The organism is uncultured Winogradskyella sp. (assembly GCF_947501905.1).
GTDB lineage: Bacteria > Bacteroidota > Bacteroidia > Flavobacteriales > Flavobacteriaceae > Winogradskyella.
In genome coordinates, this window is the sequence record NZ_CANMXL010000001.1 from 57,672 (window position 1) to 115,342 (window position 57,671).

61 protein-coding genes and 2 tRNA genes (2 of these 63 cut by a window edge) are annotated in these 57,671 nt (G+C 32.5%); 25 read left to right on the top strand and 38 right to left on the bottom strand.

Annotation, left to right across the window (positions count from 1 at the left end; genetic code table 11):
• The 3 genes from Q0770_RS00225 to Q0770_RS00235 all read right to left on the bottom strand — a co-directional run.
• Positions 1-796: the start of a hypothetical protein gene (locus tag Q0770_RS00225; RefSeq protein ID WP_299112815.1), read on the bottom strand. It extends 1,568 nt beyond the left edge of the window; the window shows 796 of its 2,364 coding nt (coding positions 1-796); the start codon lies at positions 794-796; its stop codon lies off the left edge, out of view.
• 3 nt (positions 797-799) lie between these two features.
• The gene (locus Q0770_RS00230) at positions 800-2,287 is read right to left on the bottom strand and encodes a carboxypeptidase-like regulatory domain-containing protein (RefSeq protein ID WP_299112818.1); all 1,488 of its coding nucleotides are present in this window, start codon (positions 2,285-2,287) and stop codon (positions 800-802) included.
• Positions 2,288-2,355: 68 nt separating this feature from the next.
• Positions 2,356-3,966 carry a carboxypeptidase-like regulatory domain-containing protein gene (locus Q0770_RS00235; RefSeq protein ID WP_299112820.1) on the bottom strand — a complete coding sequence of 537 codons (1,611 nt, stop codon included), beginning with the start codon at positions 3,964-3,966 and terminating at the stop codon, positions 2,356-2,358.
• A gap of 159 nt (positions 3,967-4,125) precedes the next feature.
• Between Q0770_RS00235 and lysA the strand changes: the two genes are divergently transcribed.
• Positions 4,126-5,331 carry a diaminopimelate decarboxylase gene (lysA, locus tag Q0770_RS00240; RefSeq protein WP_299114042.1) on the top strand — a complete coding sequence of 402 codons (1,206 nt, stop codon included), beginning with the start codon at positions 4,126-4,128 and terminating at the stop codon, positions 5,329-5,331.
• Here lysA and Q0770_RS00245 read toward each other — a convergent pair.
• The 11 genes from Q0770_RS00245 to Q0770_RS00295 form a co-directional block, all read right to left on the bottom strand.
• Positions 5,328-5,903: a hypothetical protein gene (locus Q0770_RS00245; RefSeq protein WP_299112822.1), complete on the bottom strand. Its 576-nt coding sequence runs from the start codon at positions 5,901-5,903 to the stop codon at positions 5,328-5,330. The genes lysA and Q0770_RS00245 overlap by 4 nt on opposite strands.
• 1 nt (position 5,904) lies before the next feature.
• Positions 5,905-7,317, bottom strand: coding sequence for a M20/M25/M40 family metallo-hydrolase (locus Q0770_RS00250; protein WP_299112824.1), 1,413 nt, complete (start codon positions 7,315-7,317; stop codon positions 5,905-5,907).
• Complete coding sequence (locus Q0770_RS00255) at positions 7,310-8,188, bottom strand: PPK2 family polyphosphate kinase (RefSeq protein WP_299112826.1); 879 nt, start codon at positions 8,186-8,188, stop codon at positions 7,310-7,312. Before Q0770_RS00255 ends, Q0770_RS00250 begins: the two co-directional genes overlap by 8 nt.
• A gap of 11 nt (positions 8,189-8,199) precedes the next feature.
• Complete coding sequence (locus Q0770_RS00260) at positions 8,200-9,363, bottom strand: sigma-54 dependent transcriptional regulator (RefSeq protein ID WP_299112828.1); 1,164 nt, start codon at positions 9,361-9,363, stop codon at positions 8,200-8,202.
• A 1-nt stretch (position 9,364) separates the two neighbouring features.
• Positions 9,365-10,243 carry a DUF6268 family outer membrane beta-barrel protein gene (locus tag Q0770_RS00265; protein ID WP_299112830.1) on the bottom strand — a complete coding sequence of 293 codons (879 nt, stop codon included), beginning with the start codon at positions 10,241-10,243 and terminating at the stop codon, positions 9,365-9,367.
• 16 nt (positions 10,244-10,259) lie between these two features.
• On the bottom strand, positions 10,260-11,165 hold the full coding sequence (locus Q0770_RS00270; RefSeq protein WP_299112832.1) for a mechanosensitive ion channel family protein: 906 nt from the start codon (positions 11,163-11,165) through the stop codon (positions 10,260-10,262).
• A complete protein-coding gene (locus Q0770_RS00275; protein WP_299112834.1) occupies positions 11,150-12,460 on the bottom strand; it encodes an ABC transporter permease in 1,311 nt (436 codons plus the stop codon). The genes Q0770_RS00270 and Q0770_RS00275 overlap by 16 nt, the downstream gene beginning before the upstream one ends.
• A gap of 2 nt (positions 12,461-12,462) precedes the next feature.
• Positions 12,463-13,389, bottom strand: a complete 927-nt coding sequence (locus Q0770_RS00280) for an ABC transporter ATP-binding protein (RefSeq protein WP_299112836.1) — start codon at positions 13,387-13,389, stop codon at positions 12,463-12,465.
• A gap of 255 nt (positions 13,390-13,644) precedes the next feature.
• Positions 13,645-14,760, bottom strand: a complete 1,116-nt coding sequence (gene dnaJ / locus Q0770_RS00285; protein WP_299112838.1) for a molecular chaperone DnaJ — start codon at positions 14,758-14,760, stop codon at positions 13,645-13,647.
• A 30-nt stretch (positions 14,761-14,790) separates the two neighbouring features.
• On the bottom strand, positions 14,791-15,327 hold the full coding sequence (locus tag Q0770_RS00290; protein ID WP_299112840.1) for a nucleotide exchange factor GrpE: 537 nt from the start codon (positions 15,325-15,327) through the stop codon (positions 14,791-14,793).
• Between the two features lie 169 nt (positions 15,328-15,496).
• Entirely contained in the window at positions 15,497-16,009 is a 513-nt protein-coding gene (locus Q0770_RS00295) for a fasciclin domain-containing protein (RefSeq protein WP_299112842.1), read from the bottom strand.
• A gap of 136 nt (positions 16,010-16,145) precedes the next feature.
• Between Q0770_RS00295 and Q0770_RS00300 the strand changes: the two genes are divergently transcribed.
• The 3 genes from Q0770_RS00300 to Q0770_RS00310 all read left to right on the top strand — a co-directional run bounded on the left by Q0770_RS00300 (position 16,146) and on the right by Q0770_RS00310 (position 18,802).
• The gene (locus tag Q0770_RS00300) at positions 16,146-16,700 is read left to right on the top strand and encodes an RNA polymerase sigma factor (protein WP_299112844.1); all 555 of its coding nucleotides are present in this window, start codon (positions 16,146-16,148) and stop codon (positions 16,698-16,700) included.
• On the top strand, positions 16,700-17,476 hold the full coding sequence (locus tag Q0770_RS00305) for an anti-sigma factor (protein ID WP_299112846.1): 777 nt from the start codon (positions 16,700-16,702) through the stop codon (positions 17,474-17,476). Before Q0770_RS00300 ends, Q0770_RS00305 begins: the two co-directional genes overlap by 1 nt.
• A gap of 90 nt (positions 17,477-17,566) precedes the next feature.
• On the top strand, positions 17,567-18,802 hold the full coding sequence (locus Q0770_RS00310) for a DEAD/DEAH box helicase (RefSeq protein WP_299112848.1): 1,236 nt from the start codon (positions 17,567-17,569) through the stop codon (positions 18,800-18,802).
• 31 nt (positions 18,803-18,833) lie between these two features.
• Here the strand turns inward: Q0770_RS00310 and Q0770_RS00315 are convergent, their stop codons facing one another.
• From Q0770_RS00315 to Q0770_RS00330, 4 genes are read right to left on the bottom strand one after another with little or no spacing between them, the layout of a single operon-like run.
• The gene (locus tag Q0770_RS00315) at positions 18,834-19,472 is read right to left on the bottom strand and encodes a hypothetical protein (RefSeq protein WP_299112851.1); all 639 of its coding nucleotides are present in this window, start codon (positions 19,470-19,472) and stop codon (positions 18,834-18,836) included.
• 3 nt (positions 19,473-19,475) lie between these two features.
• Positions 19,476-20,639: a hypothetical protein gene (locus tag Q0770_RS00320; protein ID WP_299112853.1), complete on the bottom strand. Its 1,164-nt coding sequence runs from the start codon at positions 20,637-20,639 to the stop codon at positions 19,476-19,478.
• Positions 20,623-21,138 carry a hypothetical protein gene (locus Q0770_RS00325; protein WP_299112855.1) on the bottom strand — a complete coding sequence of 172 codons (516 nt, stop codon included), beginning with the start codon at positions 21,136-21,138 and terminating at the stop codon, positions 20,623-20,625. The genes Q0770_RS00320 and Q0770_RS00325 overlap by 17 nt, the downstream gene beginning before the upstream one ends.
• The gene (locus Q0770_RS00330; protein WP_299112857.1) at positions 21,122-21,670 is read right to left on the bottom strand and encodes an RNA polymerase sigma factor; all 549 of its coding nucleotides are present in this window, start codon (positions 21,668-21,670) and stop codon (positions 21,122-21,124) included. The genes Q0770_RS00325 and Q0770_RS00330 overlap by 17 nt, the downstream gene beginning before the upstream one ends.
• A gap of 123 nt (positions 21,671-21,793) precedes the next feature.
• Between Q0770_RS00330 and Q0770_RS00335 the strand changes: the two genes are divergently transcribed.
• The gene (locus tag Q0770_RS00335) at positions 21,794-23,119 is read left to right on the top strand and encodes a hypothetical protein (protein WP_299112859.1); all 1,326 of its coding nucleotides are present in this window, start codon (positions 21,794-21,796) and stop codon (positions 23,117-23,119) included.
• Here Q0770_RS00335 and Q0770_RS00340 read toward each other — a convergent pair.
• Both Q0770_RS00340 and Q0770_RS00345 read right to left on the bottom strand, forming a co-directional pair.
• On the bottom strand, positions 23,116-23,520 hold the full coding sequence (locus Q0770_RS00340) for a hypothetical protein (RefSeq protein ID WP_299112861.1): 405 nt from the start codon (positions 23,518-23,520) through the stop codon (positions 23,116-23,118). The genes Q0770_RS00335 and Q0770_RS00340 overlap by 4 nt on opposite strands.
• Positions 23,504-24,088: an RNA polymerase sigma factor gene (locus Q0770_RS00345; RefSeq protein WP_299112863.1), complete on the bottom strand. Its 585-nt coding sequence runs from the start codon at positions 24,086-24,088 to the stop codon at positions 23,504-23,506. Before Q0770_RS00345 ends, Q0770_RS00340 begins: the two co-directional genes overlap by 17 nt.
• A 140-nt stretch (positions 24,089-24,228) precedes the next feature.
• Here Q0770_RS00345 and Q0770_RS00350 point away from each other — a divergent pair, with 140 nt between their 5' ends.
• The 4 genes from Q0770_RS00350 (at position 24,229) to Q0770_RS00365 (ending at position 27,574) form a co-directional block, all read left to right on the top strand.
• On the top strand, positions 24,229-24,567 hold the full coding sequence (locus Q0770_RS00350) for a DUF6249 domain-containing protein (RefSeq protein ID WP_299112865.1): 339 nt from the start codon (positions 24,229-24,231) through the stop codon (positions 24,565-24,567).
• 129 nt (positions 24,568-24,696) lie between these two features.
• On the top strand, positions 24,697-25,686 hold the full coding sequence (locus Q0770_RS00355) for a hypothetical protein (protein ID WP_299112867.1): 990 nt from the start codon (positions 24,697-24,699) through the stop codon (positions 25,684-25,686).
• 195 nt (positions 25,687-25,881) lie between these two features.
• Positions 25,882-26,397 carry a hypothetical protein gene (locus tag Q0770_RS00360; RefSeq protein WP_299112869.1) on the top strand — a complete coding sequence of 172 codons (516 nt, stop codon included), beginning with the start codon at positions 25,882-25,884 and terminating at the stop codon, positions 26,395-26,397.
• 10 nt (positions 26,398-26,407) lie between these two features.
• The gene (locus tag Q0770_RS00365) at positions 26,408-27,574 is read left to right on the top strand and encodes an MFS transporter (protein WP_299112871.1); all 1,167 of its coding nucleotides are present in this window, start codon (positions 26,408-26,410) and stop codon (positions 27,572-27,574) included.
• Here the strand turns inward: Q0770_RS00365 and Q0770_RS00370 are convergent.
• On the bottom strand, positions 27,571-28,257 hold the full coding sequence (locus Q0770_RS00370) for a M15 family metallopeptidase (RefSeq protein ID WP_299112873.1): 687 nt from the start codon (positions 28,255-28,257) through the stop codon (positions 27,571-27,573). The genes Q0770_RS00365 and Q0770_RS00370 overlap by 4 nt on opposite strands.
• A gap of 26 nt (positions 28,258-28,283) precedes the next feature.
• Here Q0770_RS00370 and Q0770_RS00375 point away from each other — a divergent pair, with 26 nt between their 5' ends.
• The 10 genes from Q0770_RS00375 (at position 28,284) to Q0770_RS00420 (ending at position 35,812) form a co-directional block, all read left to right on the top strand.
• Positions 28,284-28,889: an alpha-ketoglutarate-dependent dioxygenase AlkB gene (locus tag Q0770_RS00375; protein WP_299112875.1), complete on the top strand. Its 606-nt coding sequence runs from the start codon at positions 28,284-28,286 to the stop codon at positions 28,887-28,889.
• Between the two features lie 358 nt (positions 28,890-29,247).
• Entirely contained in the window at positions 29,248-30,177 is a 930-nt protein-coding gene (locus Q0770_RS00380; protein ID WP_299112877.1) for an alpha/beta hydrolase, read from the top strand.
• Positions 30,178-30,475: 298 nt separating this feature from the next.
• Positions 30,476-31,336, top strand: a complete 861-nt coding sequence (locus Q0770_RS00385; RefSeq protein ID WP_299112879.1) for an SPFH domain-containing protein — start codon at positions 30,476-30,478, stop codon at positions 31,334-31,336.
• 1 nt (position 31,337) lies between these two features.
• Complete coding sequence (locus Q0770_RS00390) at positions 31,338-31,520, top strand: hypothetical protein (protein ID WP_299112881.1); 183 nt, start codon at positions 31,338-31,340, stop codon at positions 31,518-31,520.
• Between the two features lie 2 nt (positions 31,521-31,522).
• Positions 31,523-31,681, top strand: coding sequence for a DUF4177 domain-containing protein (locus Q0770_RS00395; protein ID WP_299112883.1), 159 nt, complete (start codon positions 31,523-31,525; stop codon positions 31,679-31,681).
• Positions 31,682-31,684: 3 nt separating this feature from the next.
• Positions 31,685-32,185, top strand: a complete 501-nt coding sequence (locus tag Q0770_RS00400) for a DUF1648 domain-containing protein (RefSeq protein WP_299112885.1) — start codon at positions 31,685-31,687, stop codon at positions 32,183-32,185.
• Positions 32,186-32,187: 2 nt separating this feature from the next.
• The gene (locus Q0770_RS00405; RefSeq protein ID WP_299112886.1) at positions 32,188-32,355 is read left to right on the top strand and encodes an Arc family DNA binding domain-containing protein; all 168 of its coding nucleotides are present in this window, start codon (positions 32,188-32,190) and stop codon (positions 32,353-32,355) included.
• Positions 32,356-32,904: 549 nt separating this feature from the next.
• Positions 32,905-34,164 (top strand): DUF819 domain-containing protein, encoded by a 1,260-nt coding sequence (locus Q0770_RS00410; RefSeq protein WP_299114044.1) that lies wholly within the window; start codon positions 32,905-32,907, stop codon positions 34,162-34,164.
• Positions 34,165-34,216: 52 nt separating this feature from the next.
• Positions 34,217-34,939: a DUF4369 domain-containing protein gene (locus Q0770_RS00415; protein ID WP_299112888.1), complete on the top strand. Its 723-nt coding sequence runs from the start codon at positions 34,217-34,219 to the stop codon at positions 34,937-34,939.
• Between the two features lie 93 nt (positions 34,940-35,032).
• Entirely contained in the window at positions 35,033-35,812 is a 780-nt protein-coding gene (locus Q0770_RS00420) for a hypothetical protein (protein WP_299112890.1), read from the top strand.
• 198 nt (positions 35,813-36,010) lie between these two features.
• Here Q0770_RS00420 and Q0770_RS00425 read toward each other — a convergent pair.
• The 6 genes from Q0770_RS00425 to Q0770_RS00450 form a co-directional block, all read right to left on the bottom strand.
• Positions 36,011-36,084 (bottom strand) — tRNA-Thr (locus Q0770_RS00425).
• A 49-nt stretch (positions 36,085-36,133) separates the two neighbouring features.
• Positions 36,134-36,403 carry a hypothetical protein gene (locus Q0770_RS00430; protein ID WP_299112892.1) on the bottom strand — a complete coding sequence of 90 codons (270 nt, stop codon included), beginning with the start codon at positions 36,401-36,403 and terminating at the stop codon, positions 36,134-36,136.
• A 71-nt stretch (positions 36,404-36,474) separates the two neighbouring features.
• Positions 36,475-37,446: a type I phosphomannose isomerase catalytic subunit gene (locus Q0770_RS00435; protein WP_299112894.1), complete on the bottom strand. Its 972-nt coding sequence runs from the start codon at positions 37,444-37,446 to the stop codon at positions 36,475-36,477.
• Positions 37,447-37,857 carry a 6-carboxytetrahydropterin synthase gene (locus tag Q0770_RS00440; protein ID WP_299112896.1) on the bottom strand — a complete coding sequence of 137 codons (411 nt, stop codon included), beginning with the start codon at positions 37,855-37,857 and terminating at the stop codon, positions 37,447-37,449.
• Positions 37,854-38,378, bottom strand: coding sequence for an isopentenyl-diphosphate Delta-isomerase (gene idi / locus Q0770_RS00445; protein ID WP_299112898.1), 525 nt, complete (start codon positions 38,376-38,378; stop codon positions 37,854-37,856). The genes Q0770_RS00440 and idi overlap by 4 nt, the downstream gene beginning before the upstream one ends.
• Before the next feature lie 65 nt (positions 38,379-38,443).
• A complete protein-coding gene (locus tag Q0770_RS00450; RefSeq protein WP_299112900.1) occupies positions 38,444-39,373 on the bottom strand; it encodes a type IX secretion system membrane protein PorP/SprF in 930 nt (309 codons plus the stop codon).
• Positions 39,374-39,951: 578 nt separating this feature from the next.
• Here Q0770_RS00450 and Q0770_RS00455 point away from each other — a divergent pair.
• From Q0770_RS00455 to Q0770_RS00480, 6 genes are all read left to right on the top strand, one after another.
• A complete protein-coding gene (locus Q0770_RS00455; protein ID WP_299112902.1) occupies positions 39,952-40,302 on the top strand; it encodes a fructose 1,6-bisphosphatase in 351 nt (116 codons plus the stop codon).
• Positions 40,303-40,308: 6 nt separating this feature from the next.
• Positions 40,309-41,115 (top strand): cell envelope biogenesis protein OmpA, encoded by an 807-nt coding sequence (locus Q0770_RS00460; RefSeq protein WP_299112904.1) that lies wholly within the window; start codon positions 40,309-40,311, stop codon positions 41,113-41,115.
• Positions 41,115-41,594: a Rab family GTPase gene (locus Q0770_RS00465; RefSeq protein ID WP_299112906.1), complete on the top strand. Its 480-nt coding sequence runs from the start codon at positions 41,115-41,117 to the stop codon at positions 41,592-41,594. Before Q0770_RS00460 ends, Q0770_RS00465 begins: the two co-directional genes overlap by 1 nt.
• Positions 41,591-43,075 (top strand): ATP-binding protein, encoded by a 1,485-nt coding sequence (locus Q0770_RS00470; protein ID WP_299112908.1) that lies wholly within the window; start codon positions 41,591-41,593, stop codon positions 43,073-43,075. Before Q0770_RS00465 ends, Q0770_RS00470 begins: the two co-directional genes overlap by 4 nt.
• 30 nt (positions 43,076-43,105) lie before the next feature.
• On the top strand, positions 43,106-44,695 hold the full coding sequence (locus tag Q0770_RS00475; protein WP_299112910.1) for a peptide chain release factor 3: 1,590 nt from the start codon (positions 43,106-43,108) through the stop codon (positions 44,693-44,695).
• Positions 44,696-44,831: 136 nt separating this feature from the next.
• Positions 44,832-45,071, top strand: coding sequence for a (4Fe-4S)-binding protein (locus Q0770_RS00480; protein ID WP_299112912.1), 240 nt, complete (start codon positions 44,832-44,834; stop codon positions 45,069-45,071).
• 116 nt (positions 45,072-45,187) lie between these two features.
• Here the strand turns inward: Q0770_RS00480 and Q0770_RS00485 are convergent, their stop codons facing one another.
• The 11 genes from Q0770_RS00485 to tuf all read right to left on the bottom strand — a co-directional run.
• Positions 45,188-45,505: a DUF3467 domain-containing protein gene (locus Q0770_RS00485; RefSeq protein WP_299112914.1), complete on the bottom strand. Its 318-nt coding sequence runs from the start codon at positions 45,503-45,505 to the stop codon at positions 45,188-45,190.
• A gap of 222 nt (positions 45,506-45,727) precedes the next feature.
• Complete coding sequence (gene rpoC, locus Q0770_RS00490) at positions 45,728-50,029, bottom strand: DNA-directed RNA polymerase subunit beta' (protein ID WP_299112916.1); 4,302 nt, start codon at positions 50,027-50,029, stop codon at positions 45,728-45,730.
• 62 nt (positions 50,030-50,091) lie between these two features.
• Positions 50,092-53,904 carry a DNA-directed RNA polymerase subunit beta gene (rpoB, locus tag Q0770_RS00495; RefSeq protein WP_299112918.1) on the bottom strand — a complete coding sequence of 1,271 codons (3,813 nt, stop codon included), beginning with the start codon at positions 53,902-53,904 and terminating at the stop codon, positions 50,092-50,094.
• Positions 53,905-54,038: 134 nt separating this feature from the next.
• Positions 54,039-54,416: a 50S ribosomal protein L7/L12 gene (rplL, locus tag Q0770_RS00500; RefSeq protein WP_188373944.1), complete on the bottom strand. Its 378-nt coding sequence runs from the start codon at positions 54,414-54,416 to the stop codon at positions 54,039-54,041.
• Between the two features lie 58 nt (positions 54,417-54,474).
• A complete protein-coding gene (gene rplJ / locus Q0770_RS00505; RefSeq protein WP_299112923.1) occupies positions 54,475-54,996 on the bottom strand; it encodes a 50S ribosomal protein L10 in 522 nt (173 codons plus the stop codon).
• Between the two features lie 19 nt (positions 54,997-55,015).
• A complete protein-coding gene (rplA, locus tag Q0770_RS00510) occupies positions 55,016-55,705 on the bottom strand; it encodes a 50S ribosomal protein L1 (RefSeq protein ID WP_299112926.1) in 690 nt (229 codons plus the stop codon).
• Positions 55,706-55,716: 11 nt separating this feature from the next.
• Entirely contained in the window at positions 55,717-56,157 is a 441-nt protein-coding gene (gene rplK / locus Q0770_RS00515; RefSeq protein ID WP_188373941.1) for a 50S ribosomal protein L11, read from the bottom strand.
• 71 nt (positions 56,158-56,228) lie between these two features.
• Entirely contained in the window at positions 56,229-56,786 is a 558-nt protein-coding gene (gene nusG, locus Q0770_RS00520; RefSeq protein WP_299112929.1) for a transcription termination/antitermination protein NusG, read from the bottom strand.
• A 16-nt stretch (positions 56,787-56,802) separates the two neighbouring features.
• Positions 56,803-56,997 carry a preprotein translocase subunit SecE gene (gene secE, locus Q0770_RS00525; protein WP_299112931.1) on the bottom strand — a complete coding sequence of 65 codons (195 nt, stop codon included), beginning with the start codon at positions 56,995-56,997 and terminating at the stop codon, positions 56,803-56,805.
• A gap of 59 nt (positions 56,998-57,056) precedes the next feature.
• A tRNA-Trp gene (locus tag Q0770_RS00530) sits at positions 57,057-57,129 on the bottom strand.
• 60 nt (positions 57,130-57,189) lie between these two features.
• Positions 57,190-57,671, bottom strand: the 3' portion of a protein-coding gene (gene tuf / locus Q0770_RS00535) for an elongation factor Tu (protein ID WP_299112933.1). 706 nt of this gene lie beyond the right edge of the window; the window shows 482 of its 1,188 coding nt (coding positions 707-1,188); its start codon lies beyond the right edge, outside the window; its stop codon occupies positions 57,190-57,192.

Genomic DNA, 57,671 nt, shown 5'->3' on the forward strand with positions numbered 1-57,671 from the left:
TATTAGTTTTTACATAAACTTCTACATCTGAATCTGTTTCTTTTATCTGAAGTAAAAGACCTTGACTTTCGACAGTAGGAATCTTCACTTCGTATTTATTATTATTGTAATAATAGGTGGCTTTATATTTTGAAGCTGATTTTGGTGATACATTAAATATGTTTGTACCCAAATGATTAAGCTCGACCTCAGATAACTCTTTACCGTCCTCATATAATGTTACTCGCAAATTTTTAACTGCCTTCCCTAAGCTATCTTTTGCTATTATACCAACTCTATTTGTTGTGTTTGCCAGTAAATGACCACTTTCAGGCAATAATTGCACATCAATAAGATTATTTGTTTTTAATGGCTTATCAAACTCCTTTTCTTGGGGGTTAATAATCTTTATTTTAGACTCATGGTGCACATACTCATCTTGAAAATTTCTTGACCAATTAGTGTACGTTTTTAATGTATATTCTCCTGATGTAAAAGTACTATCTATTGCAAACTCGCCATTAGCAACACCATTAAAACCCATTATCATTTTTTTCTTAATAGGCCTGTTCTCATTATCATAAAGTACACAATAAATATTAGCAGTTTTTGTTGAAAGCTCCATATTATCTTTTGAAAGAACATAGGTCTTGAACCAAATAGATTCGCCTGTAATAAATGTAGATTTATTAATATGCGAATAGATTTGCTCTCTGGTTAACTCAGCAAAATCCTCAAAGTTATCTTCGATATCCTCAAAATCTGATTGAGCATTTACTAAAGTTATTGAAAAGAAAAAAAATAAAAATAGTCTCATCTTTTATTTGCTTTTTAAAGGTGTATTTAACCAATAGGTGCTTTCGTCTTTATTATTCACTTTTTCTGCCTCTGATAATGGGCTGTAATTATTAATTGTAGGTATATCGTATGGTATTTTCTTATCTACAAAAACTTCTTGAACAAAATACTCTCTGTATTGAAAACCTTTAATTTCAGGCGCTTTAAACAGTTTTCTTTTAGATACGTCATAAATATTTTTTATGCGATGAGTAAATTGACTCATATCTGTTTTTTCATCTACATTAGGTAAACTCCAAGCTTTAATTTTTGCTTTGACTGTTACTGAGTCTATTAACTCTATAGTTTCTACAAGTAGTTTCTTTTTATTAAACCTAAATTTAAAATCTTTCTTGTCTAATGTTGCTGTATCTATCTCGTTATTAAACTTTACATAGAATGCTTTTTCATTTAGATTAAAGTCTACGCCATCTAAATCAAATTTAAAAGCATCATTAACTACAAATTGATTATTAAACGTAATGTAATTTAGGTACATTAAATCATTTTTCTTTTTATACTCTATAGCCACCTCAAACAATGGATTCAATGAAGCTTTTTCGTATACAGCATAATTAAATTTATGTATTGCAAAATCTTCTTTTGAAATATAGATTTTCCCTTTTGCACGATGACTAGCTTTAGTAAGTGATTCTTTGGCTATAAAATTAATCTCATAAATAACTTCATCATTTAAATACACTTTCTTGATATTTGTTATCTCATGATTATCTAGAAATTTCCTTTTAAAAACATAAACAAAAGAAAAACTTAGTTGTTCATAATTTCTTATTGGGTTATGAATATTAAGAATACCCAACTCATTACCGCCTTGTCCAGAAAGTTTAGTATTACTATCTATATATTTTTTATTGCCATCATACGGTTGTAATAATGTAGAATCTCTGGGGAAATCTCGATTTTCTAGATAGCTGTATAATACATTCTTATTCTTAGAATCCATCATGATATCTGTTTGAAAACCTGCGTCAAAAGATTCTATAATAGCTTCGTTGAGATTATAATACCTATTTGTTATTAATTGATAGTCTCTGTAGTAACCTACTGTAGAGTAAGAATTTGTTGGGTAATTAGTTGGAATCCTTTCTATTGCCTTTTTTACTATTTCTCTTGGGGGCATAAATTTATCACCATTAGTCTTAGAAGCATTAATCACCACTTGATCTAGTAATTCTATTTTTGGTATAAGAGAAATAATATTTTCTTTATTAATTAATAGAGTCTTTAATTCAACCTTTAAAGTTTTATAGCCAATGCTACTAATAATTAATACGTACTCTTCTTTTTTGTATGAAAGTGGTATCCTAAAATCCCCATCAGCATTAGCTATTAAGCCAAAACTTTTATTTTCAATCTGAATGGTCGCGTATGCCACAGGAAACCCTGTTTCTTTATCTAATATTCTACATAGAATTTCCTTCTCGGCTTGAGCATAAGATAATATACTCATAAATAATAGTAGAAAAGATAATATATAACGCTTCATATTAAAAACTTTGACGTGTCAATTTACTTAATTTATTTTTCAGAATTCATTCTGCGTTTCTGTAATGGAGAATTGATAATGTAAGGTATTGTATTCAAAAGCTCATTAACCTGAGTAACCTGCAATGGTTGACCTTTGGGTGCAAATTTTAAATTATTATTAAGTGTCTTACTTTGAAAGATTTCTTGAGTAAAAAATTCTCTAAACTGATATCCTGTAACTGTTCTTGATTTGTATATGCTGCGTCCGTCAATATCTTTTACGCCTTTTATCTCAAAACTTAAATCGCTCATGTCTTTATCAAATAATTCAGCCATAGACTTATCGAAATCATTTATTTGGATTTTTACATGTTTTGGACTCATTACTTTTACAGATTTAACTAGAACTTTTCTATCCTTAAGTCTTATCTTAAAATTTCTTCTTTTTATAGTATTTGTACCTAATTTGTTATTAAAGTAAACATTAAAACATTCTTCTTCCTGATTATACGTTACACTTTCGTCTTTAAAAATAAAGTCTTCACCAACAACAAATCTATTATTAAATGATATGTAATTAAGATACATTTTACCCTTAAAATGCTTGTATTCTATCTTTACATTAAATAATGGGTTTCTTTGCTTAAAATCATACATAGTGTATGTAAAACCATGTATAGCATAATCTTTTAAAGAAATTGAAATATGACCTTCTACTTTGAGCTTTTCAATTTTTTTTGCTCCCAATACTCGCTGTTGGACACCTTTACCTTGATTTGTTAGCGTTGTAAAAGAAATATTTACTATAGGGTTTTCTTTATCAAATGTAAAACCCTCTTTCGAGAATTCATGATTTTTAATAAAGTCTTTATTAAGTTGATATACATAAGAAAAGCTATTTTTATTGTAATTTCGAATAGGATTATGGACATTTAAAATACTTAACTCGTTCCCTCCAAAACTTAAAAGTTCAGCATTCTCTACATATTTGCTTTCTCCATCATATTTTTTTGAATAACGCTTACTTGTCTTAAATTCCGCATTGGTTTTTAAAGAATAGAAAGCATTTTGGTTTTTAGCATTTTCTATTTTACTTGTAGATATTCCAGCATCAAATTGCTCTAATATGCCTTCATTAAGATTAAAATACTCATCGTTAACCAGTTGATAATCTCTATAATAACCAATTACTGAAGATGGACTCTCGTTAAGGTTAGATGGGATAAGATTTATAGCCTTCTCAACAATTTCTTTACCTAAAATCTTCCTATTCTTTTTAATTAAGTTGTTTAAGCCTAATGATTTCTGTTTATTATTATTTGTTACATTTAAAATCACGGCATCAAGTGACTCAGCCTGCGGGAACATTTTTATAACATTTAATTTACCAATTTTTAAAACTCTTGGGTTAATCTCTATTGAAGTATAACCTAACGCAGTAATTATTATATCTGGAAGATTATTAATCTCAATATAGGGCAATCTAAACTGTCCATCATAATCAGCTACTAGACCTCGATTTGTTTCTTTAAAAGCTACAGTTGCAAAAGAAATTGGCTCATTAGTTTCAGCGTCTATCAATTCTACTAGAATTTCTTTTTGTGAAAATGATGAATAGCAAATTATAAATAGAAAAGTTACAGATAATATTTTTTTAAGCATACTGAGGTTAGTTTTGAAAGAATTCACCTATAAATGTATCAAAAATCACACCAAAAAAACAATGTTATATAATTAACAAATTGTTTTAAATATGATTTTTTATATTGAAAATGAGGCAGTAATTATCCAAAAAAATACTTTTGGACAGATTAAGATAAAATAATGAGAGAAGACCTTTTACAAATAGCGAATGAATTTGGCAGTCCAGTTTATGTTTATGATTCTAAAAAAATAGTAAAGCAATATGATAGACTAAAAAAGGCGTTTAGTAATGTAAAACAACTAAAGCTAAATTATGCTGCAAAAGCACTTTCAAATATTTCTATTCTTAAATTGTTTAATTCTCTTGGTTCTGGATTGGACACAGTATCCATTCAAGAAGTAAAATTAGGTCTAAAAGCTGGGTTTAATCCAGAATCTATAATCTTCACTCCAAATGGTGTTTCCTTAGAAGAAATTGAAGCTGTTGCTGAGCTAGGTGTACAAATAAACATTGATAATCTATCCATACTAGAACAGTTTGGAACAAAGCATCCAAATATCCCAGTATGTATTCGTATTAATCCTCATGTCATGGCCGGCGGAAACACAAATATTTCTGTAGGACATATAGATAGTAAGTTTGGAATTTCAATTCACCAAATTCCGTTATTGCTGCGTATCGTTGAAAATACAAACATGAATATTAATGGTATACATATGCATACTGGTAGTGATATATTGGATATTGACGTATTCCTTTATGCCAGTGAAATATTATTTGAAACTGCAAAAAATTTCAAGAACCTAGATTTTATAGATTTTGGTTCTGGTTTTAAAGTCCCATACAAAACAGGAGATATAGAAACTAATATTGAAGAATTAGGAGAAAAATTATCGAAACGATTTAATGAATTTTGTACTAGCTATGGAAAAGAACTGACTCTTGCATTTGAGCCAGGGAAGTTTTTAGTGAGTGAAGCTGGAGTCTTCCTTGCAAAAGTAAATGTGGTAAAACAAACCACCTCAACTGTTTTTGCACAAATAGACTCTGGCTTTAACCATTTAATTAGACCTATGCTCTATGGCTCCCAACATGAAATAGTAAACATCTCTAATCCTGAAGGTCGTGAACGTTTTTACTCTGTTGTTGGTTATATCTGTGAAACTGACACATTTGCAAATAACCGACGTATATCAGAGATAAACGAAGGTGATATTCTCTGTTTTAAAAATGCTGGTGCATATTGTTTTACTATGGCAAGTAATTACAACTCGCGTTACAGACCAGCGGAAGTTTTAATACATAATGACCAACCACATCTCATAAGAGAAAGAGAAACTTTTGAAGATATCCTAAACAATCAAGTTGAGATTAAAATTTAGTTTCTAACTTTTCCTGTAAAATGATTCACCTTTGGATTAATAGGATTTCCTGATGCACGTCTGTAAGTTGCTATTTGTCCACAATGCCAAATAGCATCTGCTATAGGTCCATTAACTTGATTCCAAAACGGAATTTTTTGCTCACCAAAAATGATTTTAAATTCAGAGATATCATCACTTTGACGAAGAATATCTGCAGCGGTTTTTAAATTTTTAAGCGTTGCTACGCGTTTTTCTTCATAAGTCATTTCTTCCTTATCGCCTCTGGAATTAGGCTTCTTTAAAGTGGAATTGACAATGATTTTTGATAAATCGTATATGTGATCTATAGTCTCAGCAGTAGAACGCCCGTCTTCATTTAATTTATAAGTTAAGTCTTTATCCGTAAGCTCATGAGATGCCCAATAAAACCGAAACCCTAATCCATCCACCATACGAGCTGCCATTGTCCCAGCCGTAAATTCTTTTGAATATTCTGGCACCTCGTAGTATGGTATTTTCTCTTCTTTTTGTTCTTGTGAAAATGCTATGCAACTCATAAAAAGAGCTAAGAGGTAAATTGAATATTTCATGTTAATCTTTTATTTGAGGATTATTCTTTATTTGATTCACACCATACTTATCAAATAAATAAACTAATGATGTCATAGTTGCTGCGCCTAGTTCTAATTCTCGTTTATTTACAGCATCAAAAGTATCATTAGATGCATGATGATAATCGAAATAACGCTGCGAATCTGGGCGTAAACCCGCCAAAACAATATTATCGTTTTTTAACGGACCAATATCTGCTCCGCTATATCCTTTTTCAAAAAAGTGAATAAGATAAGGTTTAAACAAACTTCGCCATTGCTCTATTTGCGCCAGATTAGCATCACTACAATCAAAACTAAAACCTCTTGGTGTAAATCCACCCGAATCACTTTCTAAAGCAAACACATGATTTTCACCCTTTTCTTTGGCAACTTCAGCATATTTACGTCCACCCCTAAGTCCGTTCTCTTCATTCATAAATAAGACGACTCTGATACTTCTTTTTGGTTTAACACCGCTCTCTTTAAGTAATCGTAAAACTTCCATAGACTGCACAACTCCTGCACCATCATCATGTGCACCATCACCTAGATCCCAAGAGTCTAAGTGTCCTCCAACAACCATATATTCATTAGGAAACTCACTTCCTGTGATTTCGCCGATTACATTATAAGACAATACATCATCAAATTGCTGACAACTTTGCTTAAAGTAAAATTCAAGATTATTATCTTTTTCTAATAGTTCTGAAAGCGTATTTGCATCATTAGTACTAATTGCTGCTGAAGGAATACGCTTATCATTAGGTAAATCTAAATAACCCATGCTGCCTGTATGCGGAAAATCGTCTTGTCTTAAATTAAGAGACCTAACAATAACGCCAACTGCACCAAGTTTTGATGCTTCATAAGCACCTGCGTAACGTTGTTTTGAACATCCGCCATAGGCCTCAAATGTATTGATTAAATCTGCCTGCATTGCACCATTGAAGAATACAATTTTTCCTTTTATATTTTCTTCTCCAAGAACAGCTAATTCTTCAAAGCTTTTTACCTCAACAACTTTAGCCTGCAAACCTTCTTTTGCAGTTGCTGTAGAGCCACCAAGTGCGCAAATATTGACATCGATTTTTATGGTTGAATTTTCATTATTCAAAATTATTTTGCCAACTTCTTTTTCGCCTCTTACCCATTTTGGCACCATCACTTCTTGCAACCAAACTTTATCTAAACCAAGATTCTCGAGTTCAGATTTGGTATACTCTATAGCTTTTTGAGCACTTTCAGAGCCCGATAATCGGCCACCAATTTTGTTAGATAAATAATCTAACCAAGCATAACTTTGTCCGTTAGTTAGTGATTGCTTGTATATGTTTTTTAAAGTTGCTTCGTCATTTTGAGCATAGACAGAAACACTTAAAAAGGCAAACAGTATTATGACTACTCTATTCATTTTCTAATTGGGATTTATATAAATCTATATTTTCTTTTTCTTTTCCTGGTAATTCAGGCTCTACAATATCGCTGTATTGTTTAAGTGTATCGTACAATATTTTAGCAACTATGTATCTAGCTGTAGGTTTGTCATCAGCAGGAATATTATACCAAGGTGCATGTGCTTTTGAGGTATTATTTAATGCTTCTTCATAACATTCCTGATACTTCTCCCAAAGCTTACGCTCTTTTAGGTCATCTGAAGAGAACTTCCATTGCTTGTCTGGTCGGTTTAATCGACGTAGCAATCGATTTTTTTGTTCGTCTTTAGACAAGTTTAAAAAAAACTTAAAAATTATAGTACCGTTATCTGCTATGTGCTGCTCAAAATTATTAATCTCTTTAAATCTGCGATTCCAAAAATCTTGAGTAACATCAGCTTCAGAACTAATATCTGGCATGTTCTCGTACTTTAAATAATTAGGATGCACACGTGTTACCAAAACATTTTCGTAATGCGTTCTATTGAAAATACCAAATTTACCTCGAGCAGGTAAAGCCAAATAATGACGCCACAAATAGTCATGCTTTAGTTCAATGTCTGTAGGTTTTTTGAAACTATGTGCTTCGATTCCTCTAACATTAAACTCTTTAAACACCTCACGAATTAAGCTATCTTTCCCAGCTGTATCCATACCTTGAATACACATTAAAACCGAATACTTGCCATGTGCGTACATGGTATTTTGAATATCAGCAAGCTTCTTACTGAGCTTGTTCATTTTCTTCTCAATGACTTTCTCATCCTCCTCTAAATTATATTTAGTGGTAAGTTCATTAATCTTTATCTGAGATGAAATTCTGAATTCTTCAATGTTAACGTCTTTCATGATTCTAAGATTTATTTGCTTGCAAAAGATTTTACATCAGCTTCACTGACTTCATTTCCTCCAAGGATGATAAGTCGCTCTATTACATTTCTGAGTTCTCTAATATTACCTGTCCAATCGTAATTTTGAAGTAATTTTACTGCCTTATCAGCAAAAGTCTTTGACGCTGTACCTTGTTCTTCGGATATCTTTTTTGAAAAATGTGAAATTAGTAAAGGAATATCCTCGCGTCTGTCATTTAATGCCGGGACTTCAATTAATATTACCGCTAACCTATGATACAAATCCTCTCTAAATTTTCCGTCTGCTATCTCCTTCTTTAAATCTTTATTTGTAGCCGCTACAACACGCACATTAACTTTAATATCCTTATCGCTACCTACACGTTGAATTCGACTTTCTTGTAATGCTCGCAACACTTTTGCTTGGGCAGAAAGACTCATATCTCCAATCTCATCAAGAAAAATAGTTCCACCATTAGCAGCTTCAAACTTACCAGCACGATCTTTTGCTGCAGATGTAAAAGCACCTTTTACATGGCCAAACAATTCGCTCTCTATCAGTTCGCTAGGAATCGCAGCGCAATTAACCTCAATCATTGGGCCTTTATTTCGTTCACTCTTTTGATGTAACCAATGTGCTACGAGCTCTTTTCCTGTTCCGTTTGGACCTGTCACTAGTACTCTAGCATCTGTTGGTGCTACCTTATCTATCATATCTTTAATACGTCCAATAGCAGGACTATCTCCAATCATTTCGTATTTCTTAGAAACTTTCTTCTTGAGACGTTTGTTTTCAACAACCAATTCTTTTCTGTCTAAAGCAATACGCACCGTATTTAAAAGCCTATTTAAATCTGGTGGTTTTGAGATATAATCAAAAGCACCTAATCGCATTGTATTTACAGCAGTGTCCAAATCTCCATGACCAGAAATCATAACTACAGGTGTTTCAGGTTTTATTTTCTTTACAGCCTCAAGTACCTCAACACCATCCATTTTTGGCATTTTAATATCACAAAGCACTAAATCGTAATCTTTCTTTTTAATTTTTTCCACTCCAGAAAGCCCATCTTCTGCTTCTTCTACCGAATATGTATCACTCTCTTCAGAAAGTATTTTAACTAACACACGGCGAATTGCCGCTTCGTCTTCTATGATTAATATATGTTGCATATTATATTTTGAATTTTATTCCTGTCCTAAGATAAAAAGCATTTCTCTGATTTAACCGAAAAACTTCATCTCTATCATCATTTCTAAGAATATTATTAAGTCTAAAAGTATAACCTGAATAAAGATAAGCTACTAAATGCTTAGTAAAGCAATATTCGTACCCTAATCCTCCAACAATAACAGATAGCGAAATATTATTAGCAATTTGTCCATTTACTGATAGTGGTTCTTGCAAGTTAGCAAAGTAGCCATCTACCGCTGCAAACGCTTGTAAAACACTAGACTCAGTAAAATAATATTTGAGATTAGATTTAGGTACGCCTGCACTAAAAGACCAGTTTTTATTAATCCTTCTAAAATAATTTACAAACGGTAATGGAAAAGGAATTCCTGTCGTAGTATTATAAGTTACTCCTAAAACTAATCGATATGGACGCTTTATATCTTCTGCGTCTGTTCTATCATTTATAAAAAATACACCTCCATTAACAAAGAGGTCATCTTTTGTGATTTTACCATTTAGAGTAGATGCAATTCTAGGGTTAACTTTTAATCCTATACGCCAGTTTTCATTTGCTTTAAATGTATAACCGATATTTAAATCAATAATATTTAAGGCATCAATTACAGAAGTATCAAAAGGATATTCCTCTTCTAGATTTAATAAGACTCGATTATATTCTGCTCCAATAATTAGGTAGTTGTCATTTTTAATTTTTATAGGATAATTTAATAAAGCTCTTAATCTTGTGTATTGGTCTTCAGATTTGCTACTCGGAATAAAAGAATACTCTAACCTTGCTAAATCTGTTAATTGGGCATTTAAATTAGTTAGACATATTAAGCCGAATAGTATAAAAGTGTTTTTAACTGTTTTCAAATCTCTCTTATCTCAATTATTTATTCTTCTCAATGATATGAATATCTCGTTGAGGAAAAGGAATACTAATTTCATTTTCTCTAAATACTTTATCGATTTCAAATCTTAAATCACTTTTTGGTATAGTAGCAATAAAACTATCATTAAGTGTAAAAACGAGTTTAAAATTTAAAGAACTCTCTCCAAAATCTGTAAATAACACAAGTGGTTCTGGGTCTTTTAGTATTGATTCATGCTTATTTGCAACATCAATTAAAATCTGTTTCACAAGCTCAACATCAGTACCATAAGCTACACCAACATCTATACTTTCTCTTGTCAAAGAACCATTTTGGGTCCAATTATATAGAATCTTTGTTAGGTATAAATGATTAGGAATTATTAATACTTTGTTATCTATCGTTACTGCTCTAGTGGTTCTGAGTTTTATTTCTTCTACACGGCCTACCTTTCCATCTAACTCAATAATATCTCCTACATGCAAAGATTGATCAATAAGTATGAATACTCCAGAGATAATATCTTGAAACAACGTTTGAAGTGCTAGTCCAATGCCAATCAGTAAAGCCGCGGATGCAGCAAATATAGCCGTAACATTAACCCCAACAGAATCAAGTGTTATCAAAAAAATAGCAACATATATAAGCCATCTAAAATATCCATAAACGACTTTAAACTTCCCCTTATCTTGCTCCGGTATTTTTCGAGTAATTATTCTATAAATAATTTTGAGCGCCCAACTTGTAATACATATTACAGTAATAAGAATTAACAAATCTAGTATTGATATACTGATATCTTTTGTTAAATCTATATGAAGATGAAGAAAATCAGAAAACTTCTTCCAAAAGTTACTTTCAGAAATGGTCTCCCCTAGTTCTTTCAAATCTTGAAATAGATATATACTTAGTATTTTAACCATTTAATCAAAGATTTATAGGATGGTTTTTTACCATACATTAATATACCTACTCTATATATTTTAGCAGCAAACCAAACCGTAAGTGTAAATGTTCCTACCAATAACAATAGACTAACAACTTGTTGCCATACAGGTACACCAAATGGAATACGCATTAGCATTACAACTGGAGATGTAAATGGTATGAAAGAAAATATTGTTGACACTGTTCCGTGAGGGTCTTCTATAACGGTAAATACACCAACATAAACTGCCAATATTAAAGGCATAAGAATTGGTAGCATAAATTGTTGCGTATCGGTTTCATTATCAACAGCAGCACCAATAGCTGCATAAAGAGAACTGTATAACAGATAACCACCAATGAAAAAGAATAGAAAAGCAATAATTAGATTAGCAATTGGTAAATTCTGAAATGACTGAATAGCCAAATTAATTTCATTTTGCATTGTTGAACTGTCCATGGCTTGTTGTACTAATTCTTGTTGTTGACCTTGGGCAGCTGTCAAATCAATACCAAAAACAATGCTAACAACTGTTGATAGGATAGCTAACAAAATAATCCAGATAGCAAATTGTGTAACTCCAGCTAACGATGTTCCTATAATTTTACCCATCATAAGCTGAATTGGTTTTACTGAAGAAATAATTATTTCAATGATACGACTTGTCTTTTCTTCAATCACGCTTCGCATTATCATGTTGCCATAAATAATAATAAACATAAAAAGAAGATAGCCTGCAATACCTCCAAAAGCCAACTTTAAAATATTATCTATTTTAGAACTCTTCTGTCCATCAAAGCTTTCTTGTAAAATACTCACATTAGCTTTTGAAGCTTTAATTTGTTCAGTATCTAAACCATTAGCAACGAGCTTTAAATCACGAAGCTTTCTCTCTATTTTATTCTCTAAACTTGAAATTACGGTTAGTGACGGCGAATCTTCTGAATAGAACCTTACCGTTTCTCCAACTGTTTCTAAATTACCTTTTCCTATAAACAGAAGACCATAATGTTCATCTTCTTTGACTATAGCCTTTGCACCTTCAACAGTAGCGTCACTGGTATAATTATAAGTAGTATTGTCTGTATTTTCAAAAACATTAATGAAAAGACCTGACTGGTCTAGTATGGAAATAGTACGCTTTTTATTGGTATTAAGCTGAGCCAAATAAGCCACAACGCTAATAAGAGCAATCATTATCAGTGGGCTTAAAAAGGTCATAATAACAAAAGATTTGTTCTTGACCTTGGTAAAATATTCGCGCTTTATAATAAGTGATAAATGATTCATTCCTAATTGTTTTTTACAGTTTGAATAAAAATATCACTAGCAGAAGGAATAACTTCCACAAAATGGTGTACCTCAGCCTTTGAGGTCAAGAATGATAGTAAATCATTAGGTGATGTCTCAGATGTGATTTTTACATTAAGCTTTACATCATCATAAACATTTTTAAATGTTGCTGGCAAAACTTCAAATTTATTTTTAATCTCTTCAATTACAATTTTACTATTATTAGATTGTAACCCAACTTCAAAAGTATTGGATTTAAACTGTCGCTTAATATCAATTAAGTTTCCATCTAAAATTTTATTGGATTTGTGGATCAATGCAATATGGTCACATAGCTCTTCCACAGATTCCATACGATGGGTCGAAAAAATGACTGTAGCACCTTCTTCTCGAAGCTTTAAGATTTCATCTTTAATAAGATTAGCATTTATAGGGTCAAAACCCGAAAAAGGCTCATCAAAGATGAGTAATTTTGGACGATGTAAAACGGTAACTATGAACTGTATTTTTTGAGCTTGACCTTTACTAAGCTCTTGAATTTTTTTGTTCCACCAGTCTCCAATTTCAAACTTATCAAACCAATACTTTAATTGATTTTTAGCCTCAGACTTAGACATCCCTTTAAGCTGCGCAAGATATAGCGCTTGCTCTCCAACTTTCATAGACTTATATAATCCACGTTCTTCTGGCAAGTAACCAATATCCTTTATGTGTTCTTGCTTTAAAGGATGCCCATCCAGTAAAACACTACCTTCATCAGGCATAGTTATCTGATTAATAATCCTTATTAATGTTGTTTTACCTGCGCCATTTGGTCCTAATAAACCAAAAATGCTGCCTTTAGGTACAGCAATAGACACTTTGTTTAAGGCTCTAAAATCTCCAAAATCTTTGGAAACAGCATCAGCCACCAACAGCTCACTCATAAAAAATACTTTGATTTTCTGGTTAGGTTGGTAAATATATTAAATGTTGTACGGAATACTAAGTAATTTGCTGATATATCTTTAATTAAACAAACTACCCAAAATACTTCAAAACAAGAGTTGTTTGAAAAAACAAAACCCACCCTTATAACTAAATAAGGATGGGAAAAAATTGCTATGAAAAAGAAAAATTATCGCCAATTAGCATTAGCGATAATTCAAATATAGTCTTTTTTACGAAATAGAGAGAAAGTTTTAAGAAAACATATCCTTTACTTTCTCAAAAAATGACTTGTCTGAACTTTCAGGTTTTGGCTGAAAATGTTCATCTTCTCGCATGGTTTCGAAAAATTCTTTTTGCTTTTTGTTTAAGGTTTTTGGTGTCCATACATTAACATGGACTAAAAGATCTCCCTTACCATAACCATTGATACTTGGTATACCTTTGCCTCTTAACCTTAATATTTTTCCTGACTGCACTCCAGGTTCAATTTTAATACGCACTTTACCAGAAACCGTATCAATCTCCATAGACGAACCTAAAACGGCATCAGGCAAACTTACATACAAATCGTAGTGTAGGTTATCGCCTTCTCTTTTTAGAGTTTCGTGATTTTCTTCTTGTATGGCAACTAGTAAATCTCCTGCTATACCATTTCCTGGTGCAGAATTCCCTTTTCCAGTAACCTTAAGCTGCATACCATCTACAACACCTGCAGGTATTTTTACGCTAACTGTTTCTTCTTTAGAAATTAAACCTTGAGCATCTGAACCATCAGGGCGCTTATCTATACTTTGTCCAGCTCCGCCGCAAGTAGGACATGCAGATGCTGTTTGCATTCGACCCAAAATTGTATTAGTTACTCGCGTCACTTGACCTTGACCATTACAAGTGCTACATGTTTTATAAGTAACACCTTCTGCCTGTACTTTACGTTTAACCTTTATCTTTTTTTCTACACCATTAGCTACATCTTCTAAAGTAAGTTTTACACGTATACGCAGGTTACTGCCTTTAACAACTCGACGACCACCTCCTCCGAAGCCTCCACCAAAACCGCCACCACCAAAAGCGCCTCCGAAAATATCTCCAAACTGACTGAATATGTCATCCATGTTCATACCGCCACCGCCAAAACCACCAGCGCCTTCAAATGCTTGATGACCAAATTGGTCGTAACGTGCTTTTTTATCTGCGTCACTTAAAACTTCATAAGCTTCTGCTGCTTTTTTGAACTTTTCCTCAGCTTCTTTATCATCCGGATTTTTATCTGGATGATATTTTAAAGCCATCTTTCGGTATGCTTTTTTTATTTCGGCTGCAGTCGCTCCTTTAGAAACGCCTAATATGTCGTAAAAATCTTCTTTCATACTATTGCCCGATACATCGGATATCTTTTATTATTGCCCAATAACTACTTTTGGAAAACGGATAACTTTGTCGCCTAGTTTGTAACCTCGCTCAACGACATCTATGATTTTTCCTTTTAAGTCATCACTTGGTGCTGGTATCTGCGTCACAGCTTCATGGTCATCTGCATTAAAAACATCGCCTTGATTAACTTCAATCTTAGATAAGCCTTTTTGTTCCAAAGTTGTAATCAATTTATTATAAATTAATAGAACACCTTTACGCAATTCTTCTGCTTCTTTGTCTTCTTCGATATGCATTAATGCACGCTCAAAATCATCTAGTACAGGAAGCATAGCTATCATAACATCTTGACTTGCTGTTTTAAATAGCTCTATACGCTCCTTCGTAGTACGCTTTTTATAATTTTCGAACTCTGCGAAAAGACGCATAAATTTATCTTTTTCTTTTGCTAAGTCTTCTTGTAATTGCTCTTCAACAGTTAGCGCTTCTTCTTCAACAATTTCTGTTTTAGTTGCTTCAATTTGAGGTTCTTCTACCTCTTGTTTTTTATCTTTTTTGCCCATTATTTTAGACTTGTATTTAAATCTTCGATTTACAGATGGCAAAAGTACTGCCAATATTCAGAAAATGTCAAAATGTCACAGGTATTTTTTTATCAAAATAAAATCCATTAAAAAAGCACCTGCTTTTCAGCAAGTGCTTTTCTTCTTCATAGCAGTTTTCCTAATTCATTTATTTAGGCATTACCACTGTGTCAATTACGTGGATTACTCCATTATCTGCCTTTACATCTGTCGCTACAATCTCACTGTAATTACCGTTTTGGTCTTTAATCCAAATTTTTCCTTTTTTAGACATTACTGTCAATATTTGACCATTAAGACCTTTTACTTCTACTTTACCATTTCCTTTTTTTAATGCTGCAACAACATCACTAGCCATTAATTTAGCTGGCACAACATGGTATGTTAAGATGTTAGCCAATGCTTTTTTGTTTTCTGGCTTTAGTAAACTTCCTAAAGTAGCTTTGTCAATTTTTCCAAAAGCTGCGTTTGTAGGAGCAAATACTGTAAATGGTCCATCACCTTGCAAAGCAGATACTAAATCTGCCGCTTTTAATGCAGTTACTAATGTAGAGAAATCTTCGTTGCCAACAGCCACATCGACAATTGTTTTTTGAGCAGTTGCAACTGTACTAAATGTTAATGCTACCACTGTTGTGAAAATAAATACTAACTTTTTCATAATTTCTTGTTTTAAAATATTTTGGTTAAATGTTTTAAGCACTTTTTTTAGTTTTTGATGTGCTTTCAATTATATTTACACAGCTATGTTTGCTCTGGATGAGCATGCATTTACTTTTGGCAAATTTTTAACATAAATGCAAGACGACGCTTTACTTATAAAACAACTCCAAGCTAAGGACGAGCGTGCACTATCTTTGCTTTATGATAAATACTCTGGGGCATTATATAGTGTTATTATTAAAATGACAAGAGACGAAGGTTTGTCTCAAGATTTGCTACAAGAAACCTTTATTACTATATGGGATAAATCCTACCAGTATAATCCTGTAAAAGGGCGATTTTATACTTGGACCTATAGAATTGCAAAAAATAAAGTGTTAAATTATCTGAGAAAGAATCATATACTCATCCAAACAGATGATTTAAGTGTATATGAAAACAAAGAGGAACCAGAAACAATAAACCGCAATTTTTTAGAATTGAATGGTGCCATAACTAAACTAGACGCTCATCACCAGAAAGCAATAGAATTAGTTTATTTTAAAGGATTAACACATCGTGAAGCACACGCCCAGATGAATGTACCTTTAGGCACGTTTAAGTCTTATATACAGCAAGCTCTAAAACAGCTTCGTAATACGTATACCAAGATTGTTACGTTTTTGTTGCTAATGATTGATGTAATGTGATGATGACAAAGAAAGAACTACTTGAAAATGGTTTATTAGAGCAATATGTGCTTGGTGAACTAAACGCTAAACAAGACGAGGCAATAGAAAAACTGCTTATGTCTGATGCTGAATTAAAAGCAAAATTAGAAGACATAGAATCTAGTTTTGAGCATTTGGCATTGGAGAATGCTATTAATCCACCAGATTCTGTTAAATCAGGATTATTATCAAAAATTGAAAAAGCGGATACTTTAATTTCACCTAAAGAAAATAATAATTCAAGAACTTGGTTGGGTATAGCTGCAAGTTTCGCTGCTTTCTTTTTATTAGGTTCTATTTGGCTGTACTCTGAATTAAATACTGTAAAAGAAGATTTGAGAATTGTAGGTGACCAGAATGAAGCTTTACAAAAAGACCTAGATGGAATTACCAAAAACTATGGTGAAGTTTCTAAATGGTATGCAGCATTATCCAATCCAGATGCAGAACAATATGTTTTAAAAGGAAATGCATTAGCTCCTGAAGCAAAACTTATAAGCTTTGTGAATCACGAAAATAAATCCGTGATTATTAACGCTCAAAATCTTCCTAATTTAGATGCTGAACACGACTACCAAATGTGGGCCGATGTGGATGGCGAAATGATTAATATGGGTGTCATCCCAAAAGATGCAAAACTTATGGCTATGACTTATATTGATGATGCCGAATCATTAAATATTACCATTGAACCTCTTGGCGGAAATGACCACCCAACCGTTGAACGCTTGATTTCTAATGTGTATTTGGATTAGTTAATTGTTCTCGATATAATTTTCTAACTAAAATAAATCTGACTGATTAATACATTGTTTTTAAACTACCTTTGTTGCAAACATTTATAGATGTCATTTAAAGACTTACATATAATTAAACCTCTTTTACAAGCTGTTGCAGATTCAGGTTATGATGAACCAACATTAATCCAACAGCGATGTATTCCTCATATTTTAGATAAAAAAGATATTATTGCCTCTGCGCAAACCGGCACTGGGAAAACTGCAGGTTTTGCACTACCTATTCTTCAGTTATTATTTGATAAACAAGATGCGCCAAAACGTGGTAAAAAAATAAGAGCTTTAATTGTAAGTCCAACACGAGAATTAGCTGTGCAAATTAATGACAACTTTAAAACGTATGCTAAGTATACTAACTTAAGTTCAGCAGTTGTATTTGGAGGCACTTCAATAGAGCCACAAATAGATGTTTTAAAAAAAGGTGTTGATATTTTAATTGCCACACCTGGACGATTACTTGATTTACACAAACAAGATTATGTTAATCTTGATTATATTGAAACTCTAGTTTTAGATGAAGCTGATTTAATGCTGGATATGGGTTTTATAGACGACGTAAAAAAGATTGAGCGTTTGTGCTCAGAGACCAAACAAATCTTATTATTTTCAGCTACGATTCCTTATAAAGTTGAACAATTAGCAAATTCTATTTTAAACGAACCCCAGCGTATTGACGTTACACCAAGTAAGTCTATTGCTAGTGATATAAGTCAAATATTATATTACGTTCCAAAAAGAAATAAAATTGAACTATGTCTCCACTTACTTAGAAATACTATAAAAGGAAGTATATTAATCTTTAGACGTACAAAATTTGGTGTTGATAAGCTTGAAAAAACACTACTCAAAAATGGTTATAAAGTAGACAGTATTCATGGTGACAAAAGTCAAAGTGATAGACAAAACGCTTTAAATAAATTTAAAAATGGTTATGTAAACATCCTAATTGCGACTGATGTAGCTGCTCGTGGTATTGATATTAATGAACTTGACGCTGTCGTAAATTTTGATTTACCAAATATTCCTGAAACCTATGTACACCGTATTGGCCGTACTGGTCGTGCGGGTAATATCGGCACTGCATATTCGTTATGTTCTGCTGATGAGAAAACTTACATTAAAAAGATACAAGAATCAATTAATGTTCAGATTCCTATTGAAGATGCTCATCCTTATCCTTTAGATCCAAAAGCAAAACCTATAGTTCATAAAAAGAAAGGCAGTAAATACAAAAAAGGACGTAAAGGTGAAGGGTCTAAAAAGAAAAAGAAGCGTTGGTATTAAAACGCTTCTTATTTAGTAGTATAGATTAGAATTACTCAAACTTCATTTCGAAAAGCAAATAATGCTTTATACCAAAACGTTTCCCCCAATTCTCTAGGTCTTTTCCTGCTGTACCGACTTCGCACCAAGATTTTGAGCCATCTTCTCTTTCGTAAGGCAATATGTAGGCGAAAAGATAGAATTCCTCATTGTACTTTAGTTCTAAATTACTTTCATGAGCAATATTTCTTAGACTATAATCATCTGATTTTAATGCATCATATTGTTTTGTAATACTAAATCTTGGAAATTTGAATGTCATTTTTAACTTATTATCATTAGTTCGCTTAGATATTAATCTGAATTTAAGTTCAGCTTCTGATAGTGTTTCAAATTCTGGAAGACCTAATTTTTTACTATCAAATACTGTAGATTCTGACTTTACTTTACCATCCCAAATTTCTTTGACCGTTAACTTATAGGATTTTCCTTTTAAGCCTTTATCTTCAAACTTTAACTTCATATAATCGATACCTTCAAAACTTAAGATATCACGTATCTCTTGATCATCTGACGAATAATCAGTTTCCATTTTAAGGCCATCCGACTCATTTACATATTTGAAACTTTGTTGCGCTATTAAACCACTGAAGCAAATTAATGCAACAGCTAATACTTGTAATTTCTTCATGATTTATTTATTGATTTTGATTATCGAATCGTTATGAGAGTAGATGATACCATGGATAATATCAAAGAAGATTTCACCAGCAAAATGACCTTGACCCTTTGGCTTACGCTCCATCATATTATACTTCTCTCCTTTTTTTGTAGGCTGCATATTTATTTCATACTTACCAACAAAATTCTTAGTGTTATTTCCAAACACCTTAAAACTGTGGTCATCCTTAGGATAGAAAAAATGGATTTTAGAATACTCCGAATAAACATTAAAACGCTTAAAGTTCTTAGCCCAATTATAGAAATAATACTCGCTATTAAAATCTGTAATGGTTACATTCTCTCCAATTTCTCCAATTTCAATATCAGAAAACTCTGTTGAAAATTTTGTGTTTTGAACACTTCCTATATACGATTTCCCAATTTTATTAAAAATATAATCCCCTCCAGTAATAGCAGTAGCTTCAAAATCACCGTTTTTAATTTTTACATTATTATACTCGTTTAAAAGCTTCTTTGCTCTTATATAACCCCCTTTTAGGTCAACCGCTAGTTCATTTCTTAAATCATTTCTGAAGAAGAATTTAGACTGTTTTCCATTAATAGTAAGTTTCACATAAGGCGGTATTTTGATTACAAACTGACTTCTAATCATATTAGAGCCTTTGACATCAATATACTTACCGTCTTTTGTTACTTTCTTGAATTTATTATTTATAAATTTTAAAGGCGATTTGTAAACCCTATTTCTATTATTTATAAATTTTATAAGCGAATCTTTTGACTTTTGTACTACTGAGTCTGCTTCTGTTTTTTCTTTGTATTTATAAAAAACATGTCCGCCTTTATCATTGTATTCAATATCTACTTTTGGCAGAAATGATTTAACATTCACATTAAGTGTAATATGGTTTTCAGAATTGTTAACCTCGACATTTAAGTCTTTAATTTTCTTTTGGATTTTTTTCTTCGAATAGCCTTCGAACTCTAAGGTGTAATCAAAATGAATTTTTCCATCTGTAGATTCTTCTATTGCAACATTAGTGTAATCGATATTAAAAATCGCTGTCGTTCCTTTATTTACTTCAAAGCTTTTATTAATTACACTGTGTCGCTGTGCAAAGGTTGTTACTGATGTGATGAGCATCAGTAACAAAAGTTTAGATTGTGTTCTCATTATGCTCGTTTTTTTGATTTAATATTTTTATATGTTCTTGGATATCCTTTAACAACTCTAGACGTGTTTGTAAATTGGCAATTAGTAACTCTACTACTAAAATGTTATTAGTATCTGATTTAAATGCTTCAGAAATTTCTTGATAATCGTTGTCTAAATCTGTAAGTTTTTGCTCATAACGCTTTACTAAATTTTCGTCATTAGTTGCTGCAATGAAGTTTATCCATTCTGCATGAATACTATCTAAATACTCTGCTTCTACAGCTTCAATTTGTGCTACAAGTGGAGATATATCTTCTGCTTCTTCTCTATCGAAAACAAAATATCCGACTGATAGCGCTACAACAAAAACGGCTGCTATTTTTAACCAAAACATCTTATTAGATTTTGGCGATTCTTTTGCATTTAGTTTGCTTAAGAAATCTTCACGATGATTAGGTGACAATTCGTGTTTAATGTCTTCTTCTATATTAAATAATTCTCTAATATCTCGCTTCATTATAGGTGGTTTTTAATAGGTCTTGTAATTTTTGTTTTGCACGTCTTAACTGCGTTCTAGATGTTTTTATGGCTATATCTAGTATTTCTGATATCTCCTCATGATCATAACCTTCTATAAGGTAAAGTGTAATAACTAATCTGTATTTTTCTGGCAGTGTTTCTATAGCATTTTCAATCTGTTCTTTTGTGATTGATATATCAAACTGCCAATTATTATCATCAACTATTTGCAGGTTTTCGGTTTCTAAAGATTCAGTCTGAAATTGACGCTTCTTTAAAACATCTATGCAATGATTGATAACTATACGTTTTAACCAAGCTCCAAACGTCGAAGTTGATTTATACTTATCAATATTTAAAAATGCTTTTAAAAATGCTTCTTGCATAGCATCTTTTGCGTCTTCTTTATTATTTAAATATCTACACGCTACATTATACATTGCATCACAATAGCTGTCATAAACCTGCATCTGTGCTTTTTGATTGCCGCGTTTGCAAGCATTAATAAGTTTATTGGTTTTGTTTTGCATTTGGTTTGTTAGGTTCTCTATTTTAAAAACGAGAAAAAATCCAGAGAGTTTCAAAATGAATTGAAAAAATAGAGATTTAATCTGAATATGATTAATTTTATGCTTTAATAAATGCACTAACTAATGAGTAAAGACTATAACAATCCTGCCTTTAAAAAGCTTTTAGAGAAATTACAAGAAGAGAGTTGGCAATTAGAACTGCTTATTTCTGGTTTTGCAATCTTTGGACTTTTTACAGCTTATGAACCAATTATAACATACTATAACGAAGCTGTAGCAACTGGTCAAGAGTATCAAAGAGCCATTTTTACAGTGACAAGAATCTCATGTATCATATTAATATTTAGCTTATTAATCCATGTTTTACTCAGAGGTTTATGGATTGGTGCCTTAGGTTTGCGTTATGTTTCTGGTGATATAGATTATGAAGAATTAAACTATGGCCAAAAGTTCACTAAGTATCTAAAAAAAAGAGTTGGGTCTTTTGATAAATACATTGCTACATTAGAAAACTATTGTAGTATAATTTTTGCCGCTTCTTTTCTTTTAATATTTTATGTCTTGGCAATGACTTTTGTCATTATAACTATTGGGTTTATTGCTAATAATATACTAAGTAGCACTATTTTACCTAGTTGGGTGATCCCAGTTATTGGCGTTCCTCTCATGTTATTTGTAGTCATTGGTATGCTTCTAACCTTTATTGATTTTATAACTCAAGGCTTCTTGAAAAAAAAGAAATGGTTGTCAAAAATATATTTTCCATTTTATTGGGTCTTTAGTTTTATTACCCTTTCGTTTTTATATCGGCCAATTGTCTACAATTTTTTAGATAATAAATTTGGACGACGTTTTAGCATGCTACTGTTTCCGTTATTCATAATTATTGCTATCTCTTTTTCTCTTCATTATAATTTTTCAAATTACTTCAGCGCAGAAAATAATTCTAACGATTACATCGCTAATAGAGAAAATTATGAAGATTTATTAGATGAAAAATCGGGATTTATAGATAATGTAGTTATACAGTCCAAGGTTATAAAAGACAATTATATCAAAGTATTTGTTCCTTATTCTGAACGTATCGAAAATAGGGTCTTTTCTTTTAATGAAGGCTTAAAGCCTAAAAAAGACATTCGTGGATTAGACACGGACATTATTGTATTTAATGATAATAATCGCATTACTAACCGAGATAGTTTAAGGCGTGAATATCTATCTACCTTCAATAAAATTTATTACACCAAAATAGACACCTCAGTTGTAAAATCGGATTTTATAGTTAGTCATACTAAGAAGGGGACTTTAGGGTTTGAAACCTACTTACCAACTAATGGTCTATCTGAAGGCAAACACATATTAGAATTCAAAAGAATGGGTTTGAATAGAAATAACGACACTGTATATTTTGGCATTAGAAAAATACCTTTTTGGTATTATCCAGACTAATACTCTAGTCGCTTATTAAAATATTGCTTTAATATTGGTATCTGAATACTAAACATTATAGCAAATAAAACTATGGCATACATTAAAGTATTAGATGGCTCGAATGATAATCCCTCAAGTGGATTTAATGACAATTCGTGTAAATTAAATTTTTCAATTAAACTAGATTCTCCTGTTGGTTGTATAAAAAAGAAATAACTTAGCAACCCAACAAAACCTACTACAATAGTCCACCAAAAGTATTTAGGAATTAAAGGCTTATAAACAATAGATTTTGAATCTGATAATGCTTCTACTCTAGCCATTACTTTATCTGTAAAATCTAAAGGCGCTTTCTCTAAACTATCAGCAGTCATTAATTTATTTACTAAATCTTCTATCCTTTTATCTTCCTGTTCCATAATTCATTCTGTTTTGAGGTTGTAAATACTGTTCTAAAATTACTGCTAATTTTTTTCGGGCTCTAAAAAGTTTCACCTTCACAGTATTAGCTTCAACATTAACAATTTTAGATATCTCATCTAAAGATAACTCTTCAAAATAAAATAGAGTTAGTAATGCACTACTATCTTCTGGCAATTTATTAATGCAATTTTTTATTAAAACATTTTTCTCTTCTTTAATAATATTATCTAAAGCATTATCTATAGTGTCTAATTTATTAAAGGTGTATTCATCTATAGCAACATCATTAAGATGTTTTTTATTCTTCTTTATGTTATCTAGACATGTATTATAGGTCACCTTATAAATCCAGGTCGAGAATTTAGAATCTCCTTTAAACTTATCTAAAGACTTAAAAACTTTTATAAACACATCTTGTGCAACCTCTTCAGCTTCTTCTCTATGCTTTAGCATTCTTAACGCTAAAGTATATACCAAATCCTTATAACGGTCTACTAATTGCCCATAAGCTTTAGCTTCCCCGTTTTGTATAGCTTCTATTATTTGGTCGTCGTTGATGGTCATTTTTTATTTAAGACGATTACTTTATATATAAGGTTACATAAATTGATTAAAATATTTTTTTGAAAAAACTGTAACCTAAATAAAAAACTTGTCGTCATAAGCTGTGAACAAATAAAAATAATCAATTAAAAAAACACATTATGGAAGTAGCAGTTTTAGCAATAATTTTTGGATCAATATTTGGGGTATTCTACCTCTATTTTTCATCTCGCAACAAAGAGCGTTTAGCACTTATCGAAAAAGGTGCAGATGCTAGTATCTTTAACATAGGAAAAAGAACAGGATCTTCTTGGAAGGTTATAGTTATAAACTTAGCATTTCTTTCTATGGGTATAGGTCTTGGTGTTTTTATTGCTAATGTATTAGATACATACTCTAACCTAGATAATGATGCTGTATACCCAGCAATGATATTCTTAATGGCTGGTGTTGGTCTTTATGTAGGATTTACGCAGACCAGAAAAGCTTTAGACGAGTAACAATCAATCAACCCAATTAAAAAGCCGTTATCATAATTATTGATAACGGCTTTTTTTGAGTCTAAATCTGAAATATCAGTTAAAACATTTTAAACCTCGATTATCGAGCAAAAAATGTATCTTTAATTCATGCTGAAAACACTTAACCTTATTATTTTTGTTACGCTAACACTACAAAGTATAGCTCAAATTTCTATTAAAGATTCTGAATCTAAGCTTCCTGTATCTTACGCTTCTATATCTTTTGGTAATGGCAATGGTATTGTGGCTGATGATGAAGGTATTTTTGTTTTTACAAAAAAACTGTATCCAGATATAGACTCGCTTTTTATTTCTGCATTAGGCTATAAAGACTTAGTACTTTCATCAGAAAAAATAAAGCCTCAGCTCTTTTTACAACCTCAAGCCGATGAACTAGATGAAGTTGTAATTGGTGTACAACTAGATAAAACCAAAAACAAGAAATACAAAACCGAAAGCCTAAAACCTTATCTCGATGATGATTATTACAAATGCTGGCTACCTACTATAGAATCAGAGATTGCTGTATATTTTCCCAATCAGGATAATAAACTAAAACGTATTGCGAAAATAAAATTCCCTATAGCTTTAGAGTCTAAAGATTGGAAAAACCGAAAACGCTCAAATAAAGTAAAGAAGCGTTTTTCGACCTTATTTAAGGTTAATATATACGAAAATATAGATGGTACACCTGGTAAAAACCTAAATATGGAAACTATTGTTTTTAGAGCTACCGAAAAGGATGGTGATTACCATGAATTGGATATTACAGAGCAAAATATATTAGTACCAGAAAACGGCATTTTTATATCGTTGCAAGTTTTAGGGTATACTGATGAAAATGGTAAATTATTACCTAATAAAAAGTATAAAGAAATTAAAGGTCGGAACGGCATGGTCAAAATCCCGACAAATTTTAGACCTCTCCTACCATTTACAGATAAAATTGAAACTAATAGAACGTTTGTAAAACGCGTCTTTATCAATGGTAATGATTGGCAAGCTTTTAAACAGGGTAATGGTTTTAAATCTACGCTACTGAAAAGAGGTCTTAATAATTATGGTATTGGCATAGATTTACATGTTTTTAAAAACTAAGCTAACTAGGATATGAAAGATAAAACAGGTTTAATAATTGCATTAGTTGGAATCATAATGCTAGCAGGAATAATTATTTACTAAGCTAAAACAGAAGAGTCAGTAACTTATTTAATTCCTATTGCGCTTCTGGTAAATCTTTTCGGTGTTTTTATTCATCTAAAACGAAATAAAAAGTAATCATTTACCCCTTTTATGGATATAACCAGTCATTGTAAAATTTGTAATCATCAGAAAATTGATTTCAAAGTAGGTACACTCTGCAGCATTACAGATAAAAAACCAGATTTTCATAATAGATGTATAAAAGCAGACTTTAGTGAAAAATTAGAAACAAAAATTGAGCAAATTAATGTTGAATATGAGAAAGTAAGAAAAACAAGGTTACTTGTATATGCCAATTTTATAATTTTCTTATCAGTAGCCTTTGCTGTGATACTTGCTGGGTTTTATTTAGCAAAGTATCTTTTAAAATTCAATGCCATATCTTCTGTTCCGTTTATAATCTCTTTAGTTGGTGTCTTATTTGTTCTACCTATTGCCATAGGCCCCTTAAACTCATATCTAAATGATTTAAAACTTGCCAAACAAAGAAAGAATGAGTTAGACCAGGTTCTTGAAATATATAATATTAACTATGATATAAATATAGAATTTGGAAAAGCATATCATGGAACTCAAGATGTTTATGTAGACTTAAAAGTCAATTAAATTTTAAAAATTGAATTTACCAAAGCATATACTACCCATAATTATTTTTTCACAATTTTGCTGTACATCGCTTTGGTTTGCTGGTAATGCTATAATCAAAGATTTATCCCAAAGTTTTGATTTACAAGATTATGCATTAGGTCAATTAACATCTGCTGTTCAGCTTGGATTTATTATCGGGACATTAATATTAGCTTTACTAACTGTAACTGATAGATTTTCAGCTTCTAAAGTGTTTTTTTACTCAGCTCTTACAGCTGGATTAATAAACTTAACGTGCTTATTAGAAAGTAATAACATTTATTCTTTGCTAAGTATTCGTTTTGCTACTGGCTTTTTCCTTGGAGGCATTTATCCTGTTGGAATGAAAATAGCTTCAGATTATTTTGAAAAAGGCTTAGGCAAATCACTAAGTTATTTAGTTGGTGCTTTGGTTTTGGGCACTGCTTTTCCACATATACTAAAAGCTGAAATAATTGTTATTAGTTGGAAATCCGTAGTTCTTGCAACTTCATGCTTGTCGATTTTAGGTGGTCTTTTAGTTTTAATATATGTTCCAAACGGTCCATATTACAAAAAAGCTTCACATTTTGACAGTAGTAAAATTTTTAAAGTATTTAAAAATAAAGCTTTTAAATCGGCAGCGTTTGGATACTTTGGGCACATGTGGGAGCTTTACACATTTTGGGCTTTTGTTCCTTTGTTACTTCAAAAGTATTCTAAAATGCATAATGACCTTAACTTCAATATTCCGCTATTATCATTCATAATAATTGGCATTGGTGCTTTGGGTTGTGTTATTGGAGGAAAATTGTCGTTTACTTACGGTACAAAACGCATTGCAGTAACTGCGCTACTTATTTCAGGTATTTGCTGTCTGTTTTCGCCCTTATTGTTTATGATTGACTCAAAATTAATCTTCTTCATTATTTTAACTATATGGGGAATGGCAGTTATCGCCGATTCTCCACTATTCTCTACATTAGTAGCTCAACACACAAAGCCTGACTCAAAAGGGACTGCTTTAACTATTGTAAATTGTATTGGTTTTACTATAACTATAATTAGCATTTTAGTCTTTAACAAGCTTGTTGAAGTTTATAATCCACAATTTTTATTTGTAATCTTAGGAATTGGACCATTATTTGGATTGTATCACTTAAGAAAAACGAATTAATCTACAATCTCAAAATCAAAAAAAGTATTTGTAAATGGCTCTCCTCGCAGTGTAAAGTGCCACCACTCTTTTGGGTAATTTCTAAAACCGTGCTTTTGCATTACGGCTTGTAGTAATTGACGATTTTGCTTTTGTTCATCCGTAATATTTTGGTAATCGACCCAAGATGGTTCACCAAAGAAATCATAAGGACTTCCCATATCTAAAGGTATTCCTGTTTTGCCACTAACAATAGTTAAATCAACTGTACTACCGCGACTATGCCCAGACTTACTAGCGATATAGCCTTCTCTAAATAAGTGACGCTTATTTACATTAGGATAAAACTCTGCCTTCTTTAATGTATCATTAACCTCTCTTGCCCAACGCACAAAATGATTGACTGCGCGTTGCGGACGGTAACCGTCATATATCTTAAGACATAGATTTTGTTTTTGCAATTCGTCTTGTACTAGTTTTAAATGCTTAGCAGAAGCTTTTGTAAGATAAAGTGTATTTGATTTATAACCATCTATAGTATCACCAACAAAATTATTAATTGAATAATAACGTAACTCAATATTTAAATCTGGAATAACTTTAGACACGTTTATAAAACTATCTGGGATACTGTTTTTTTGTTGCATACCGTACAAACAGAATACAATTAACAATAGAATTACGCTATTTTTGTAAAGCTTCATTGTAGCTAATTTAGATAAAATTATTTATGAATTTATTTTCTGAAGAAAAACAAGAGTTTCATTTACCAGATGCACATTTGGTATATATCAAAAACTGTTTTTCAAAATCAGAAGCTGATGTATATTTTAATTCATTATTAAAAAACACCAATTGGCAAGAAGATGATATCACTGTATTTGGTAAAACCTATAAGCAACCTAGACTAACAGCACTTTATAGTAATACTGGCACATCTTATTCATATTCAAGTGTAACAATGCATTCTGAAGCTTTTCCTGAAGAAATTTTAGTAATAAAACAGCATGTAGAAGTTCTAGCACAACATAAATTTAATACCGTTTTACTAAATTTATATAGAAACGGGAACGACAGTAATGGCTGGCATGCAGATAACGAAAAAGAATTGGGTAAACATCCAATAATTGCATCTGTAACTTTTGGAGAAGAAAGACCTTTTCATTTTAAGCACAGGATACTTAAAGACGAACGTCATAAGATAATGCTTGAGCATGGAAGCCTTTTAATTATGAAAGGCGCTATGCAAGAACATTGGTTGCACCAAATAGCAAAGACAAAGAAAGACATTGGAGAACGAATTAACCTAACATTTAGAAACTTGGTAAGTATATAAAAATAAAAAGTCGAGATCCCTCAATCTCGACTTTTCTAATTTGCTTTGATTTTATGCCGGTAGATTCGGGATTCCTAAGCCAACAACATAATGCAAATATTTAATTAATTAATCCATTGAACTAAAAACTAATTTAGTACATAACAAATATAAAAGTGTATTTTGATTACAACGATTAAAAACTATATTTATCGATGAAATACACTAAATTTTAACATTTATCCGTTAAAAACACTATTTTACCGTTGAAATGCATCATGATGAACACTATAAATTCAAATAAGCATGGTATAAAATTTGCTAAAAGCCTATTATAAAATTTTAAAATTAACTTTGCGTTATAAAAGAAACACTTCGTATGAAAACGATTTTATATACACTACTATTATTTATTTCAACCACAGTTTTTACTCAAGAAAAAACTTATGTAGAAGAAGAAATTAGTATTACAGATTTAATAGATGGAAGTTTAGTAATACCTAAGAACACAGCAAAACCAGCTTTAGCAATTATAATTGCCGGTTCCGGGCCTACAAACCGAAATGGTAATCAAAATTTTTTAAAAAGTAATAATCTAAAAAAACTTGCTAATCAATTAGCCAATAACAACATTGCCTCTTTTAGATATGATAAACGTATTGTGAAACAAATAAAACGCGGAAAGGTTAATGTAAAAGAAATGCGTTTTGAAGATTTTGTCAATGATGCAAAATCAGTGATTAGTTATTTTAAAGAAAAGAATCAGTTTTCAAAAATCTATGTAATTGGTCATAGTCAAGGAAGTTTGGTAGGTATGCTAGCTTCAGAAGATAATATTGATGGTTTTATATCACTTGCTGGCGCCGGGCAAAATATCGGTGACGTTATTGTAGATCAAATCAATAATACGGCAAGACAGTTTGTAGAAGATACTAAGCGTGTGGTTAAAGCTTTAAAATCTGGAAAGACCACTACAGACTTCCCTCCAGCTCTTGGGGCTATGTTTAATATGGAAACGCAACCATTTATGATTTCTTGGATGACCTATAATCCAACTGAAGTTATCGCTAACTTAAGCATGCCAGTACTTATAGTTAATGGCACAAAAGATTTACAAGTTTCAGTAGAAGAAGCAAAATTACTTGCTAAAGCAAATAATAAAGCTGAATTAAAGATTATAGAAAACATGAACCATGTGTTGTTTACTATAGAAGGCGACAAACTTGAAAATTCTAAATCTTACAATGAATCTTTTAGAGAGATTAATCCAGAACTTATCAATGAAATAATTAGTTTTATTAAACAGTAAGAACAAGTAACTTCACATAATATCTAAAATTAAAAAAGCCGTTTCTAAAAAGAAACGGCTTTTTTACTAACTAACCAACCAATCGTAATGAAAGCGTTTGTAGTATGTCGGTAACCAGCCGACTTCCGCATTAATCATTACACTTTAATATTAACAAATGCCGTGCCAAACTTTATCTTGAATAAAAAATAAATTCAGTGTAACAAAAAATATTATTTGGTTACTAATATTTTAAATTATATCTTTATGATATCATTTTAATATCAAAATAAATGATTAACCAATTAAATTTAAAATTATGAAAGAAGAAAAAATCATTGTTCCAGCTAATGGCTATTTTATGCTCTTTATATTCCTACTGTTGTTTTTTGGAAGCATTGCAACAATTATCGCCCTTCAAACGCCTTGGCCAGGTATTACTATTTTCTTATCACTAATAATGGCTTTTGGCTTTGTAATGGTGCAACCTAATGGTTCTCGTGTGTTATTATTATTCGGAAAGTATGTAGGTACAATAAAAAAGAACGGCTACTACTGGGTAAATCCTTTTTATACCAAAAAGAAAATATCATTACGTGCTAGTAATTTTGATAGTGAACGCTTAAAGGTAAATGACAAATTAGGAAACCCAGTTATGATTAGCACCATATTGGTTTGGCGAGTTCAAAACACCTATAAAGCTGCTTTTGATGTAGATAACTATGAAAATTTTGTACGAGTACAAACCGATGCTGCTGTACGTAAGTTAGCTAGTATGTATCCATACGATAATTTTGCTGACGAAGGTCATGATGAAGACATTACACTTCGCTCTAGTGTTAACGAAGTGAGTAACGCATTAGAAAAAGAAATAGACGAGCGTCTTTCTATTGCAGGTATTGAAGTGTTAGAAGCACGTATCGGCTATCTAGCTTATGCCCAAGAAATTGCAAACGCTATGCTTAAGCGTCAACAAGCTACAGCTATTGTTGCAGCAAGACACAAAATTGTAGAAGGTGCCGTAAGCATGGTAGAAATGGCTATTGAAGAATTAAACAAAAATGACGTTGTGGACTTAGATGAAGAGCGCAAAGCGGCTATGGTTAGTAATCTTATGGTTGTACTGTGCGGTGATAAAGATGCATCCCCAGTAGTTAACACAGGAACTTTAAGTCATTAGTATGAATAAGAATCAAATATACAGTATCGCTATTGGTAGTGCCATGGGCACAAGCATTGGCACTACCATAGGAGCTGTGACTGGTAACATCCCTATGAGCTTGGTTTATGGTTCATTAATAGGTATTATAATAGGTGTTGTACTTGCTTTAGTAATATTTAAAGACCATAAAAAAGAAGATTAAACATGAAAGAATATAAAGTTATACATCCAAAACTTGGATTAAAAAACAGAATGCAGAAATACGAAGATATATTGAATCAATATGCAAGAGAAGGCTGGGAAGTAAAACATATTGTACCAAACTCAGCAATGGTGATTCTAGAGCGCGATAAAAACAGATAAGACGTGAAAAACGACAGGCCAAAAATAAAAGTTCCCTTTGAAACATTAGATATTGTAATAGAACTAGCTAGTATTGCGATTATAATTCTGATGTGGTCTCATATTATTATTGAATATGGAAACCTACCAGATAGTATTCCATCACATTTCAATGCATCAGGAGAACCTGATGGCTATAGCAAAAAACTATTTCTTTGGTTTTTACCAAGTCTCGCAACAGTAATGTATTTAGGTATGTTAGCACTTAGTAAATTTCCACACTTACACAATTACACAGTAAATATTACAGAAGAAAATGCTTTAAAACAATACCGTTTTAGCACAAGAGTTTTACGTATCGTTAATTTTTTATGTACTTTATTGTTTGCCTACATTAGTTACAAAATTATAGTTGGAGCTCAACAGAGCTCTTCAAGTCTGGGTATCGGATTTCCATTTATAGTTGTTGGTGCATGTTTACTATTGGTAGTCGTAATAATTATATATCAAAAAAAGAATAAATAGTCATGGCAAAGAAAAAGGCATTTGCATTACGGATTAATGAAGACATGCTAAAGGCTATTGAAAAATGGGCTGCGGACGAGTTTCGCAGTACTAATGGTCAAATAGAATGGATGCTAATGCAATACCTCAAGGAACATAAACGCCAACCCAAACAAAAAAACAAAGAGTGACTTTTACAGTCACTTTTTTTGTATTTCTATTTTTGTATTTTGCTTACATAAATTTCAAATATGAAAACATTACTCAAAAATTGCCTTTTTTTTCTTTCATTAATATTTATATCTAATGCCAGTTTTGGTCAAGAATTAACAATAGAGACTGTTAATGAAAACAGTGCAAGAAAATTTGAAATACCAATCTACTTGAATAAAGTCTCTTTTGATAAATTCGAAATTGAACTCACTACTTTAGATTCAATAGCAAAATTTAAAGATGTAAATATTAAAAACTACAAAGACAACTTCTCTATAGAATTTGACAACTACACTTCTGTAGTTAAATTCAAAGCAAAAAATAATCTATCAATAGATTCTGAAATAATATTCAATATTGAAATTAAGGCTGATGAAAGTTTTGTAGATAAGAGTATTATAGAAGTTAAAAAGGCTAATTTTTATAATGATAACCAGAAGCTAGATGTAAAAATTATAAATAAAAAGTCCACAGCTATTGTAAAAGCTCCTTTATTTACAAAAGACACTATAGTTTTTGGATTATTAATGCTTGCACTTGGAATAGTCTTCTTTTCTGAATCTTTAAAAAATGGCTTTTGGTCCAAGTTTTATAAAATAGTTCCTGGGCTTTTTGTTGCATATATGTTGCCTGCTGTACTCACAACTTCAGGTTTAATCGCTCCAGAATGGGAAACTATTTCTGATGACAAGAAAATAATCAAACACGGTACTGATCTATATTATATGGCAAGTAGATACTTATTACCTGCCGCTCTTGTTTTAATGACCTTGAGTATAGACCTAAAAGCTGTTTTTAATTTAGGGTGGAAAGCTTTAGTTATGTTTTTTACAGGAACCATAGGCATTATTATTGGTGGACCAATAGCTATATTGTTGATTGCTACTTTTTCTCCCGAGACTGTTGGTGGCATAGGCGTTGATGCCGTATGGCGTGGCTTATCTACACTAGCTGGTAGTTGGATTGGCGGTGGTGCTAACCAAACAGCAATGCTTGAGATATACCAATACAATCCAAAATCTTATGGCGCTATGGTATTTGTAGATATTGTGGTTGCTAATATTTGGATGGCTATAATCCTAATAGGAATTGGAAAACGAAACCGAATTAATAAATGGCTAAAAGCCGACACATCTTCTATTGAAGAATTAAAGGAAAAAGTATCGAGTTTTTCCGAGAGTGTAAAACGAAACCCATCATTAACGGACATTATGATTATTGCTGCACTAGCATTTGGTGCTGTGAGTATTGCACATTTATCTTCAGATTATTTAGCACCATATTTTGATACACTTGTAAGTGGAATAGAAAGTCCAACAACAAGAAATATATTTACATTTTTAGGGTCAAAATTCTTTTGGATGATTAGTATTGCTACACTAATTGCTATAGCATTGTCATACACAAAAGCCAAAAATTACGAAGGTGCTGGCGCAAGTAAATTTGGCAGCGTATTTATTTATATTCTTGTGGCAACTATTGGTATGAAAATGGACTTAAGTTTAATTTTTGATAACGCTGGACTTATACTTATTGGTATCGTATGGATGACCATACATGCACTGTTACTTATTGGGGTTGCAAAACTTATTAAAGCGCCTTACTTTTTCTTAGCGGTAGGTAGCCAAGCCAATGTTGGTGGTGCAGCTTCTGCACCTATTGTGGCATCGGCTTTTCATCCGTCGTTAGCAACTGTTGGTGTTCTTTTGGCTGTATTTGGTTATGCCGTAGGGACCATTGCAGCTATTGGCTGTACAATTTTAATGCAAATAGCCGCTGGCGGTTAGCATTTGTAAAATGAATATTAGATATTTGCCAAGCAAAAATTAAAACAGAGACATGACCAAATTTCAGAATCTACTATTTACTATTGTAATTACATCTTTATTTTTTTCATGCGGAAAAGACAACGAAGCAAATTTCACTTTAACAGGCTCTATAAAAGACCTTAAAAAAGGTGTTGTCTATCTTCAAAAAGATGGAGATTCTATGATAATAGATTTGGACTCTGTCTCAATTAAAGGAGAACCAAATTTCACACTCCAAACAACTATTGAAGAACCTGTTTTACTTTATTTAAAACTAGATAAGAATGACGGTCAAGATTATTTTATCCCATTCTTTGCCGATAAAGGGGTGACTGAAATAAATACCTCATTAAAAAACTTTAATTCTGATTCTAAAATTACAGGTTCCAAGCAACAAGCGCTATTAGAAGATTATTTAAAATTAATGTCAGATTTTAATGATAACAATTTAGATCTTATAAAAGCTAATTATGAGGCTATGAAGCAAAATGACACTATAACATCAGATTCTTTAGTAAAGCGTTCTCAGCGTCTCTTAAAGCTTAAATATGCTTCTACAATAAACTTTGCATTAAACAATAAAGACAGTGAAGTAGCACCTTATTTGGCTCTTTACGAAATACCTAACACAAGTGTAAAGTACCTTGATAGCATTTATAACAATCTCACCGATAACATAAAGCAATCCTACTACGGTAAGACTTTAGGGAGTGTACTTGAGGATTATAAAAAAACTCAGGATAGTCTTAAATAAAATGTTCATTATTTGGTCGGAACATCCACTTGGCTTTTCATTTTTAAAAGTCTAACTTCGTTTAACGGTCGTTAGGTATAATTAGAAAAACATATGATAAAAGATTTCCTAATTTCATTTAAAGATAATTTCAAAGAAAAAACACGTAATCCTTTTTTAGGCACTTATTTAATTGTTTGGATAATCAGAAATTGGTTACTTGTTTACACACTATTTAATTTTGATAAAATCCACAATCTAGATTTTAAGGTAAATTTTATTAAAACATACTATTCTGAAAATGATTTCATCACAAACCTACTAACGAACATTTTATGGTCTCTTGGACTATTAATCTTGACATATGTTTTATTGAATGTTTCAAGATTTATTATTAATCTATCAGAAAAACAAATAACCCCTTGGATATATAAGATTACTGATAGTAAATCAATCGTATTGAAAGAAGAATATGATAGATTAAAACAAGAGAAAAATCTTATTGAAAATAAACTAGAAGATGAAAGAGAGAATAGAGTAAAACTTTTAAATGAGATATCTAGGTTGGAAAACCGTATTGATGAATTATCATTAGATAATTTAGAAGAACCCCAAGTGACTTCAATTGAAAAGGGAAATAGTCAAAAAAGTAATATTGAAATCTATCAAGAAAGATTGAAAAAGAAAGATTATACAGATAAGTTTGTTGAATTCGCTCTGCAAGGAGAAAAAAGTAGTGTTTGGTTTTCAAAAAATAATGAGCCTGAACATATTAAATATTTTTTCAAAATTGGACTTATAGAAGTTAGTAATACTATGCAGAGAGAAATATCCTACAAATTAACCAGTAATGGAAGAAAAGTTTTTGAAGTATTAAGGTTAATTGAAAATTAGAAACTATGCCTAACAACGTGTATAATTAATAAGATTGGATTTCCTCTCGGAAATTCAATCTTATTAATTATCTTTCGGTTACGGCGGAAAAATCATAGCTGATTTTCCGCAACTAGCATACACAAAACCGTTAAACGAAAATTTAAAACTTTAGATACAAAAAACTCCAATCAATTACGATTGGAGTTTTTAATTAAGAGCCGATGGAGGGACTCGAACCCACGACCTGCTGATTACAAATCAGCTGCTCTAGCCAGCTGAGCTACATCGGCAAAAACAGAGCGCAAATTTAAATTAGAAATTTAAATCTGCAAATCAATTTTATTTTAATTTGTTAATTTTTTCGATTAATGCTCTTCCTTTGTCTTCAAGCTCAGTATTAATTGCTTTGAAGTGTGCCTTTTTGTTTTCTGCACTACGGTCATTTACTTTAGTAATTAACTCGTCAAAAGTAGCTATAGCTTCATCGATAATTGCATCACTTTCTTTTGTTGGTTTTTCAGCATTTGCCAGCTCCCAAACATAAACCGCCTCAATAATATCTCCTAAAACGTAGTTTATGTCTTTCTTTAAATCTCTTTTATTTGCCATGATAATTTATTTATGGGACAAAAGTAATAAATCCTTGTAATCTATAATCGTTTTTTTGAAATAAGATAGGCTTAAACGTAGACCTCTAATACTTCGGCATGTGCCGCCTTTAAAGTGTAGTTTTTTATTGCTGCAGGAAGCAATAATGTTTCGCCTTCTTTAATAGTTTCGGAGCCATTAGAGGTGATTAATTCTGCTTGACCATCCACGCAGATATATATGACAAAGGAATCGAAATCATTTTCCTTTTCTAATTCCGAATCAATTTGAATATAATTGGTTGTAAAGTATTGACAACTGACCATTTTGTTAGATTGATTTTTGGTTTTGCTATATGCTACTCTAAAGTCATCTTTCATATTAAAATCTATGGCGTCAATTGCCAAATCGTTATGCAATTCTCGCTCATTGCCTTGGTCATCTACGCGATCCCAATCGTAAACACGATACGTTATATCACTTGTTTGCTGTATTTCTGCTAACATCACTCCTGCGCCAATAGCATGTACACGACCTACTTCTATAAAATAGGTATCTCCTTTTTTAACTTTATCAAAGTTTAATATGTCTGTAAGGGTTTTATCTTCTAGATGCTGAAGGTATTTTTCTGGCGTCACTTTTTGGTTGAATCCTACTATAAGATTTGAATCTTCATCGGATTGCATCACATGCCACATTTCGGTTTTACCAAATGAGTTATGGCGTTCAGCGGCTAATTTATCATCAGGATGCAACTGAATACTTAAATCTTGCTTAGCATCAATAAACTTTATGAGTAATGGAAACTTATCTCCAAATTGCTCATAATTCTTTTCTCCTACTAAATTAGAATGGTAATCTTTTAAAAGGTCTTTTAAAGACTGTCCTTTTAATGCGCCATTAATTACAACAGATATATCGCCTTCTACATCACTTATCTCCCAACTCTCTCCTACTTGAGTAGAATTTGAAGCTTTGTTAAGGTATTTTGAAAGTTTCTCTCCTCCCCAAATTTTATCTTTTAAAATGGGATTGAACTTTAATGGATATAATGGTTTTTGCATTTACTGGCCTGAATATTTTACAAAGTTACGAGGGGTCTCGTAAAGCGTAACTTCTAAATCAAATTTAGCATCTAATTTAGCCTTTAATTTGTTATAAATAACTACAACAATGTTTTCTGCTGTTGGATTTAAGTCTTGAAATTCTGGAACTTCCAGGTTTAAATTTTTATGATCAAAGGCATCTTCTACCTCGGACTTAATAATATCTTTTAGAATCTTTACATCAATAACATAGCCCGTTTCTGGATCTATCTCTCCTGTTACACTAGCGATTAACTCATAATTATGTCCATGAAAGTTAGGGTTATTGCATTTACCAAAAACAGCATCGTTTTTTTCAAAACTCCAATCTTTTCGATACAAACGGTGCGCAGCATTAAAATGTGCTCTTCTGCATACGGTTACTTTCATTTGGTAATATTAATGTGTTCGTAAAACTTCTCAAATATAATCTTGAACCAAGCGGTATATTCCTGAGGATTCTTTTTCATATCTGCCTTAACATCTTCTAAAGGCATCCATTTCCAAGCTGCTACTTCATCTGTATTAATAACGGGAGTATCTTGGTAATAACCTATCATAATATGGTCTAATTCATGCTCTGTTAAACCATTATCAAAAGGTGCTTTGTATATAAAAGATGTCGTCTCTTCAAGAGAGGTAACAAAGCCCATCTCTTCTTGCAAACGTCTTGTACCTGCTTCTATATTAGTCTCACCATCTCTCTGATGACTACAACAAGTATTTGTCCATAATCCTGGCGAATGGTATTTGTGTAAAGCACGTTGCTGCAACATTAATTCGTTTTTGTTATTAAACACAAAAACAGAAAAAGCACGATGCAATACCGCTTTCTCATGAGCTTCTAATTTAGGCATTAATCCTATTTGCTCATCAAACTCATTAACTAAGATGACTTGTTCTTCATTCATAAAAACAAAATTACAATCAAATGTTAAGAAAATTTATAATGATATCATAAATAAATCACGTTATTTTAGAAAAAACGTGGCGATATAATTTTACCAATCTTTTTAATTTCAAATCTTAAAATTATCTCGTGCGTACCACTGTTGTAGTTATTTATACCAGAAGTTGTTAAATCATAACCGTAGCCAATATACATCTGATCAGAAATCTGAAATCCTGCTAAACCTGCAATAGAATCATCCCAGCGCCATGCTAAGCCTACTGTTAACTTATCATTTAATAATGCATTGGCAGATAAATCAATAATATAGGGTGCTCCAGAAACAGCTTTAACCAAAAAAGATGGTTTTAACTTAACATTACTATTCAAATCAAAAACATAACCTCCTGTAAAAAAAAAGTGCAAACGCTCTGTAGCTAGTGATTCTTCAAAGTCATCATAATGCTCTGTAGTTAAAAAATTTGGAGCAGAAAATCCTAAATACCAATCACGACTACTTAAATATAAACCTGTACCTAATATTAATGCATTTTGACTAATGTTTTGGTTAAATAGTACATCTTCATCTTGAAACTGCCCCTTACTCCAATCCGTACTTATATTATGCCAACCTGCCTTAATCCCAAACGATAATTTTGTGTTATTATCATTAATTGGTATTGTGTATGAAAAGTTAGCGTCTATAAAAGATTCTCTAGCTGGCCCCAGAGCATCACTTACTACATTTAAACCAATTGCTAGCCTTTCGTTACGTAAAGGAGAATGTATTCCTAAAGATTGAGTTTGTGGTGCTCCATCAATACCTACCCACTGTGTTCGATGAAGACCAACTATACTTAATGTTTCTCTTTGTCCTGCATATGCAGGATTTATACTCAAAGTATTGTACATATAGTGTGTATACTGAGGGTCTTGTTGTCCATAACTAAATGTTGATATTAGCGTAAGAACTACAACTATGCTAATTAATGATGGTTTACCTATCGTATTTTTCATTTGTATACAAAACTAAATATTATAATATCCAATGCCATAAACTATATTGTCCATCTATTATTAATTTCTAATATGCTGTTAGTATATTGATTAGTACAAATTATAAGAAATGTTTTATTGGATTCCATAATCATTAGTAGAAAGTTCGTTAAATATACTCAATCATCTACAATTTTTAATAAAAGAAGATTACGTATAAATACTTAGTTTATGTTTTAGAAAAATCAACAACAATTACATTAAAAATAGAATAAAAAATAAAACCCAACGCTTTTATAAATAACTCCCATTTATTTATAATTTTCGTTGGGTTAATTAGTCCATTTTTGACATAATGTTATATCAAATTTACGCTTGTTATATTTTTTATAATTATTTAGATTTTTATGAATTTCATTTTTATAGATAAAATCCCATTTTTATCGACAAAATCTATTTTATGCTCAAGAACAATAATGAATAGTAATTTTTTGCAAAAAGATTACTTTGAGAGATTAAAGCAAAGGCTGATTATAATTTTTAAAAATTATATCTTTTAGACCATTGTTTTATATATTGCATATTAAATTATTTACGAGATGAAAGCGAAAGTAAACGGCAAAACACCTAAGGAAGAAACTCTTGAAACATCTAAGATAGATGCTATTAAGAATATTATTTTTGGCGAAAATATCAGTTCTTACAATAAGGAGTTTGAGACTATAAAAAATGATATTGCTAATAAAAAAGAAGAATTGCTTGATCTTATTAGTGAAACAAGAAAAGAGTTAGAAACTGCAATAGACACTCTTGGCAGTGATATAAACATTAGAATTACTGAGCTAGATGATAAGCTTGAAGAAAAGGTAGGCACATTAAATGACACCTTAGTAAACAAGAAATCTTTAAGTGACTTATTTATAAAATTGGGTAATAAACTAAATGACTAATCCACTGTGCATCAAGGTGAAGAAACAAAAATAGATTTATTAAAAAATCTTCTTCTCAATGATGACAGATTAGAAATTAATGCACTAAAGTTAAAAATAAAACATCTTGAAGATTTACTGGAGAGCAAAAAACAGCTTTCTAAAAAAGTAGACCCAATAATAGATAAAAAATTAGACGCTTACACTGAAGAAATACCTATTGCTCTTGGACCAGTAATTACTGAGTCATTAAAAAATGAAATTGAAAACTCCAAAGACCAGGTTGTAGATGCACTTTATCCTATCATTGGTAAAATGATTAAAAAATACATTCAGAAAGAGTTTCAAATCTTATCAGAAAAAATAAATTCCCAAATAAAAAAGCGTTTTTCTTTTATGGGTTTCTTCAGAACCGCCAAATCTAAATTTACAGGCGTAGAGGAAGATCAATTAATACTTAACCAAATAGGAGAAACAGAAATTCAAGAGATTTATATTATTGAGAAAAACTCTGGCATACTTAAAGGAAATTACTCTATTACAAAGACAATTGATAAAGACGTTTTATCTGGTATGTTAACTGCCATAAAAAGTTTTGTAGAAGATGCCTTTAAAACTGGCAATGATAATTTAGAGTCTATAGAATATGGCTTATACAACATTCATATTCAGAATTTTAAAACATATTATATCGCTGTTGTAGTCCATGGCGTTTTTGATGCAAACTATCAACAGAAACTAAAAGACAAGCTATTGAATTTCTCAAAAAAACACTATAAAGCTACAGCTTCAAATTCTAAACTTTCTAATGCTCTAAAAACTAGTTTTTCTTAATGTCAAATTCAAAAAAAATAGTGCTGTTAGGGCATTTTGGAGTTGGTAAAACATCAGTAATGCGTAAGTATGTTACCGACGAATTTAGCTCTGATTATAAAGTTACTATTGGTGTGCATATTTTAAAGAAAGATGTTGAAGATATATCATTAATTCTTTGGGATATTGAAGGTACAAAAGATATTAACCGTATTAACAAATCTTATTTGCTTGGTGCGCATAGCTTTATAATCACTTACGATATTACACGTCCTTCTACATTTCAAAACTTAGAGAGTCAGATAACTGGATTAAAAAAAGATTTTCCAAACGCATTAATTAAAGTCATAGGCAACAAAGTAGACTTACTTGAAAAAACAGCAATACAAGAAGATAGAGACAAACAAATAGTATCTATTACCGACTATTTAACGAGTGCTAAAACTGGAGAGAATATTGAAACTTTGTTTCTTAGTATTGCGTCAGAACTATCAAAATGAACACTTTAAAACAACTTAGGTCATTATACTTAGAGGAGAACACGCAGTTTATCCTTACAAGTAATGATGGTAAAATTCTAGAAAGTGATCATGTTTTGTTTCTTGCAGAATCAGGTAAAAATATTGAAGAAATTCACTTATTTTTTACTCATATTTTTGACTCAATTGAAGAAGGAAGCATTCATTTTTCTTGTGTTCATTTTAATATAGAAGACAAAAAACTTATATGCGATATTACCATAAAAAAGATTATAGATTCTGATGACTTTTTAATCATAATCTCGGATTTTTCAAAACACTATAATTCATTTCATAGCTTAACGCAATCAAGGAATGAGACAGCCATTAATGCAGAACTATTAGCGCAAGACAATCTTAATTTAAGCAGAAAGGAAGCAATAAAAAACAAATTTATTGCTAATTTTAATCATGAAATAGTTAGTCCTATTCAGAGCATACTCACCTTTACTGGAATGCTGAAAAAGACATCTTTAAGTACTACTCATAAAGAGTATCTTGATATATTGAGTAACTCATCTGATGTACTAAAATCGATGGCTAATGATATTTTTGATATATCGCTTATTGAAACCGGTAATCTTCAAATAAACAAAACACGATTTAGTTTAAAAAAACTTATTAATCTATTAAGTGCTGAATACTCAAAAAAATGCGCTGAAGTTGGACTTACATTTGTTACTGAGTATGATGCTGAAATGCCTACTTATGTGGTTAGTGATAAGTTTCGGATACAGCAAATTGTTAAAAACTTACTTAATAATGCTCTAAAATATTCTGATGCGGGAAGCATTTCTTTAGTGGTTAAACCTGTCTATAAAAGGGCACGGAAAATTACATTTTCTATCACTGTAAACGATACAGGTATTGGCATTCCTAAAGAACATCACGAAACTATTTTTAGAAGTTTCACTAGGTTAGAACAAAGTAAAAATACAATTGGCAATGGATTAGGTCTAACACTAGCTAAAGAATTAGCTGAGCTATTGGACTCCAAAATCACTTTAGAAAGTGAAGTCGGCAAAGGGTCTTCATTCTCAGTTACAGTTAGAGCAACTACTCCACTTACTGAACAAAAGAAAATCATTTCAGAAAGTAATTCTGAAAACAAAGAAATCTTATTGGTTGAAAACAACCCAAATGACCAATTAAGCATTTTTAAAATGATAGCGCAGCATAAACCTTACTTTTTAGATATTGCGCCTAATGGTGAGCAAGCTATTGAACTTTGCAAAAAGAAATCTTACGACCTTATTTTAATGGATTATAAAATGGATGGTCTTACCGGCCTGGAAACAGCTAAAGTTATTAATTCGAAAAATAAGACACCAATAGTTATTATAACTGGATTTAAAATCGATAAGAACACAGCCAAACTGTACAACGGTCATTACGACTCTATACTACACAAACCTTTTGATGAAGAAAGCTTAATTGAGCATATAGAATTGCACATAAAATAACTACTTTTGCCTTCCATTTTTATATGATCTATGAGCTTTTTGTCTGAAATAGAACGTCGACGTACGTTTGGTATTATATCTCACCCAGATGCGGGTAAAACTACACTTACAGAAAAACTATTATTATTTGGTGGCGCCATACAAGAGGCTGGAGCAGTCAAGAGTAATAAAATAAAAAAGGGTGCAACAAGTGACTTTATGGAAATTGAACGCCAAAGAGGTATATCTGTAGCAACTTCTGTATTAGCTTTTGAATATAATGGTATTAAGATAAATATCTTGGATACTCCTGGACATAAGGACTTTGCTGAAGACACCTTTAGAACATTAACCGCTGTAGATAGTGTTATTGTTGTTATCGATGTCGCAAAAGGTGTTGAGGAACAAACAGAAAAATTGGTAGAGGTCTGTCGCATGCGCAACATACCTATGATAGTTTTTATAAACAAACTAGATCGCGAAGGTAAAGATGCTTTTGATTTGTTGGATGAGGTAGAGCAAAAGCTGGGTCTAAAAGTTTGTCCTTTAAGTTTCCCGATTGGTATGGGTTACGATTTTAAAGGTATATATAATATATGGGAAAAGAACGTAAACTTATTTACTGGGGATAGCAAAAAAGATATTGAAGATACCGTTGAAATTAGTGATTTGTCTTCACCAGAATTAAACAAATTAGTTGGAGAATCTCATGCTAATGATTTACGTGATAATATAGAATTGGTTAGTGGTATTTATCCAGAATTTGATAAGAAAAGCTATCTAAATGGCGAACAACAACCCGTGTTTTTTGGATCTGCATTAAATAATTTTGGTGTTAGAGAATTACTAGATTGTTTTGTTGACATTGCGCCCAAACCTAGGCCAAAACAAAGTGAAGAACGCCTGGTAAAACCTGAGGAAGATAAGTTTACTGGATTTGTATTTAAAATACATGCCAATATGGATCCTAATCATAGGAACCGACTTGCGTTTATAAAAATTGTATCTGGAGAATTTAAGCGCAATACACCATATTTACACGTAAGACATAACAAAAAACTAAAATTCTCTAGCCCAAATGCATTCTTTGCAGAAAAAAAGGAAATTGTTGACATCTCTTATCCTGGAGATATTGTAGGCTTACAGGATACTGGAAATTTTAAAATTGGAGACACTTTAACTGAAGGCGAAATACTTAATTACAAAGGTGTACCTAGCTTTTCACCAGAACATTTTAGATACATTAACAACGCTGACCCAATGAAGTCTAAGCAACTCTACAAAGGTATCGATCAACTTATGGATGAAGGTGTTGCTCAATTATTTACTCTTGATCTTAATGGTCGAAAAGTCATTGGTACGGTTGGTGCATTACAATATGAAGTAATTCAGTATCGACTAGAACATGAGTATGGTGCAAAATGCAGTTACGAAAATCTACATGTACATAAAGCGTGTTGGGTAGATGCAGAAGATGAAAAGAGTGAAGAATTTAAAGATTTTAAACGTGTAAAACAACGTTTCTTAGCCAAAGACAAAAGTGATCAATTGGTCTTTTTGGCAGACTCGATGTTTACGCTACAAATGACTGAGCAGAAATATCCGAGCATTAAATTTCATTATACTTCTGAGTTTAATTAAGAATATTGTAGTCGATTACAAAATTCACAATAATACGTTTTATCGAAAAAAAACAACATTTAATCGATTATTTTTATATATTAGAGCCATAAATTAAATTTTTAAGACAGATTATAACCCCAAAACTAATCTACTTATGGCTACTAACCCTAACGTTTTCAGTAACGATAAGATTACTGTAACCTACCAACCGCAATGCTGCGTTAATGCAGAACTTTGTGCAAGACAACTCTCCGAAGTGTTTAGGCACTCTGTAATACCTTGGATTGACTTAGATGGTGCAAAAACTAAGCGCATCGTAAAGCAAATACAGAAATGTCCATCTGGTGCCTTACAGTACCAACTTAACAATGACAAAACAAAAAAATCTGCATAATTCTATATTATAAAAACTATTCGAGTTATCAAATAGAAATTATTAAGCGATGGTTTATAATTAATTTAATAAATAGCATCAAAATTTATAAACATGAACAAATTTCAATAAAATATTTATGCTTGACCTGTTGGTCCAAAATTTATTGGTATTTGTGGCTGGTCATAATCTTTAATTGTACCATGTGCATTTTCGAAACGCTTTACATTTTCGCTTAAGGCTTTTACCAAACGTTTTGCATGCTGAGGTGTTAAGATAATTCGAGACTTAACTTTACTCTTTGGTGTCCCAGGCATAATATTTACAAAATCTACTACAAACTCAGAAACTGAGTGATTGATAATTGCTAGGTTAGAATATGTGCCTTGAGCTACTTGCTCATCTAATTCTATATTAATTTGTCCTTGCTTCGGTTGCTTTTTTTCGTCTGCCATTGAAAATTTATTTTTCACTTCCTACTTGATTGGAAGTCTTGCTTATTTAATTTTATTTGTAAATATACCCACTAGGTTATGAAAAACCTTGTCCTCGATACATTTTGTTTTATACAAAAAACAAAACACTCGAACTGACGGTTATTGGTAAAGAAAAAGCCTTCAAACTATAGTAAGAAGGCTTTAAATTATATTCTCATTATCTTGAGATAAGAGTCACTACTAGTTGTAATTCATCTCTTCTTTCTGTTTCATCATTTCATCGAATTCTGACTTAGACCCTACGATAATATTATCGTAATCTCTAACACCTGTACCAGCAGGAATTCTATGACCTACAATTACATTCTCCTTAAGACCTTCTAAGGTATCAACTTTACCGTTTACAGCGGCTTCATTAAGTACTTTTGTTGTCTCTTGGAATGATGCAGCTGAGATAAATGACTTGGTCTGTAAAGATGCTCTAGTAATACCTTGTAAGATTGGTGTCGCAGTAGCTGGACTAGCATCACGTGCTGTCGCTAATTGCTTATCTTCTCTTCTAAGGCTAGAGTTTTCATCTCTTAACTGACGTGTAGTTACAATCTGACCTTGCTTTAAGTTCTCAGAATCCCCAGCGTCTTCAACTACTTTCATTCCGAAAATCTTATCGTTTTCTTCAATGAAATCTGACTTGTGAACCAATTGGTTTTCTAAGAAAATTGTATCACCAGAATCAATAATTCTAACTTTACGCATCATCTGTCTTACAACCACCTCAAAGTGCTTGTCATTAATCTTTACACCTTGTAGTCTATAAACTTCTTGTACCTCATTAACTAAGTACTGTTGTACTGCTGATGGGCCTTTAATGTTTAAGATATCGTTTGGTGTAATAGAACCATCAGATAAAGGCATACCTGCTTTTACATAATCGTTTTCTTGTACAAGAATCTGATTAGATAATTTTACTAAGTATTTTTTAACCTCACCTAATTTAGATTCGATAATAATCTCACGATTACCACGCTTAATCTTACCAAATGATACAACACCATCAATTTCTGTTACTACAGCTGGGTTAGAAGGGTTACGTGCTTCGAATAACTCCGTTACACGAGGTAGACCACCAGTAATATCACCTGCTTTAGCAGATTTACGAGGTATCTTAACTAAAATCTTACCGATTTCAATTTTCTCACCATCGTCAATCATAATGTGAGCCCCTACTGGTAAGTTATAAGAACGGATGGTTTCCCCTTTCTTATCTTCAATCAGTAATGTTGGTATTAACTTCTTGTTTCTAGATTCTGAAATTACTTTCTCTTGGAAACCTGTTTGCTCATCAATTTCAACTTGATATGTTACACCCTGCTCAATGTTTTCATACTTCACTTTACCAGCGAATTCTGAAATAATTACACCGTTATAAGGATCCCACTGACAAACTACAGTATCTTTCTTAAGTTTAGCACCTGGCTTCACATAAATGAAAGAACCATAAGGAATATTATTTGTACTTAGTACAATTCCTGTTTTAGCATCGGTTAATTTCAATTCTGAAGTACGAGAGATAACTACATCTACTTCGTTACCTTCATTATCCTTACTTTTTACAGTTTTTAAATCTTCGATTTCTGCAATACCGTCAAACTTGGCAATTAACTTATTCTCTTCAGAAATGTTACCTGCAATACCACCTACGTGGAATGTACGTAATGTTAATTGAGTTCCTGGCTCACCAATAGACTGCGCAGCTACAACACCAACAGCTTCTCCACGTTGAACCATTTTACCAGTGGCAAGATTACGACCATAACACTTCACACAGATACCTTTTTTGGCCTCACATGTTAATGGTGAACGTACTTCAATTGACTCTACTGGAGAATCGCCAATTTTCTTAGCAATTACATCATCGATATGCTCGTTTGCTGAAACTAAAAGCTCTTCAGTCAATGGATTATAAACATCATTTACAGATGTACGACCTACGATTCTTGCTTCAAGTTTTTCAACAACTTCTTCATTTTTCTTTAATGCAGAAACTTCGATACCTCTTAACGTACCACAATCTTCTTGGTATACAATAACATCTTGAGATACATCTACTAAACGACGTGTTAAGTAACCTGCATCGGCTGTTTTAAGAGCCGTATCTGCAAGACCTTTACGTGCACCGTGCGTAGAAATAAAGTATTCTAAAATTGAAAGTCCTTCTTTAAAATTAGAAAGAATCGGGTTTTCGATAATTTCTCCACCACCTGCATTAGATTTTTTAGGCTTAGCCATTAATCCACGCATACCTGTTAACTGACGAATCTGTTCTTTAGATCCACGAGCTCCAGAGTCAAGCATCATAAATACCGAGTTAAATCCTTGCTGATCCTCACGGATACGCTTCATAGATAACTCCGTTAATTCTGCATTGGTAGATGTCCAAATATCAATAACTTGGTTATAACGCTCGTTATTGGTAATAAGACCCATATTATAGTTACCCATAATACCATCTACTTGCTTATTAGCAGCAGCAATCATAGTATGCTTCTCTTGAGGAATAATAATATCACCCAAACTGAATGATAAACCACCTTGGAAAGCAAACTTATACCCCAATGTTTTAATCTCATCAAGGAAAGCAGCTGTTTCTGGTACAGAAGTTACTTTAAGAATACCATGGATGATATCTCTTAATGACTTCTTAGTTAATACCTCATTAATATATCCTGCTGCTTCTGGTACTTTTTCGTTAAAAAGTACACGTCCTACAGTAGTCTCTATAATTTGTGTTGTTAACTCCCCTTCTTCATTAAAATCTTTTGTACGTACTTTAATTCCAGCATTTAAGTCAACTTGCTTCTCGTTGTAAGCAATTGTTACTTCTTCAGGAGAATAGAATGTTAAACCTTCACCTTTGACCGTATAATCCTTATCAGTTTTTCTGTGCTTGGTCATATAATATAAACCAAGTACCATATCCTGAGAAGGTACTGTTACTGGTGAGCCATTAGCAGGATTCAAAATGTTATGAGAAGCCAACATTAATAATTGTGCTTCTAATATAGCCTCTGGTCCTAATGGTAAGTGTACCGCCATTTGGTCACCATCGAAATCGGCATTAAATGCAGTACACACTAATGGGTGCAACTGAATTGCTTTACCTTCGATAAGCTTTGGTTGGAATGCTTGTATACCTAAACGGTGAAGTGTAGGCGCACGGTTAAGTAATACCGGATGTCCTTTAAGAACATTCTCCAAGATATCCCAAACAACAGGCTCTTTTCTATCTATAATTTTCTTAGCAGATTTTACTGTTTTTACAATTCCTCTTTCGATTAACTTACGAATGATGAATGGCTTGTATAGCTCAGCTGCCATATTTTTTGGTAAACCACATTCAAATAACTTCAACTCAGGCCCAACAACAATTACTGAACGTGCAGAATAATCAACACGTTTACCTAGTAAGTTTTGACGGAAACGTCCTTGCTTACCTTTAAGTGAATCTGATAATGATTTTAATGGTCTGTTTGAATCTGTTTTTACAGCAGATGATTTACGCGTATTATCAAATAATGAATCTACAGATTCTTGAAGCATACGCTTCTCGTTACGTAAAATTACCTCTGGTGCTTTTATCTCAACTAATCGCTTTAAACGATTGTTACGGATAATTACACGACGGTAAAGGTCATTTAAATCTGATGTTGCAAAACGACCACCATCTAAAGGCACTAAAGGTCTTAATTCTGGTGGAATTACAGGAACAGCCTTCATAATCATCCATTCCGGCTTGTTCTCTCTATTTAAGTTAGAATCTCTAAAAGCTTCAACAACTTGAAGACGTTTTAAAGCTTCCGTTTTACGCTGCTTAGACGTTTCGTTATTAGCTTTATGACGTAGGTCATATGATAACTGATCTAAGTCTATACGTGCTAAAATATCTATAAGACATTCTGCACCCATTTTTGCAATAAATTTATTAGGGTCTGTATCGTCTAAATACTGGTTTTCCTGTGGAATAGATTCTAAAATATTTAGATACTCTTCCTCAGTTAAGAAATCCATTTTTTGTAATGGTTCTCCTTCAGCATTCATAGCAATACCTGGTTGAATTACTACGTATCTTTCGTAGTAAATAATCATGTCTAATTTCTTAGAAGGTAAGCCTAATAAATAACCAATCTTATTTGGTAACGAACGGAAGTACCAGATATGAGCAACAGGTACAACTAAGTTGATGTGTCCTACTCTGTCTCTACGTACTTTCTTTTCTGTTACTTCAACACCACAACGGTCACAAACAATACCTTTGTAGCGTATTCTTTTATATTTACCACAAGCACATTCAAAATCCTTTACAGGACCAAAAATACGCTCGCAAAACAAACCATCACGTTCTGGTTTGTGTGTTCGATAATTAATAGTTTCTGGCTTTAATACTTCACCACGAGATGCTGCTAAAACAGACTCTGGTGATGCTAAACCAATAGAAATTTTGTTGAATTTCTGTACTGTATTCTTATCTTGTTTTCTTGCCATTTTATTTATGGTATTCAGCACATAGTTTCAGCTTTTAAAAGCTGAAACTATGCACCTAAGTTTTACTCTTCTAATCTAATATCTAATCCTAATCCTTTCAATTCGTGCATAAGTACATTGAAAGATTCAGGTAGTCCTGGCTCTGGCATTGGCTCTCCTTTTACGATAGCTTCATAAGTCTTAGCTCTACCAATTACGTCATCCGATTTTACAGTCAAAATTTCACGCAGTGTACTTGATGCTCCATAAGCTTCAAGTGCCCATACTTCCATCTCACCAAAACGCTGACCACCAAATTGTGCTTTACCACCTAATGGTTGTTGTGTAATTAATGAGTAAGGACCTATAGAACGTGCGTGCATCTTATCGTCAATCATATGACCTAACTTAATCATATAGATAACACCAACTGTTGCAGGCTGATCGAAACGATCACCAGTTCCACCATCATATAAATATGTATGACCAAAACGTGGTACGCCAGCTTCGTCTGTAAATCCATTGATTTGCTCTAATGTAGCTCCATCAAAAATTGGCGTCGCGTAAGTTCTTCCTAATTTCTGACCTGCCCATCCAAGAACTGTTTCATAAATCTGACCAATGTTCATACGAGATGGTACCCCTAATGGGTTTAATACGATATCTACTGGAGTTCCGTCTTCTAAGAAAGGCATATCTTCTTGACGAACGATACGTGCAACAATACCTTTGTTACCGTGACGTCCTGCCATCTTATCACCAACTTTAAGTTTACGCTTTTTAGCAATATAAACTTTAGCTAATTTTATAATACCAGCTGGCAACTCATCACCTACAGAGATTGTAAATTTCTCACGACGTAATGACCCTTGAAGATCGTTTTCTTTAATCTTATAGTTATGGATTAAATCTGCAACCATTTCATTAGTTGCATCATCAGTAGTCCATTTCCCTGAAGTTAAATGTGTATAATCATCAACAGCGTTTAACATCTTTAAGGTATATTTCTTTCCTTTAGGTATAATCTCTTCCCCTAAATCGTTATAAATACCTTGAGCAGTTTTGCCGTTAACAATAGCAAATAATTTCTCAACTAGGATATTCTTAAGATCATCAAAACGGTTATCGTAAACATCTTCTAACTTCTCGATATCCTCTTTGTCTTGTGCTCTCTTACGCTTATCTTTTATAGCTCTTGCAAACAATTTCTTGTCTATAACAACACCATTTAATGATGGTGAAGCTTTTAAAGAAGCATCCTTAACATCTCCTGCTTTATCACCAAAGATGGCACGTAATAACTTTTCTTCTGGAGTTGGGTCAGACTCACCTTTTGGTGTAATCTTACCAATTAAGATATCCCCTGGTTTGATTTCTGCACCAACGCGAATCATACCGTTTTCATCCAAATCTTTTGTTGCTTCTTCAGAAACGTTAGGGATATCATTAGTTAACTCTTCGTTACCTAATTTTGTATCTCTTACCTCTAAAGAATACTCATCAATATGGATAGACGTGAATATATCATCACGAACAACTTTTTCAGAAATTACAATGGCATCCTCAAAGTTATAACCTTTCCATGGCATGAAGGCCACTTTCATGTTACGACCAAGAGCAAGCTCACCTTTTTGAGTTGCATAACCTTCACAAAGTACTTGTCCTTTTGCAACTTTATCTCCTTTCTGAACGATAGGCTTTAAGTTAATAGATGTACCTTGATTAGTTTTTCTGAATTTTACCAAAGGATAAGTTTTAGTATCGCTATCAAAGCTTACCATACCTTCTTCTTTAGTACGCTCGTACTTGATTGTTATTTTTTCAGCATCTACATACTCAACAGTACCAACGCCTTCAGCATTAATTAATACTCTAGAATCTGAAGCTACTTGACGCTCTAAACCAGTACCCACAATTGGTGCCTGAGGACGCAATAATGGTACGGCTTGACGCATCATGTTTGATCCCATCAATGCACGGTTGGCATCATCATGTTCCAAGAATGGAATTAAAGATGCAGAAATAGATGCAATTTGATTAGGAGCAACATCTGTATAATTTACACTTGATGGTTCGATTACTGGGAAATCACCTTCTTGACGAGAAATAATTTTCTCAGGAAGTATTTTTCCTTTACCATCAACTTCAATAGTTGCTTGTGCAATTAACATATCCTCTTCCTCTTCTGCACTTAGATATGTTGGTTCATTTTTAATATCTACAACACCTTTTTCTACTTTACGGTAAGGTGTTTCAATGAATCCCATAGAATTCACTTTTGCATATACCGATAATGAAGAAATCAAACCAATATTTGGTCCTTCTGGTGTTTCAATAGGACATAAACGTCCGTAGTGTGTATAGTGAACATCACGAACCTCGAACCCAGCTCTTTCTCTAGATAAACCTCCAGGTCCTAAAGCTGATAAACGACGTTTGTGTGTAATCTCTGCTAATGGATTTGTTTGATCCATAAACTGAGATAACTGGTTTGTACCAAAGAATGAATTAATAACTGAAGACAATGTCTTAGCGTTAATCAAATCTATAGGTGTAAACACCTCGTTATCACGAACGTTCATACGCTCACGAATAGTACGTGCCATACGAGCTAAACCAACACCAAACTGAGAAGATAATTGCTCACCAACCGTACGTACACGACGATTAGATAAGTGATCAATATCATCAATCTCTGCTTTTGAGTTAATCAACTCAATTAAGTATTTTATAATCGTTATGATATCTACTTTGGTAAGTACTTGCTTATCCATACCGATATCTAACTGAAGTTTCTTATTCATTCTATAACGACCTACTTCACCTAAAGAGTAACGTTGGTCAGAGAAGAATAATTTGTCAATAATACCACGTGCTGTTTCCTCATCTGGCGGCTCAGCATTACGTAATTGACGGTAGATATGCTCAACAGCTTCTTTTTCAGAGTTTGTTGGATCCTTCTGTAATGTATTATGAATAATTGCGTAATCTCCTTGTTGACCACTTTCTTTATGTAAAAGAATTGTTTTTACACCAGCCTCAAGAATTTCTTCAATATTTTCTTTGTCTATAATTGTGTCACGATCTAATACAATTTCGTTACGCTCGATAGATACAACTTCACCAGTATCTTCATCTACGAAATCTTCGTGCCATGTGTTAAGTACACGTGCTGCAAGTTTACGACCGATAACTTTCTTTAATCCTGACTTAGAAACTTTTACTTCTTCAGCAAGATCAAATATCTCTAAGATATCTTTATCACGCTCAAAGCCAATAGCTCTAAATAATGTTGTAACAGGAAGTTTTTTCTTTCTGTCAATGTAAGCGTACATTACGCTATTAATATCAGTAGCAAATTCTATCCAAGATCCTTTAAAAGGAATAACTCTTGCTGAATATAATTTAGTACCGTTTGCGTGAAATGACTGGCTAAAGAATACACCAGGTGATCTATGCAACTGAGACACAACAACTCGTTCTGCTCCATTAATACAGAATGTACCGCTTGGTGTCATGTAAGGAATTGTTCCTAAGTACACATCTTGAACAATAGTCTCGAAATCCTCGTGCTCAGGATCTGTACAATACAATTTCAAACGTGCTTTTAATGGCACACTGTATGTTAGTCCTCTTTCTATACATTCTTCGATTGAATATCTTGGTGGATCTATAAAATAGTCCAAGAACTCTAATACGAATTGGTTTCTTGTGTCGGTAATTGGAAAGTTTTCCATGAAGGTATTGTATAAACCTTCGTTACCTCTTTGATCAGATTTTGTCTCTAATTGGAAAAAATCCTGAAAGGATTTTATCTGAATGTCCAGAAAATCTGGATATTCAGTTCTGTTTACAATCGAGGAGAAATTTAATCTTTCAGCTTGTTTTGCTAACATCGATGAACGCGTTTTTGATTAAAAATAATGTAATAAAGTGTACATACTATTTATATACACAAAATGGTCTAGGCATTATCCCGCAACTTACTGCGGGATAAACCTAAACCTTGTATTGTAGGTATTAACCGAGCTTACTTAAGCTCAACCTCAGCTCCAGCTTCTTCTAAAGATGCTTTTAAAGCTTCTGCTTCATCTTTAGCAACGCCTTCTTTGATTGCACTTGGTGCATCATCAACTAAACCTTTAGCGTCTTTTAATCCTAAACCAGTTAATTCCTTAACTAATTTTACAACTGCTAGTTTAGAACCACCAGCTGCTTTAAGGATTACGTCAAATTCAGTCTTCTCCTCTGCAGCGTCTCCACCAGCAGCAGCACCACCAGCAGCAACAGCTACTGCAGCAGCAGCAGGCTCAATACCGTATTCTTCTTTTAAAATATCAGCTAATTCATTAACCTCTTTTACAGTTAAATTAACTAATTGTTCTGCGAAATCTTTTAAATCTGCCATTTTTCTATCGTTTTAATGTGTGTGTTTTTATTTTAATTTTTAAGTGCGTACTCGCTAATTATCCTTCTTTTTCGGATAATGTTTTAATGATGCCTGCTAATGTACCACCACCTGATTTAAGTGCTGAAATAACATTCTTAGCAGGAGATTGTAATAATCCAATAATCTCACCAAGTAATTCTTCTCTTGATTTGATTTCTACTAAGGCATCTAATTGGTCGTCTCCTATGTAAATAGACTCTTCGATGAAAGCCCCTTTTAATAAAGGTTTTTCTGATTTCTTACGAAAAGCTTTAATTACTTTAGCAGGTCCGTTACCTGTTTCAGAGTACATTACAGAAGTGTTACCTTTTAAAGTCGTTGGTAAATCTCCAAACTCTTTGTCTGAAGCTTCCATTGCCTTTTCTAATAATGTATTCTTTACAACCGCTAACTTAACGTTTGCTTTAAAACAAGCACGACGTAAGTTTGAAGTGTCAACAGCATTTAATCCAGATATATCTGTTAAATAGATATTTGTATTATCTGCCAATTGTGCAGTTAACTCTTCAATTACTAGGGATTTTTCTTCTCTTGTCATAATATTCTAAGTTTAACTACTATCCTATTTTAGTATCAATTGCAATACTTGGGCTCATTGTGCTTGACATAAAAATGCTCTTCACATATACACCTTTTGATGCAGTTGGTTTTAACTTCATTAAAGTTGTAAGTAATTCGTTCGCATTACCAACAAGTTTATCAGCACTAAATGATGCTTTACCTATTGGAGCGTGAACGATACCTGTCTTATCTACTTTAAAATCTATCTTACCAGCTTTTACTTCTGTAACTGCTTTAGCTACATCCATAGTTACTGTTCCTGTCTTAGGGTTTGGCATAAGACCTCTTGGTCCTAATACCCTACCTAATGGTCCTAACTTACCCATAATGCTTGGCATAGTAACGATAACGTCAACATCTGTCCAACCATCTTTAATTTTCTGTAAGTATTCATCTAACCCAACATAATCAGCACCCGCTTCTTTAGCTTCGGCTTCTTTATCTGGTGTTACTAATGCAAGAACCTTCATGTCTTTACCTGTACCGTGAGGTAGTGAAACTACACCACGAACCATTTGATTTGCTTTACGTGGATCTACGCCTAATCTTACGGCTAAATCTACTGAGGCATCAAACTTTGTGTATGTGATTTCTTTAAGTAAAGCTGAAGCTTCTTCTATTGAGTAAAGTTTGTTTTTGTCAACTTTAGCTCTAGCTTCCTTTTGCTTTTTTGTTAATCTTGCCATTTCAAAAAATTTTAGTTTGGAGCGTCTCCTCCTTTAACTGTGATACCCATCGATCTCGCTGTACCAGCTACCATTTTCATAGCTGAGTCAATCGTGAACGCGTTTAAATCTACCATCTTGTCTTCTGCAATAGTCTTAACTTGATCCCAAGTTACTTTTGCTACTTTACGTCGGTTTGGTTCTCCAGATCCTTTCTTTACTTTGGCCGCTTCTAATAATTGTACTGCTGCTGGTGGAGTCTTGATTACAAATTCAAATGATTTGTCTTTGTAAACAGAGATTACCACAGGTAAAACTTTACCTGGCTTATCTTGAGTTCTAGCATTAAACTGCTTACAGAACTCCATGATATTAACTCCAGCGGCACCTAAAGCGGGTCCAACCGGTGGCGATGGATTCGCTGCACCTCCCCGAACTTGTAATTTAACTACTTTGTCTAGTTCTTTTGCCATTTTAAATTTAAAATTGTGCGCTGTTTTTAAATTGGAAGCCTAAAAACAAACGCTATATAATGTAACAATTATTATACTTTTTCTACTTGCATATAACTTAACTCTAATGGTGTTTTTCTTCCAAAAATCTTTACCATTACTTCAAGCTTACGCTTCTCTTCATTTATCTTTTCGATAGTACCATCAAATCCATTGAATGGTCCATCAATAACTTTTACAGTCTCACCTATTGTGAAAGGTATTGCAACATTAGCATCAGCTTCTAAAGCCAATTCATCTACCTTACCTAACATACGGTTAACCTCAGATTGTCTTAATGGTACTGGGTCTCCTCCTTTTGTTTCACCTAAAAAACCAATAACATTAGTAATTGATTTAATAATGTGTGGCACTTCTCCACTTAGGTTAGCCTGTATCATTATGTAACCGGGGAAATAAGTACGTTCTTTATTTATTTTCTTACCGTTACGTATTTGTATCACTTTTTCAGTTGGAACTAATACTTGGTCAACATAATCGCCTAAACCTAATCTAGAAATTTCATTTTCTATATAGGTCTTAATTTTGTTTTCCTGACCACTTACAGCTCTAACAACATACCATTTTTTATTTCCGCTTTTTTCAGACATATGAATTGATAGTTGTTTAATTAATTAGGCCAAAATATGCCTTGATAACTCTACTGAAAACAGTATCTATTCCCCAAATAGCTAAAGAAAATAATATGGAAAAAACCGCTACAACAATCGTTAACCTTTGTGCTTCTGGCCAAGGTGTCCATGTTACATTATTCTTAAGCTCTTCGAACGATTCTTTTACGTATGTTACTATTCCTGCCATTTGATTTCTATATTTTTTGAGACACTATCTATTGATTTTGTCTTAGTATACTTAGCTTGCACGGGTTGAGAGACTCGAACTCCCGACACCTGGTTTTGGAGACCAGTGCTCTACCAACTGAGCTAAACCCGTAAACATAAATCAAGGTATCCCGAAAAAACGGGACACCTTAATATATATTTAGATTTTGTATTAGTCTAAAATTTCAGTTACCTGACCTGCACCAACTGTACGACCACCTTCACGGATAGCGAAACGTAAACCTACGTTCATTGCAATTGGTTGGATTAACTCAACAGTAATAGTTAAGTTATCACCAGGCATTACCATTTCAACTCCATCAGGAAGTGCAATATTTCCTGTTACGTCAGTTGTACGAACGTAGAACTGTGGACGGTAGTTGTTATGGAATGGTGTGTGACGACCACCTTCTTCTTTCTTAAGGATATAAACCTCAGCTTTGAATTTTTGGTGTGGTGTTACAGAACCAGGAGCAGTGATTACCATACCTCTAGAGATTTGAGTTTTCTCAATACCTCTTAATAAGATACCAGCGTTATCACCAGCTTCACCTCTATCTAATATTTGACGGAACATTTCGATACCCGTAATAGTAGATGTTAATTTCTCAGCACCCATACCGATAATCTCCACAGGGTCTCCAGTGTTAGCTA

Coding starts and splice junctions, on each gene's coding strand:
- Q0770_RS00385 (WP_299112879.1), top strand. CDS start 30,476: ATGAAAGAAGAAAAAATCATTGTTCCAGCTAATGGCTATTTTATGCTC.
- rplJ (WP_299112923.1), bottom strand. CDS start 54,996: ATGACAAGAGAAGAAAAATCCCTAGTAATTGAAGAGTTAACTGCACAA.
- Q0770_RS00325 (WP_299112855.1), bottom strand. CDS start 21,138: ATGAAGCGAGATATTAGAGAATTATTTAATATAGAAGAAGACATTAAA.
- Q0770_RS00300 (WP_299112844.1), top strand. CDS start 16,146: ATGCAAGACGACGCTTTACTTATAAAACAACTCCAAGCTAAGGACGAG.
- Q0770_RS00290 (WP_299112840.1), bottom strand. CDS start 15,327: ATGGGCAAAAAAGATAAAAAACAAGAGGTAGAAGAACCTCAAATTGAA.
- Q0770_RS00350 (WP_299112865.1), top strand. CDS start 24,229: ATGGAAGTAGCAGTTTTAGCAATAATTTTTGGATCAATATTTGGGGTA.
- Q0770_RS00480 (WP_299112912.1), top strand. CDS start 44,832: ATGGCTACTAACCCTAACGTTTTCAGTAACGATAAGATTACTGTAACC.
- Q0770_RS00485 (WP_299112914.1), bottom strand. CDS start 45,505: ATGGCAGACGAAAAAAAGCAACCGAAGCAAGGACAAATTAATATAGAA.
- Q0770_RS00345 (WP_299112863.1), bottom strand. CDS start 24,088: ATGACCATCAACGACGACCAAATAATAGAAGCTATACAAAACGGGGAA.
- Q0770_RS00455 (WP_299112902.1), top strand. CDS start 39,952: ATGAAAGCGAAAGTAAACGGCAAAACACCTAAGGAAGAAACTCTTGAA.
- Q0770_RS00230 (WP_299112818.1), bottom strand. CDS start 2,287: ATGAGTATATTATCTTATGCTCAAGCCGAGAAGGAAATTCTATGTAGA.
- Q0770_RS00380 (WP_299112877.1), top strand. CDS start 29,248: ATGAAAACGATTTTATATACACTACTATTATTTATTTCAACCACAGTT.
- nusG (WP_299112929.1), bottom strand. CDS start 56,786: ATGTCTGAAAAAAGCGGAAATAAAAAATGGTATGTTGTTAGAGCTGTA.
- Q0770_RS00260 (WP_299112828.1), bottom strand. CDS start 9,363: ATGCAACATATATTAATCATAGAAGACGAAGCGGCAATTCGCCGTGTG.
- Q0770_RS00270 (WP_299112832.1), bottom strand. CDS start 11,165: ATGGTTAAAATACTAAGTATATATCTATTTCAAGATTTGAAAGAACTA.
- Q0770_RS00370 (WP_299112873.1), bottom strand. CDS start 28,257: ATGAAGCTTTACAAAAATAGCGTAATTCTATTGTTAATTGTATTCTGT.
- Q0770_RS00315 (WP_299112851.1), bottom strand. CDS start 19,472: ATGAAGAAATTACAAGTATTAGCTGTTGCATTAATTTGCTTCAGTGGT.
- secE (WP_299112931.1), bottom strand. CDS start 56,997: ATGGCAGGAATAGTAACATACGTAAAAGAATCGTTCGAAGAGCTTAAG.
- rplL (WP_188373944.1), bottom strand. CDS start 54,416: ATGGCAGATTTAAAAGATTTCGCAGAACAATTAGTTAATTTAACTGTA.
- Q0770_RS00320 (WP_299112853.1), bottom strand. CDS start 20,639: ATGAGAACACAATCTAAACTTTTGTTACTGATGCTCATCACATCAGTA.
- Q0770_RS00280 (WP_299112836.1), bottom strand. CDS start 13,389: ATGAGTGAGCTGTTGGTGGCTGATGCTGTTTCCAAAGATTTTGGAGAT.
- Q0770_RS00360 (WP_299112869.1), top strand. CDS start 25,882: ATGGATATAACCAGTCATTGTAAAATTTGTAATCATCAGAAAATTGAT.
- Q0770_RS00275 (WP_299112834.1), bottom strand. CDS start 12,460: ATGAATCATTTATCACTTATTATAAAGCGCGAATATTTTACCAAGGTC.
- Q0770_RS00245 (WP_299112822.1), bottom strand. CDS start 5,903: ATGAAATATTCAATTTACCTCTTAGCTCTTTTTATGAGTTGCATAGCA.
- Q0770_RS00310 (WP_299112848.1), top strand. CDS start 17,567: ATGTCATTTAAAGACTTACATATAATTAAACCTCTTTTACAAGCTGTT.
- rpoB (WP_299112918.1), bottom strand. CDS start 53,904: ATGTTAGCAAAACAAGCTGAAAGATTAAATTTCTCCTCGATTGTAAAC.
- Q0770_RS00340 (WP_299112861.1), bottom strand. CDS start 23,520: ATGGAACAGGAAGATAAAAGGATAGAAGATTTAGTAAATAAATTAATG.
- Q0770_RS00375 (WP_299112875.1), top strand. CDS start 28,284: ATGAATTTATTTTCTGAAGAAAAACAAGAGTTTCATTTACCAGATGCA.
- Q0770_RS00355 (WP_299112867.1), top strand. CDS start 24,697: ATGCTGAAAACACTTAACCTTATTATTTTTGTTACGCTAACACTACAA.
- Q0770_RS00430 (WP_299112892.1), bottom strand. CDS start 36,403: ATGGCAAATAAAAGAGATTTAAAGAAAGACATAAACTACGTTTTAGGA.
- Q0770_RS00395 (WP_299112883.1), top strand. CDS start 31,523: ATGAAAGAATATAAAGTTATACATCCAAAACTTGGATTAAAAAACAGA.
- Q0770_RS00410 (WP_299114044.1), top strand. CDS start 32,905: ATGCTTGCACTTGGAATAGTCTTCTTTTCTGAATCTTTAAAAAATGGC.
- rplK (WP_188373941.1), bottom strand. CDS start 56,157: ATGGCAAAAGAACTAGACAAAGTAGTTAAATTACAAGTTCGGGGAGGT.
- Q0770_RS00415 (WP_299112888.1), top strand. CDS start 34,217: ATGACCAAATTTCAGAATCTACTATTTACTATTGTAATTACATCTTTA.
- Q0770_RS00305 (WP_299112846.1), top strand. CDS start 16,700: ATGATGACAAAGAAAGAACTACTTGAAAATGGTTTATTAGAGCAATAT.
- Q0770_RS00440 (WP_299112896.1), bottom strand. CDS start 37,857: ATGAAAGTAACCGTATGCAGAAGAGCACATTTTAATGCTGCGCACCGT.
- dnaJ (WP_299112838.1), bottom strand. CDS start 14,760: ATGAAAGAAGATTTTTACGACATATTAGGCGTTTCTAAAGGAGCGACT.
- Q0770_RS00235 (WP_299112820.1), bottom strand. CDS start 3,966: ATGCTTAAAAAAATATTATCTGTAACTTTTCTATTTATAATTTGCTAT.
- idi (WP_299112898.1), bottom strand. CDS start 38,378: ATGAATGAAGAACAAGTCATCTTAGTTAATGAGTTTGATGAGCAAATA.
- Q0770_RS00420 (WP_299112890.1), top strand. CDS start 35,033: ATGATAAAAGATTTCCTAATTTCATTTAAAGATAATTTCAAAGAAAAA.
- Q0770_RS00250 (WP_299112824.1), bottom strand. CDS start 7,317: ATGAATAGAGTAGTCATAATACTGTTTGCCTTTTTAAGTGTTTCTGTC.
- rpoC (WP_299112916.1), bottom strand. CDS start 50,029: ATGGCAAGAAAACAAGATAAGAATACAGTACAGAAATTCAACAAAATT.
- Q0770_RS00255 (WP_299112826.1), bottom strand. CDS start 8,188: ATGAAAGACGTTAACATTGAAGAATTCAGAATTTCATCTCAGATAAAG.
- Q0770_RS00435 (WP_299112894.1), bottom strand. CDS start 37,446: ATGCAAAAACCATTATATCCATTAAAGTTCAATCCCATTTTAAAAGAT.
- Q0770_RS00470 (WP_299112908.1), top strand. CDS start 41,591: ATGAACACTTTAAAACAACTTAGGTCATTATACTTAGAGGAGAACACG.
- Q0770_RS00295 (WP_299112842.1), bottom strand. CDS start 16,009: ATGAAAAAGTTAGTATTTATTTTCACAACAGTGGTAGCATTAACATTT.
- Q0770_RS00465 (WP_299112906.1), top strand. CDS start 41,115: ATGTCAAATTCAAAAAAAATAGTGCTGTTAGGGCATTTTGGAGTTGGT.
- rplA (WP_299112926.1), bottom strand. CDS start 55,705: ATGGCAAGATTAACAAAAAAGCAAAAGGAAGCTAGAGCTAAAGTTGAC.
- Q0770_RS00450 (WP_299112900.1), bottom strand. CDS start 39,373: ATGAAAAATACGATAGGTAAACCATCATTAATTAGCATAGTTGTAGTT.
- Q0770_RS00390 (WP_299112881.1), top strand. CDS start 31,338: ATGAATAAGAATCAAATATACAGTATCGCTATTGGTAGTGCCATGGGC.
- Q0770_RS00330 (WP_299112857.1), bottom strand. CDS start 21,670: ATGCAAAACAAAACCAATAAACTTATTAATGCTTGCAAACGCGGCAAT.
- Q0770_RS00475 (WP_299112910.1), top strand. CDS start 43,106: ATGAGCTTTTTGTCTGAAATAGAACGTCGACGTACGTTTGGTATTATA.
- Q0770_RS00335 (WP_299112859.1), top strand. CDS start 21,794: ATGAGTAAAGACTATAACAATCCTGCCTTTAAAAAGCTTTTAGAGAAA.
- Q0770_RS00405 (WP_299112886.1), top strand. CDS start 32,188: ATGGCAAAGAAAAAGGCATTTGCATTACGGATTAATGAAGACATGCTA.